The organism is Pseudomonas sp. MH9.2 (assembly GCF_034353875.1).
Classification (GTDB): domain Bacteria; phylum Pseudomonadota; class Gammaproteobacteria; order Pseudomonadales; family Pseudomonadaceae; genus Aquipseudomonas.
In genome coordinates, this window is record NZ_CP133784.1 from 286,009 (window position 1) to 343,679 (window position 57,671).

General features: G+C 57.4%; 48 protein-coding genes, 2 pseudogenes and 2 riboswitches (2 of these 52 only partly in view). Of the genes and pseudogenes, 19 read left to right on the plus strand and 31 right to left on the minus strand.

The features are described 5' to 3' along the window. Positions 1-51 carry the final stretch of a Fe-S biogenesis protein NfuA gene (gene nfuA, locus RHM55_RS01345; protein WP_322179159.1) on the plus strand. Its footprint begins 543 nt before the window's first position, so only the last 51 of its 594 coding nucleotides appear in the window; its start codon lies off the left edge, out of view; the stop codon is at positions 49-51. An 85-nt stretch (positions 52-136) separates the two neighbouring features. Here the strand turns inward: nfuA and RHM55_RS01350 are convergent, their stop codons facing one another. The 5 genes from RHM55_RS01350 to RHM55_RS01370 all read right to left on the minus strand — a co-directional run bounded on the left by RHM55_RS01350 (position 137) and on the right by RHM55_RS01370 (position 2,601). Further along, a complete protein-coding gene (locus RHM55_RS01350; protein WP_322179160.1) occupies positions 137-385 on the minus strand; it encodes a DUF1272 domain-containing protein in 249 nt (82 codons plus the stop codon). Between the two features lie 77 nt (positions 386-462). Next, on the minus strand, positions 463-1,209 hold the full coding sequence (gene cobM / locus RHM55_RS01355) for a precorrin-4 C(11)-methyltransferase (RefSeq protein ID WP_322179161.1): 747 nt from the start codon (positions 1,207-1,209) through the stop codon (positions 463-465). 53 nt (positions 1,210-1,262) lie between these two features. Then, complete coding sequence (locus RHM55_RS01360) at positions 1,263-1,688, minus strand: cobalamin biosynthesis protein (RefSeq protein ID WP_322179162.1); 426 nt, start codon at positions 1,686-1,688, stop codon at positions 1,263-1,265. Continuing rightward, positions 1,685-2,404 (minus strand): CbtA family protein, encoded by a 720-nt coding sequence (locus RHM55_RS01365; protein ID WP_322179163.1) that lies wholly within the window; start codon positions 2,402-2,404, stop codon positions 1,685-1,687. Before RHM55_RS01365 ends, RHM55_RS01360 begins: the two co-directional genes overlap by 4 nt. Before the next feature lie 11 nt (positions 2,405-2,415). Further along, complete coding sequence (locus tag RHM55_RS01370) at positions 2,416-2,601, minus strand: CbtB domain-containing protein (RefSeq protein WP_219059772.1); 186 nt, start codon at positions 2,599-2,601, stop codon at positions 2,416-2,418. A 94-nt stretch (positions 2,602-2,695) separates the two neighbouring features. Beyond that, positions 2,696-2,917, minus strand: a riboswitch (cobalamin riboswitch). Between the two features lie 75 nt (positions 2,918-2,992). Next, positions 2,993-3,207: riboswitch (cobalamin riboswitch) on the plus strand. 97 nt (positions 3,208-3,304) lie between these two features. On the opposite strand from RHM55_RS01370, the gene cobW reads away from it, so the two are divergent. From cobW to RHM55_RS01390, 4 genes are all read left to right on the plus strand, one after another. Then, a complete protein-coding gene (cobW, locus tag RHM55_RS01375; protein ID WP_322182677.1) occupies positions 3,305-4,369 on the plus strand; it encodes a cobalamin biosynthesis protein CobW in 1,065 nt (354 codons plus the stop codon). 3 nt (positions 4,370-4,372) lie between these two features. Beyond that, a complete protein-coding gene (cobN, locus tag RHM55_RS01380) occupies positions 4,373-8,137 on the plus strand; it encodes a cobaltochelatase subunit CobN (protein ID WP_322179164.1) in 3,765 nt (1,254 codons plus the stop codon). A gap of 19 nt (positions 8,138-8,156) precedes the next feature. Then, positions 8,157-9,200, plus strand: a complete 1,044-nt coding sequence (locus RHM55_RS01385) for an ATP-binding protein (RefSeq protein WP_322179165.1) — start codon at positions 8,157-8,159, stop codon at positions 9,198-9,200. Positions 9,201-9,301: 101 nt separating this feature from the next. Further along, positions 9,302-9,868, plus strand: a complete 567-nt coding sequence (locus RHM55_RS01390) for a vWA domain-containing protein (RefSeq protein ID WP_322182679.1) — start codon at positions 9,302-9,304, stop codon at positions 9,866-9,868. 251 nt (positions 9,869-10,119) lie between these two features. On the opposite strand, the pseudogene RHM55_RS01395 reads toward RHM55_RS01390, so the two are convergent. The 5 genes and pseudogenes from RHM55_RS01395 to RHM55_RS01415 form a co-directional block, all read right to left on the minus strand. After that, positions 10,120-10,672, minus strand: a pseudogene (locus tag RHM55_RS01395) (Tn3 family transposase); the annotation flags it as partial. A gap of 34 nt (positions 10,673-10,706) precedes the next feature. Then, positions 10,707-11,597, minus strand: a complete 891-nt coding sequence (locus RHM55_RS01400; RefSeq protein WP_322179166.1) for a phytanoyl-CoA dioxygenase family protein — start codon at positions 11,595-11,597, stop codon at positions 10,707-10,709. A 69-nt stretch (positions 11,598-11,666) separates the two neighbouring features. After that, positions 11,667-12,902: a glycosyltransferase gene (locus RHM55_RS01405; protein ID WP_322179167.1), complete on the minus strand. Its 1,236-nt coding sequence runs from the start codon at positions 12,900-12,902 to the stop codon at positions 11,667-11,669. A 59-nt stretch (positions 12,903-12,961) separates the two neighbouring features. After that, positions 12,962-13,210: a DUF6137 domain-containing protein gene (locus RHM55_RS01410; protein ID WP_322179168.1), complete on the minus strand. Its 249-nt coding sequence runs from the start codon at positions 13,208-13,210 to the stop codon at positions 12,962-12,964. Positions 13,211-13,260: 50 nt separating this feature from the next. After that, a complete protein-coding gene (locus RHM55_RS01415; RefSeq protein WP_322179169.1) occupies positions 13,261-15,213 on the minus strand; it encodes a GMC family oxidoreductase in 1,953 nt (650 codons plus the stop codon). A gap of 356 nt (positions 15,214-15,569) precedes the next feature. Here RHM55_RS01415 and RHM55_RS01420 point away from each other — a divergent pair, with 356 nt between their 5' ends. The 7 genes from RHM55_RS01420 to RHM55_RS01450 all read left to right on the plus strand — a co-directional run bounded on the left by RHM55_RS01420 (position 15,570) and on the right by RHM55_RS01450 (position 27,713). Beyond that, a complete protein-coding gene (locus RHM55_RS01420) occupies positions 15,570-16,652 on the plus strand; it encodes a 2-deoxy-scyllo-inosose synthase (RefSeq protein WP_322179170.1) in 1,083 nt (360 codons plus the stop codon). Positions 16,653-16,881: 229 nt separating this feature from the next. Then, on the plus strand, positions 16,882-18,591 hold the full coding sequence (locus RHM55_RS01425; RefSeq protein ID WP_322179171.1) for a hypothetical protein: 1,710 nt from the start codon (positions 16,882-16,884) through the stop codon (positions 18,589-18,591). Positions 18,592-18,597: 6 nt separating this feature from the next. After that, the gene (locus RHM55_RS01430; protein WP_322179172.1) at positions 18,598-19,845 is read left to right on the plus strand and encodes an aminotransferase class III-fold pyridoxal phosphate-dependent enzyme; all 1,248 of its coding nucleotides are present in this window, start codon (positions 18,598-18,600) and stop codon (positions 19,843-19,845) included. Further along, positions 19,842-20,573: a PIG-L deacetylase family protein gene (locus RHM55_RS01435; protein WP_322179173.1), complete on the plus strand. Its 732-nt coding sequence runs from the start codon at positions 19,842-19,844 to the stop codon at positions 20,571-20,573. The genes RHM55_RS01430 and RHM55_RS01435 overlap by 4 nt, the downstream gene beginning before the upstream one ends. A gap of 96 nt (positions 20,574-20,669) precedes the next feature. After that, entirely contained in the window at positions 20,670-21,944 is a 1,275-nt protein-coding gene (locus tag RHM55_RS01440; RefSeq protein ID WP_322179174.1) for a DegT/DnrJ/EryC1/StrS family aminotransferase, read from the plus strand. 109 nt (positions 21,945-22,053) lie between these two features. Then, positions 22,054-23,886 carry an ABC transporter ATP-binding protein gene (locus RHM55_RS01445; RefSeq protein ID WP_322179175.1) on the plus strand — a complete coding sequence of 611 codons (1,833 nt, stop codon included), beginning with the start codon at positions 22,054-22,056 and terminating at the stop codon, positions 23,884-23,886. A gap of 119 nt (positions 23,887-24,005) precedes the next feature. Beyond that, on the plus strand, positions 24,006-27,713 hold the full coding sequence (locus RHM55_RS01450) for a hypothetical protein (protein WP_322179176.1): 3,708 nt from the start codon (positions 24,006-24,008) through the stop codon (positions 27,711-27,713). 287 nt (positions 27,714-28,000) lie between these two features. On the opposite strand, the gene RHM55_RS01455 is transcribed toward RHM55_RS01450, so the two are convergent. After that, positions 28,001-28,267, minus strand: a complete 267-nt coding sequence (locus RHM55_RS01455) for a hypothetical protein (RefSeq protein ID WP_322179177.1) — start codon at positions 28,265-28,267, stop codon at positions 28,001-28,003. Between the two features lie 380 nt (positions 28,268-28,647). On the opposite strand from RHM55_RS01455, the gene RHM55_RS01460 reads away from it, so the two are divergent. Then, on the plus strand, positions 28,648-29,973 hold the full coding sequence (locus RHM55_RS01460) for a sigma-54 dependent transcriptional regulator (protein WP_322179178.1): 1,326 nt from the start codon (positions 28,648-28,650) through the stop codon (positions 29,971-29,973). A gap of 70 nt (positions 29,974-30,043) precedes the next feature. Here RHM55_RS01460 and RHM55_RS01465 read toward each other — a convergent pair whose 3' ends face one another. From RHM55_RS01465 to RHM55_RS25775, 10 genes and pseudogenes are all read right to left on the minus strand, one after another. Then, positions 30,044-31,342 carry a hypothetical protein gene (locus RHM55_RS01465; RefSeq protein WP_322179179.1) on the minus strand — a complete coding sequence of 433 codons (1,299 nt, stop codon included), beginning with the start codon at positions 31,340-31,342 and terminating at the stop codon, positions 30,044-30,046. A 45-nt stretch (positions 31,343-31,387) separates the two neighbouring features. After that, positions 31,388-32,134, minus strand: coding sequence for a hypothetical protein (locus RHM55_RS01470; RefSeq protein ID WP_322179180.1), 747 nt, complete (start codon positions 32,132-32,134; stop codon positions 31,388-31,390). Positions 32,135-32,161: 27 nt separating this feature from the next. Beyond that, positions 32,162-32,842 (minus strand): C39 family peptidase, encoded by a 681-nt coding sequence (locus RHM55_RS01475; protein WP_322179181.1) that lies wholly within the window; start codon positions 32,840-32,842, stop codon positions 32,162-32,164. Between the two features lie 103 nt (positions 32,843-32,945). Beyond that, entirely contained in the window at positions 32,946-33,914 is a 969-nt protein-coding gene (locus RHM55_RS01480) for a heme utilization protein (RefSeq protein WP_322179182.1), read from the minus strand. A gap of 72 nt (positions 33,915-33,986) precedes the next feature. Further along, positions 33,987-34,565, minus strand: a complete 579-nt coding sequence (locus tag RHM55_RS01485; RefSeq protein ID WP_322179183.1) for an adhesin — start codon at positions 34,563-34,565, stop codon at positions 33,987-33,989. A 1-nt stretch (position 34,566) separates the two neighbouring features. Continuing rightward, positions 34,567-35,010, minus strand: coding sequence for a hypothetical protein (locus RHM55_RS01490; RefSeq protein WP_322179184.1), 444 nt, complete (start codon positions 35,008-35,010; stop codon positions 34,567-34,569). 332 nt (positions 35,011-35,342) lie between these two features. Then, positions 35,343-35,870, minus strand: coding sequence for an AAA family ATPase (locus RHM55_RS01495; RefSeq protein WP_322179185.1), 528 nt, complete (start codon positions 35,868-35,870; stop codon positions 35,343-35,345). Beyond that, the gene (gene pnuC / locus RHM55_RS01500) at positions 35,867-36,433 is read right to left on the minus strand and encodes a nicotinamide riboside transporter PnuC (protein WP_322179186.1); all 567 of its coding nucleotides are present in this window, start codon (positions 36,431-36,433) and stop codon (positions 35,867-35,869) included. Before pnuC ends, RHM55_RS01495 begins: the two co-directional genes overlap by 4 nt. 153 nt (positions 36,434-36,586) lie before the next feature. Beyond that, positions 36,587-37,438, minus strand: a complete 852-nt coding sequence (locus RHM55_RS25770; RefSeq protein WP_407074640.1) for a methyl-accepting chemotaxis protein — start codon at positions 37,436-37,438, stop codon at positions 36,587-36,589. 57 nt (positions 37,439-37,495) lie between these two features. Further along, positions 37,496-38,221 (minus strand): annotated as a pseudogene (locus tag RHM55_RS25775) (cache domain-containing protein); the annotation flags it as partial. Positions 38,222-38,478: 257 nt separating this feature from the next. Between RHM55_RS25775 and RHM55_RS01510 the strand changes: the two are divergent. Both RHM55_RS01510 and RHM55_RS01515 read left to right on the plus strand, forming a co-directional pair. Then, on the plus strand, positions 38,479-39,309 hold the full coding sequence (locus RHM55_RS01510; protein ID WP_322179188.1) for an undecaprenyl-diphosphate phosphatase: 831 nt from the start codon (positions 38,479-38,481) through the stop codon (positions 39,307-39,309). 11 nt (positions 39,310-39,320) lie between these two features. Continuing rightward, entirely contained in the window at positions 39,321-39,782 is a 462-nt protein-coding gene (locus RHM55_RS01515) for a DUF1294 domain-containing protein (protein WP_322179189.1), read from the plus strand. Here the strand turns inward: RHM55_RS01515 and RHM55_RS01520 are convergent. Both RHM55_RS01520 and RHM55_RS01525 read right to left on the minus strand, forming a co-directional pair. Further along, positions 39,777-40,124, minus strand: a complete 348-nt coding sequence (locus RHM55_RS01520) for an MmcQ/YjbR family DNA-binding protein (protein WP_322179190.1) — start codon at positions 40,122-40,124, stop codon at positions 39,777-39,779. The genes RHM55_RS01515 and RHM55_RS01520 overlap by 6 nt on opposite strands. Before the next feature lie 27 nt (positions 40,125-40,151). Then, positions 40,152-41,060: a LysR substrate-binding domain-containing protein gene (locus RHM55_RS01525; protein ID WP_322179191.1), complete on the minus strand. Its 909-nt coding sequence runs from the start codon at positions 41,058-41,060 to the stop codon at positions 40,152-40,154. A gap of 128 nt (positions 41,061-41,188) precedes the next feature. On the opposite strand from RHM55_RS01525, the gene RHM55_RS01530 reads away from it, so the two are divergent. Together RHM55_RS01530 and RHM55_RS01535 are read left to right on the plus strand one after the other, a co-directional pair. Further along, positions 41,189-41,800 (plus strand): FMN-dependent NADH-azoreductase, encoded by a 612-nt coding sequence (locus RHM55_RS01530; protein WP_322179192.1) that lies wholly within the window; start codon positions 41,189-41,191, stop codon positions 41,798-41,800. A gap of 375 nt (positions 41,801-42,175) precedes the next feature. Next, complete coding sequence (locus RHM55_RS01535) at positions 42,176-43,210, plus strand: dienelactone hydrolase (protein ID WP_322179193.1); 1,035 nt, start codon at positions 42,176-42,178, stop codon at positions 43,208-43,210. Positions 43,211-43,246: 36 nt separating this feature from the next. Here RHM55_RS01535 and RHM55_RS01540 read toward each other — a convergent pair whose 3' ends face one another. The 8 genes from RHM55_RS01540 to RHM55_RS01575 all read right to left on the minus strand — a co-directional run bounded on the left by RHM55_RS01540 (position 43,247) and on the right by RHM55_RS01575 (position 56,143). Then, complete coding sequence (locus RHM55_RS01540) at positions 43,247-44,005, minus strand: PIG-L family deacetylase (RefSeq protein WP_322179194.1); 759 nt, start codon at positions 44,003-44,005, stop codon at positions 43,247-43,249. Between the two features lie 139 nt (positions 44,006-44,144). Next, complete coding sequence (glgX, locus tag RHM55_RS01545) at positions 44,145-46,370, minus strand: glycogen debranching protein GlgX (RefSeq protein ID WP_322179195.1); 2,226 nt, start codon at positions 46,368-46,370, stop codon at positions 44,145-44,147. A gap of 159 nt (positions 46,371-46,529) precedes the next feature. Then, complete coding sequence (locus RHM55_RS01550; RefSeq protein ID WP_322179196.1) at positions 46,530-46,844, minus strand: DUF2934 domain-containing protein; 315 nt, start codon at positions 46,842-46,844, stop codon at positions 46,530-46,532. A gap of 17 nt (positions 46,845-46,861) precedes the next feature. After that, positions 46,862-49,645 carry a malto-oligosyltrehalose synthase gene (locus tag RHM55_RS01555; protein WP_322179197.1) on the minus strand — a complete coding sequence of 928 codons (2,784 nt, stop codon included), beginning with the start codon at positions 49,643-49,645 and terminating at the stop codon, positions 46,862-46,864. Continuing rightward, positions 49,642-51,720 carry a 4-alpha-glucanotransferase gene (gene malQ / locus RHM55_RS01560; protein ID WP_322179198.1) on the minus strand — a complete coding sequence of 693 codons (2,079 nt, stop codon included), beginning with the start codon at positions 51,718-51,720 and terminating at the stop codon, positions 49,642-49,644. Before malQ ends, RHM55_RS01555 begins: the two co-directional genes overlap by 4 nt. Then, the gene (gene treZ / locus RHM55_RS01565) at positions 51,713-53,524 is read right to left on the minus strand and encodes a malto-oligosyltrehalose trehalohydrolase (RefSeq protein WP_322179199.1); all 1,812 of its coding nucleotides are present in this window, start codon (positions 53,522-53,524) and stop codon (positions 51,713-51,715) included. Before treZ ends, malQ begins: the two co-directional genes overlap by 8 nt. A 12-nt stretch (positions 53,525-53,536) precedes the next feature. Then, positions 53,537-55,123, minus strand: a complete 1,587-nt coding sequence (glgA, locus tag RHM55_RS01570; RefSeq protein ID WP_322179200.1) for a glycogen synthase GlgA — start codon at positions 55,121-55,123, stop codon at positions 53,537-53,539. An 834-nt stretch (positions 55,124-55,957) separates the two neighbouring features. Further along, positions 55,958-56,143 carry a DUF6026 family protein gene (locus tag RHM55_RS01575; protein ID WP_322179201.1) on the minus strand — a complete coding sequence of 62 codons (186 nt, stop codon included), beginning with the start codon at positions 56,141-56,143 and terminating at the stop codon, positions 55,958-55,960. Positions 56,144-56,451: 308 nt separating this feature from the next. Between RHM55_RS01575 and gnd the strand changes: the two genes are divergently transcribed. Then, positions 56,452-57,429, plus strand: a complete 978-nt coding sequence (gene gnd, locus RHM55_RS01580; RefSeq protein ID WP_322179202.1) for a phosphogluconate dehydrogenase (NAD(+)-dependent, decarboxylating) — start codon at positions 56,452-56,454, stop codon at positions 57,427-57,429. Beyond that, positions 57,429-57,671 carry the 5' end (the start) of a glucose-6-phosphate dehydrogenase gene (gene zwf, locus RHM55_RS01585; protein ID WP_322179203.1) on the plus strand. The gene runs 1,287 nt beyond the window's last position, so 243 of the gene's 1,530 nt are visible here — the first part of the coding sequence; it begins with the start codon at positions 57,429-57,431; its stop codon lies beyond the right edge, outside the window. The genes gnd and zwf overlap by 1 nt, the downstream gene beginning before the upstream one ends.

Below are 57,671 nucleotides of genomic sequence, written 5' to 3' on the forward strand. Positions count from 1 at the left end.
GGTGTGCGGGACGTCACTGACCATACGCAAAAAGAAAACGCCTACTACTAAGTCGGGCGCCTCTACGCGATAAAACAGCTGCAAAAAATGCCTCGACTGGTTCGAGGCATTTTTTTTGGTTCTGCCAGTGCCTGGTTTAGCCAGCCTTGGCGCAACCAGCAGGGTTGAACACGCGCTGGCTTGAAGCCGGATTTTTCAGCAGTGCAGCCCCGGTGCGTGCCGGACGTGGCAGAAGTTGCCCGGAGCAATTGGGACAGCGACCGCCCAGACGGTCGTGCGCGCAATCGCTGCAGAAGGTGCATTCAAACGAGCAAATCAACGCGTCCAGACTGTCGCCAGGCAGGTTGCGGTCGCAGCATTCACAGCTCGGGCGAAGTTCAAGCATAGAGGTGACCTCGTTCGCAGGTGTTCGGGGGAAGGAAAGCTTCGGCAACAATGCCAAACACTGCGGGCTCTTGGCAATCAGGGCCGGTATAGATGCGCATGTCCGGCCCGATAGAGCGACGATTCGGCGAACTGGTCATTGGCCAATACCCTGCCTACCAGAATCAATGCCGTGCGGCGAAACCCTTTGGCGCGAACTTTCTCCTGGATGTCGGCGAGCGTTCCGAGTACCCAATCCTGATCCGGCCAACTGGCGCGATGGACCACGGCAATCGGGCAATCAGCGCCGTATTGCGGGGTCAGTTCGGCGACAATTTTTGCCAGGTTCTTGACCCCTAGATGAATCGCCATGGTCGCCCGATGCTGCGCCAGGCTTGCCAGCTCCTCGCCCGCAGGCATGGAGGTTTTATCGGCATAGCGGGTCAGGATCACACTCTGAGAGATATCCGGCAGCGTCAGTTCGGTGCCCAACAGTGCGGCGCAGGCAGCGGTGGCGGTAACGCCGGGGATGATTTCGAAGGGGATATCCAGTTCGCGCAGGTAACGAATCTGCTCGCCAATCGCGCCATACAGACTGGGATCGCCGGAGTGCACCCGAGCGACATCGAAGCCTTGTTCATGAGCGGATTTCATCGCGGCGATGATCTGCTCCAGGTGTAACTCGGCGCTATTGATCACCTGTACCGCCTGATGCCCTTCAAGGACAGCGGTCGGTACCAGTGAGCCGGCGTAGATAATCACCGGGCAACTGCGGATCAGGCGCTGGCCTTTGACCGTGATCAGTTCCGGGTCGCCGGGGCCTGCGCCGATAAAAAAAACGGTCATGGGTGCTCCAGAATCCAGCCTTAGGCTTTTGAGTGGGAGTGAAAACGGACAGATTATCGACGATTGAGTACGTCACCGGCCAAGGCAAATGTCGCTTGCTGGTTTTTCTGCCGGGTGATCAGTAATTCGCCATGACGTCCACCAAGGCGCTGTAACAGCGCCAATGCACTGCTTTCGGCCACGCCGTAGCAACCGGTGTGGGCGAACGCGATGGCAGAACGATGACTGAGTCGCGCGTCGAAACAGCTCAACTCTGCTGCACTGAAAAACACCAGTGGCAGACCCAGACGCTCTGCCAACGCCAGCAAACCCGGCTCAGAACGTTTCAGGTCAATGGAGGCGAGGGCAGTGATGGCTTCAATTTTCAGCCCATGACCCTGCAAAGCCTGTTCAATCAGTTCCAGCAGTCGGCTTGCAGGGCAACCGCGCTGGCAGCCGAGGCCGACCGCCAGGGTCGGCACCGAGTGCTGCCGGGTCATGCGCCGTGATTGACGTGTTGGGCGTTCACTTCATGATTATTGCGGCGGAACAGCCAAGCACTGATCAGACCCAAGGCGATCCAGAACAGCGCATTGGTCAGCAGCGAGGCGATCTTGAACTGAGCTTCCAGAGCTTCAGGGGCCAGGCTCTCATGCACGTCTGGTTGCGGTGCACCCATCACGTGTGGCACCAGCAGGATCGCTACACCCAGCACCTTCAGCAACCAATGTTTGCTGAACACGATCAGTGCCAAGGCGACGGCAGTAGATGCCGCTGTGCTCACCCACCAGATTTGTCGCTGAACCAGATCAGCCGCCGCAGTCCCCGGCAGCTCAGGTGGCAGGCCCAGGGTCGGCGCGAGAACGAACACGGCAAACCCGGCCAGCCCCCACAGTATCCCCTGAGACGTACGGCCCGGCGCACGTAGGGTGTAAAGCCCCGCCAGCATCAATGCAAAACCGACTGCGACCACCAGGTTGCCTCCGGTGGTGGACAAGACACGTTGCCAGCCGTCTTGAGGTTCCCATGCCTCGGCGTCGTGAACATGCCCTGCGCCAACGCCCTCAGCGTGTTCATGGGCCTGCTCTGTCGGTGCCTTCTCATAGGACTCCGCTTGCAGAATCAGCGGCGCAACCCAGACGCTTTGCAGCAGCGTCAACAACAGTGCGGCGAACAGACCCGTGAACCCGGCCGTTTGAGCGATACGCTTGAACATGGCGGCAGGTCTCAATGGCAAGGGAAGGCAGAGCTGTGGCGGGTGTCGTGCGCCGCGTTGTGGACGGCATTGATATGCGAGAAGCCGGCGAAGTAGACCAGAAAGGCACCCAGCAGAAGGGCGCTGACGGCAGCCGTCAGGCGTCGGGTCTGAGTGGATGTGGTGGTAGCTGAGTGGCTGATAGTGCTGATCGACATGGCGCTTCCCTCAAGTGTCGGCAAGTAGGCAAGCGCATGAAAACACCACTGACAGGCGTCAGTAGAGGTTCAACAGCGCCCGCCCACCGCGGGTTTGTCAGATGATTTGTCGGGCCGGTCTCCGGGCTTGCGAGGGGTCTGTGCAGACTGACCATCAAGAATCACCTTCCCATGCCGGACTGCTGGCACAGTGGATCTGATTCTTCACTCGCTTACCGTTGCGGGGGCAGCGCCGGACTTGCTTATGCCTGTTGGCATGAAGCGCACCGGTTTCCCGTTTCACCCTGTGAAGGGCACCCGAAACAAGGCCGTAGGAAAACATGAGCACGCACAGGAGTCAATCCAGAGCATCTGCGGCTTAGCCGGTGATTGACCTGTCCGCAGCCACTGCGTAGCCTTGCTCGTTCGAGGTGCTCCGGTATTGCACGGAGCTAAAAGGGAACGCGGTTCAAGCCGCGGCTGCCCCCGCAACTGTAAACGGTCATGTTCATTGCACTGCCACTGCACGCGTGCGGGAAGGCGCAATGAACGCGTGCTGGACGCTTTTTATAGGCTGCCAACACGCCACCGTCAGCCAGGAGACCTGCCTCGGAACAAGATTCTCACTACAACCGGGCGGGGTGATCCGGTGGCGAATTGATCTGCGTGCATGTGCTACGTGGTTATCGTCCTGTTTGCCCGCCGCTTTGCCAAAGGGCATCCGATGAAATCACTGGCCAAACTTCCCGTCACTATCGTTACCGGTTTCCTCGGGTCGGGCAAAACCACGTTGCTGCGGCACATCCTCGACAACGCGGAAGGTCGGCGCATCGCGGTGATCGTCAACGAATTCGGCGAACTGGGCATTGATGGCGACATCCTCAAGCAATGCACCATTGGCTGCACCGAAGAAGAAGCCAGCGGTCGTGTGTATGAGTTGGCCAACGGTTGCCTGTGCTGCACGGTTCAGGAAGAGTTCTTCCCGGTCATGCGCGAATTGGTTGCCCGTCGCGGCGACCTGGATCACATCCTGATTGAAACCTCTGGCCTGGCATTGCCAAAACCTTTGGTTCAAGCGTTTCAGTGGCCAGAAATTCGTAACGCCTGCACGGTCGATGCGGTGATTACCGTGGTCGACAGCCCTGCGGTGTTGGCAGGCACTTTCGCTGCATTCCCGGATCAAGTCGACGCACAGCGCAAACTCGACCCGAACCTTGACCATGAGTCGCCACTGCACGAGTTGTTCGCCGATCAACTGGCGAGCGCGGACCTGGTCATCCTCAACAAATCCGACATGCTTGATGCGGCAGGCTTGGCGACCGTCCGCGCTGAAGTCTCCGAAGAACTGCCACCCGCGGTCAAAGTGATCGAAGCCAGCAGCGGTCGTTTGCCCATCAGCGTGTTGCTGGGGCTGGGCGCCGAGTCGGAGGTGCATATCGATAGCCGCCGCACCCACCATGATCATCACGAAGGCGATGACCATGACGACCATGATCATGATGCGTTCGATTCGATCTCGATCAAATTGCCGCAGGCCGACGAAAGCCTGTTGCTGGACGCCTTGACGCAACTGGTGGTGCAGCACGGTATTTTGCGGGTCAAGGGTTTCGCGGCGATTCCGGGCAAACCGATGCGCTTGCTGATTCAAGGCGTCGGGACGCGCTTCGACAAGCATTTCGACCGTGCCTGGCGTACCGAGGAAGAACGTGCGACCCATCTGGTGTTGATTGGTCAGGAACTCGACGCCGGCGTTCTCGAAGCCCAACTGCACGCAGCGGTTGCCGGCTGACTTATGCATTTACTGAGAACCCAACCTGGCGGCTTTGTACCTGACGACAGCATCGCTGATCTGGGGCAAACCCCGGCCGAGCTGGTGATTCTCTGCAGCGGCGATTCACATTTGGCGTTGCTCGCCGAGGCGGCGCAACAGTTGCCTGAGGATTACCCCAGTCTGCGTCTGGCCAACCCGATGCAAGTGCAAAATCACGCGTCAGTGGACATGTACGTCGATCAAGTTCTACGGCATGCCAAGGTCATCCTGATTTCCCTGCATGGCGGCATTGGGTATTGGCGTTATGGCGTCGAGCGTCTGGTGGAGCTTGCGGGACAGGGGGTGCAGCTTATTCTGGTGCCGGGCGATGATCGTCCGGACCCGGAGCTGAGCGGCTTGAGCACTGTTGCCGCGGAAGAAGGCGAGCGGCTCTGGCATTTCCTTCGCCAGGGCGGTATGCACAACGCGCTTGAGCTGTATCGTTGTTTGGCAAACTGTTGGCTGGGCCGCGATTATCCTTGGGCAGAACCTCAAGCTTTGCCACGTACCGCGATCTACCATCCGCACAAGGCCAATGCCAAGCTGAGTGACTGGCAGGCCGATTGGCATACTGCTCAGCCCGTCGTGGCGTTGTTGTTCTATCGGTCCCATCTGCAAGCGGCCAACACCGGCTTTGTCGACGTGTTCTGCGCCCGTTTGCAGGCACAGGGTTTGAATCCTTTACCCATCGCGGTCGCCAGCCTGAAAGAACCGGGCTGCCTGACGGTGGTGGAAGACCTGCTTGATGAGGTCGGTGCCGCGCTCATCCTGAATACCACCGGCTTCGCTCAATCCAGCCCTGAAGCCCCCCATGTGCGACCGTTTCGGCGCAATGTTCCGGTGATCCAGGCCATCTGCGCCCAGGACAATGAACCCGCGTGGTCCGCCAGCGAGCAAGGACTGGGTCCACGGGACCTGGCGATGCATATCGCGTTGCCCGAGCTGGATGGGCGGATCATCAGCCGGCCGATCAGTTTCAAGGATCTGGCCTGGCACAGCGAGCGCAGCCAATCCGATGTGGTGTGTTATCGCGCCCAGCCCGAGCGCATGGATTTTGTTGCCGAACTGGCGCGACGCTGGATTGATTTGGCGCGTCTGCCCAATCAACACAAGCGCGTCGCGTTGATTCTGGCCAATTACCCCACCCGCGACGGTCGGATCGGTAATGGCGTTGGTTTGGACACGCCAGCAGCCGCGCTGAATATTTTGCGCGCGTTGCAAACCGAGGGTTATCCGCTGGCGCCGTTGCCTGAAAGTGGCACGGCCTTGATCCATGCGTTGCTCGGTGGAGTGACCAATGATCTGGACAGCATTGATCTGCGCCCGTGTCAGCAAAGCATGGGGCTGGACGAGTATCAGGCTGCGTTCAATGACTTGCCTGTTGCCAATCGCGAGGCAGTGACCGCCCGCTGGGGCGCGCCGCAGGGCGACCCGATGTTTCGCGCAGGCCGAATGATGGTCGCGGGGCTGCGTTTTGGCCTGACGTTTGTGGGTATTCAGCCCGCGCGGGGTTACCAAGTAGACGCCAGCGCGGTCTATCACGACCCCGACCTGGTGCCGCCCCATGGTTATTTGGCGTTCTACTTCTGGTTGCGCAAAGTCTACGGCGCGCATGCCGTGGTGCACGTGGGCAAACACGGCAATCTCGAATGGCTGCCGGGCAAAGGTGTCGGCCTGTCGCAAAATTGCTGGCCGGACGCCGTGTTGGGTGCGATGCCGAACATCTATCCGTTCATCGTCAACGACCCTGGTGAGGGCGCTCAGGCCAAGCGCCGGACCCAGGCAGTGATCATTGATCACTTGATGCCGCCACTGACCCGGGCCGAAACCTACGGTCCGCTGCGTGATCTGGAAGTGCTCGCCGATGAATATTACGAAGCTCAACTGCTCGATCCACGCCGTGCAGGCGAACTGCAACGAGACATCCTCAAGCTGGTGCGTGAAACCCGGATCGATCGTGAACTGCAACTGGACGAGGCGCTCAACGCCGATGCGGATGCTGCCCTCTGGTTGCCACGTCTGGACACTTACCTGTGTGATCTGAAGGAATCGCAGATTCGCGATGGCCTGCATATCTTCGGCGAATCGCCCAGCGGGCGTCTGCGCATCGACACCTTGCTCGCGTTGCTCCGGATTCCTCGCGGTGATGGCCGTGGCGCGCAATCGAGCCTGTTGCGCGCCCTGAGCAAAGCTTTCGAACTGAACTTCGACCCTCTGGACTGCGTGCTGTCAGAGCCCTGGAGTGGGCCTCGCCCTGCGTCACTGTTGGATATCAGCGCCGAACCCTGGCGCACGGCGGGTGATACGCGTGAGCGGCTGGAGTTGTATGCAGCGTGGCTGATCGAGCAGGTGTTGATGCTAAATCCTATCAGTGAGTTGACTGAAAACAATGACTTGGCACTTATTCTTTATAATTTAAGCGAAGTTGTTGCGCCACGGCTGGATGCCTGCGGTCCTGCGGAAATGCAGGGTCTACTGGACGCGTTGAGCGGTCTATTCGTTCCGGCAGGGCCCAGCGGTTCCCCCAGCCGTGGGCGCCTGGATGTGCTGCCTACCGGGCGTAATTTCTTTTCCGTGGACGTGCGTAATCTGCCAACCACGACCGCGTGGCGTATCGGTTTTCAATCGGCGAACCTGCTGCTGGAGCGGCACTTGCAGGATCACGGCGATCACCTGCGTCAGCTGGGTCTGTCCGTCTGGGGTACAGCGACCATGCGCACCGGCGGTGACGATATTGCCCAGGCCATGGCCCTGATGGGGGCCCGTCCAGTCTGGGCCACGGGCAGCCAGCGGGTCGACGACTTTGAAATCCTGCCTCTGAGCCTGCTCGACCGGCCTCGGGTGGACGTGACATTGCGCGTCTCCGGCTTTTTTCGCGACGCATTCGCCAACCTGATCCACCTGTTCGATGCTGCGGTTCAAGCGGTCGCCGCCCTTGATGAGCCGGATGAACTCAATCCACTGGCGGCCAAGGTGCGCGAAGAACGCCAGGCGTTTGAGAGCAACGGTTTGAGTGCCGACGATGCCGCACGACAGGCTGGTTGGCGCATTTTCGGCGCCAAGCCGGGTGCTTATGGTGCCGGCGTGCAAGGCGCTATCGACGGGCGCTTATGGCAAAGTCGCGAAGATCTGGCCGAGGTCTACCTGAACTGGGGCGGTTACGCGTATGGGGGCGCTGATGAAGGCACGCCAGCGCGCGAGCGTTTTGCTCAGCGATTGTCCCACGTACAAGCCGTGCTGCAGAACCAGGACAATCGCGAGCATGACCTGCTCGACTCCAACGACTATTACCAGTTTCAAGGTGGCATGCTCGCCGCCGTGGAAAGCCTCAGCGGACATAAAGCCGCCAGCTACCATGGCGACCACAGTCAGCCGGACTTACCAAAAATCCGCACCCTGAAAGAGGAGTTGAACCGGGTCGTGCGTGCGCGCGCGGCCAATCCAAAGTGGATTGAAGGGGTCAAGCGCCACGGCTATAAAGGCGCGTTCGAGATGGCCGCGACGGTGGACTTTCTGTTTGCTTTCGACGCCACCACGCATTTGATTGATGATCACCAGTACGCATTGCTGGCCGATGCCTATTTGTTGGACCCTTCGACCCGTGCATTCATTGAGCAGCACAACCCTGATGCGTTACGCGATATCACCGAGCGCATGCTGGAAGCTCAGCAGCGTGGGTTATGGGAGGCGCCGGGTGAGTACCGCCAGGCGCTGGAAAACCTGCTGCTGGATATAGAAGAACACTGATGATTTTCGAGAGACGAGCATGAACGATATCCCGCATTTCCCATTGGCTGCGGTGGTCGGTGCCGAAGAGCTGAAACTGGCGCTGTGTTTGACAGCTATCGACCCCAGGATTGGTGGCATCCTGATCGAAGGCCCGCGCGGCATGGCCAAGTCAACGCTTGCGCGAGGTTTGGCCGATTTGCTGGCCAGCGGGCAATTTGTCACGTTGCCGCTGGGCGCGACAGAGGAGCGCCTGGTGGGCACGCTGGACCTGGATGCGGTCCTCGGAGAAGGCCGGGCGCAGTTCTCGCCAGGTGTGTTGGCTAAAGCGAATGGCGGGGTGCTGTATGTCGACGAGGTCAATCTGCTGGCCGACCATCTGGTCGATTTGCTGCTGGATGTCGCGGCCAGCGGGACCAACATTGTCGAGCGCGATGGCATCTCCCATCGTCATCCGGCGCGGTTTGTCCTGATTGGGACGATGAACCCGGAAGAGGGCGAGCTGCGCCCCCAATTGCTGGATCGCTTCGGTTTGAACGTGGTGTTGAGTGGCCCTACGGTCCCGGCCGAGCGTGGAAAAATCATTCGCCGACGACTGGATTTCGATGCCGATCCTGTTGCGTTCTGTGAGCAGTGGGCGGATCAACAGAACGCCTTGAAACAGCGTTGCGAACAGGCGCGCGCGCTACTGCCGACAGTCCCTCTGGACGATCAGGCGCTTGGGCAGATTACCGAGCGCTGTTTTGCCGCGGGTGTGGACGGGTTGCGTGCGGATTTGGTCTGGCTACGTGCGGCACGCGCTCATGCAGCCTGGCGCGGTGCCCGGCAGATCATGGTTGAGGATATCGATGCGGTCGCTGAGTTTGCCCTGCGTCATCGCCGTAGCACCGGCTCGCCATCTGCAAAAGCTCCACCGCCTGCCGAGGCTCCGCCGACCCCGCCGCAAGCAACGCCTGGCAATACCCCGCCTGACGAGCAGAGTGAGAGTCTGGAAGGCGGGCAGGGCAGTTGGGGCGAGATGCCCGCGCAGGCGATGCCTGTCGGTATGCGCCGAGAAGTGCCGAGCTGGCCAAAAAAGCCGTAGGCATCCGCCCTCATTCGACACCGGGGGCGGATGCCACGCCTCAGCCAGGAAGACTCAGTGGCGGCAGAACCGGTGCGGCCCGCGACGGGTCCGGTGGCGCCATCGATTGGTTGCCGACCCTGTTGCGCGGACGCCCTAAACGGCGCAAAGACCTGATTCGAAAGCCGCGTAGCAGTCGTCCTCAGGCGCTATGGCTGGTCATTGTCGATGCATCCGCCTCGACCCGGCGCTATCAGGCCTTGAGTCAGGCCAAAGGTCTGTTGAGTCAGCTGTTCGATGATGCTTACCGTCGCCGCGTCCGCTTGGCATTGCTCACCGCCAGCGGCAATGCCCCGCACTGGCAACATCAAGGCCTCAAAGCATCCGCCGCACTACTGCCCTGGCTTAACGCACTGGGCGCGGGGGGTGGCACGCCGCTGCTCGACGCACTGGAACAAGCTGCACACTGGCTCACTTTGCGTCAAAAACAGCACCCGACCGAACAGCAACGCCTGTTGCTGTTGACAGATGGCCGCATCAAGGCTCTGCCGGTTGTGCCTGAGCTGAGTTGCCCGAGCCTGCTGATAGACATAGAGCAGGGGCCGATTCGCCTGGGGCGAGCGGTGCAACTGGCCTCAGCGTTAGGGGCCGAGTATTGTCATATTGAATCGTTAACTAGGGTTCCCTGAGAGCTGGGGGTGCCGTCGCTGCCCCTGTAGATACCGTCTTGACCCTCAATGAGCAAGCGCCAGCTTTGGGTCAAACGGCTTCCTTGACTTAAGCACGTCATAAACGATATGCGGCAGCTTACGCATCGCCGCGCAGACAATCTGTTTCGGGGCTTTGCCTCTGGCTTTCAGGCGGTCTGCTAATGTTTTTACCGCCGGGATGTACCGCATCGCGACAATGCCAGGCATGTAAAACGCAGTGCGCAGCCTCGTCGACCCAGCTCACCCAATGCTATGGCCAGGCCGTTCTGGTGTGGATAGCTGCCCAGCTTTCGCAGTATCAGCGAGGCGGTGACTGTACCCTGCTTAATTGAGGTGGCCACGTAGAATTTCGTCCCAGTGGGCGCGGACGTGCTTGATGTTCAGGGTGCCGCCGATCATTGGGCGCAGTGTCGGGTAGTCCTGGACAGTTTTTGGCACATACAACTTGGTGTCGCCGAGGTCGCGGATACGCGGTGCAAAACGAAAGCCTAGCAGGTGTATCAGGGCGAAGACGTGATCGGTGAAGCCTGCGGTGTCGGTGTAGTGCTCCTCGATCCATAGATCTGACTCGTGATACAGCAAGCCATCGAGCATGTAGGTCGAATCCCGCACGCCGACATTCACCACATGGGTGCTGAACGGCGCGCACTGGTCGGAGATATGGATATAGAGGAGACGCCCAGGTTCGTTGCCGTACTTCGGGTTGACGTGCCCAGTGCTTTCGCCTCGACCGCCTGCGCGGCAGCGCTGGCCATTGGAGGAAGAAGTGGTGCCGTCCCCCCATCAGGGACGTTCATGCTCGCTTCCCAAACGCTCCTCAATCGAATTTTGCTTCCCGCAGGAAAGACCTGCGATCCTCGTTCTGCTCGGCCTTCAGCATCAACTCCGCGCCCACGAGTTTGCCGGGTTGACTCCGCCCTAACACAGTCATCGGATCCTCGAACCCGTGGACGTAGCCCAGGGCGAACGCTCCGCACTGATAGCCCATAAGACGCAGCAATTCGTCTGGTAGCGTACGGGCAATTTCCAGCGGACAGGACAGGAACTGGTTCTCCTCTTGCCGAAGCCAGCCGAGCGCATAAGTCAGGTTGATGGCCGACCGAACTCGGTCGGAGCGATTGGCTCCGCCGCCGTGATACACCTTTCCGTCGTAGACGAGCACTGATCCCTTTTCCATCTCCGCAGGAAAGCTGGCCGCAATATCAAACTCGACGCTGCGCCCCGCTCGGTGACTGCCGGGTACGATGCGCGTGGCGCCCATCTTCTCTGAGTAGTCGGTCATGGCCCATAACGTGTTGCATTGCACGTGATAGTCGTGGGGAAAGGGGAACATGTCCCAGGCCACCTCGTCTTGATGCAGCGTCTGTGCTCTTGCGCCAGGATGAATGGACACGACCTGCGTGCAATGGATCTGAAACGTCGTAGCGTGAGAGAGAAAGCGCCGTGTAGTCTCAAGAATAGTCGGATTGAGGATCAACTCACGCGCCCCCGTAGATCGCGCAATTAGGCCGCCGGTGCGTTTGGTTCGTCTGCCGAGAATGCCGTCTGGCCCGAAAGGCGTCACTGACGTGTAGGGTTCGAGTTCTTCGGCGATGCGATCCATAGCGGTGCTGGGCACGAGTTTGTCAACGATGGCATAGCCGTGCTCGCGCAAGCACCGCACCACTTCCGATGCTGAAGCGGTGTTGGGAAGGTGAATCAGCGACATCGAGAATCCTCCGTGGCGGGTCGTTTTCCGTTGGGCAAGCCGTTGCCGATGCTGCGCAGCGCCGGGCACTCACGGTATGACAGGTTTCGTAGAGTTGATTAGCGCCAACCGGTATAGATTCACGATTCGGGCGCCCATTGCGGACGGGGCATAACGTTTCTCAACATAGGCACGCAACCGAGCCGGATCGATACTTTGCGAATGGCGCCCGGCCAGCACCGCATTGACTCGTGCAATCAGTTCGGGCGTATTCTCCGGTTCGATCAGCAGGTCGGGAGTAATGCCGCCTAGAATTTCCGGAAGGCCGCCAACGGCAAAAGCCACTACCGGGACCCCTGTAGCCAGCGCTTTAATGCTGGCTCCCCCGAACTCTTCATACGCTGACGGCATCACGATCAGACGGCAGGCCGCCATCGCCAAAGGCACCTCATGATTGGGGATGAAGCCCGTAACGGTCACCCAGTCCTGCAGTCCGGCCTTGTCAATGGCATGCCGCAGCCGACCCCGTTGTGTCCCGTCGCCGACTATCAGAAGCTCGCACTCTTGCTCGCGAAGTGCTTGAGCGAGCGGGATGAGATGCTGCCATCCCTTTTCTTTCGCGATGCGGCCGACAAAGCCCACCGTTTGCCGTCGTAGATTATGACGTTTGCGGAACGCAGTTACGTCATCTTGCGGTGGCGGCGCAAATTGCGTGGTGTCGACCACGTCGGGAACGATCTCGACATGACGAGCATCGCGAGTGAATTGAGAGGCGGTTCGTTGGGTCAGGGCGACTACCGCGAAGGCCGTGTGCACGGCTTTGCGTTCCAGCCACCGGGCCAAGCGGTGCTGAAGCATGTCTAGCCAGGAATGCGGCGTGTAAACCGCAAGACGAGAGCAATGAACCGTCAGGATTAACGGGCGTCGTAGCAATCGAGGCGCTAAACAAGCGACCAGCAGCGCCGGAATTTGTCCGTCGAGGTGCGAATGAATGACATCGAAATCATGCGTACGCCGTTTTCGGAGCAGCGCAGACAGTGTTGCCACGGCCCACGACTGAGTCAGCCCTATCAAACCGCTGAATTCGGACCGTATCTGCGGCATGGGTAGTAGCATGCGCTCCACCCACAGAAGCGGATGCAACTGTCGCAGCTTGGGCAGTCCGGGGAAGCCAATGGTCATGACATGTTGATGGATACCTTCCTGAGCGAGCCAAACTGCTTGTCGCCAGGTCTGAACCTGCATACCTCCCACCGAGTCGTACGCCGCTGGCCACGAGTCAGCATCCGGATGATGAAAAAAGGGTGTCAGCTTCAAAACTTTCATATGAATCAGGCCTTTGGTAAATGAATTAGGGCCGAGGGCAGTTCGAGAGTGCAGATACGTCAGGTTATGATTTCGTCTGTTAGCCTGGCGTGCAGTACACGCATCAACGCGTCGATGGAGATCGATCGTTCGGCCGAAGTCAACATACCGATCTGGATGTCGAGCGTCGCTTCCAGCCGGCTGAAGACCTGCTCCCAGTCACGTGTATTCAATTCAATCCTGTCGAGGGCAGTAACATCTTTTGGGGTTTCGCCGGTCACGTTGCAGATCGTGTGAATGACGAGTTGGCGAATGAAGTGGGGTGTCATGAGTGTGGTCACCTTCTGATTGAACTTCAGTTAGGGAAGGGCTGTAGTGCTCACGAGGCGCTCGTATGACCCGTTGCGTCGCGGGCGATCTGACGAGCAATTCTCAAGGCGTTGGCCTGGATCGTCAGAGTGGGATTTACTCCACCGGGGTAGGGCATGTAGCTACCGTCCACAACGTAGACGTTATCCAGCGAATGGAGCTTGCCATCCCGATCTACCACGGACGTTCGCGGATCGTCACCCGCGCGGCAGGTGCCGTGTAGGTGAGTGCTGCCCATCGCGAAGTTCGAGGCCTCATGTTGAATATTCCGCGCGCCGGAGGCCTTGAGCCAGTCGGCTGAGCGCTCCACCATATAAGCTAGGCGAGCCAGATCCTGTGGATTCGTCGTGTAGTCAATCATCAAACGCGGCAGGCCCCATGAGTCCGTATTACTGGAGAGCCGGATCCGATTCCCGAGAGATGGATGGTCAGCAAGAACGGTTTCCACACGTAGTACCAAACCATCGCCCTGCAGAAGGCTCCAGTCGTCGTGCTTGGCTTCGTAGATTAGTCCGCCGACACCGGTCGGACAGCGCTCGTCCAGATAATGGTCAAGCGCGCAGACCGTCGAGAACGGACCGCGATAACCTATTGGATGATCGTCGATTCGTTGCCGTTCTGCATGCACCACACCCTGTGAATACTCGCTGAGTTTCATGCAAAGGCCCCGACCTACTATATCGTGCTCATTGCCAAGACCCCTCGGCGCATAGGGCGTGATCGAGCGCAGCAGTAGCGCGGCAGTTTGAATTGCATTGCAGGCCAGCACAAAACGGTGTCCACGGATGGAACGAATTTGACCAGTTGCGGTGTCCATGCACCGCACCGCGCTGGCGCGATTGCATTTTTCCTGCGTTAGTGCAACGGCCTTCACGCCGGTTAGCAGCAGCAGGTTGGGCATATCGGCCAATGGGCCGAGTAGGGAATTCACCACATCGCGCTTAGCGCCGCGAGTGCATTGTGCCGTGATACATAAGGAGCAGTGGTCGCAGCGGCTGCGGTCGATCGCTACGGGAGTAGGGCGAGGGGACAGGCCGAGGCGGAGCGCCCCTTCCCACAGATGTTCCGCGGGCAGGCTCAACGTATTTGGAGCTTGTCTTCGCCTACACTCGAACCCAGCATGGTCAATGGAAAGAATCGACTCTATCTCGCTGTAAAAAGGAGCGAGATCGGAAGCGTCGATGGGCCATTTCACCGGTAGTCCCTCGACACGGATGCGCTCGCTGGGGTCGAAATCGAAATCGGTATACCGAAACGAGGCACCGCCGTAGAAAACCGTACCGCCACCAAGATTGCGCGTGCTCCATGGCCATCCACGTGGATTCCATCCTTGCTCGGAATTGCCCGCCAATGCGTGCTCGGCCTGCGCGTCAACGTCCGCGTTCTTTGCACTGGTCTTAAGTCTCGCTCCTTCCTCCAGCAAGAGGGTGCGAAGCCCGGCTCGAACGAAGGTGTCGGCAGCAACCGCACCAGCGGCCCCACTACCAATGATGACCACGTCGAAAGGATCATCTAATAGGGTATTTGACTGCAGCCCATGTGCATGGGACGTACCGAGCGGACGGTCTTCGGCATACGGCTCTAATGAATAAATCATCGTTATGGATCGCCCTCTGAGGTGGTTACATGGAGGCGCGCAGATATGTCGCCTTCCTATCAAGTGAATGATCTGCTCTTTACAGTAAATGAATTGCAGGCGCGCAGTTGCCCGCCTATGGGTTGGCTCTGCCCCATCGCGCATTGCACTGGGCTTGTCATAAAAAAAACAACTAATGCCTTTGAAAGCAAGTGCGTCATATCGCTCAAGCAAAGTTACCCTAGCAGAGAAACTGCGCGCGGAAAATATCAAAGTGCAAATTTTATTTTTGCAAAAAGTAGATCGGTAATGTTTTTCCTGAAAGCTTGTAGGAAACTTCTTTTTCAAGATTTTTGGCTTTACAAATATTAAATAAGTGCCAGTCATTCAGCAACTTAAACTTACTGCGTTAACTTGTTGACGGCATCAAAAAAACAACTATATTGATATCCAAGTGTTCGTGCCTTGTTCGGCGCGGCGCACATGAGCGAAGGGCAAAGTTTGGTTCATTAAGCTTGATTTTCTTATGCGTGACGCGCTTGCCGCATGGCTATGATTGGTGCGTCGGGGTTCCGTGATGTCATATATTTTGCGGGCAGAAACCTATGGTCGTGTTGGCTAGAGCGATGGCGATGAGCGCCAGGTTGCTATCAACGCTCTTGTATAACTGAGAGAGTCTTATGCGTAACGTGCGACTTCAATTCGAAGATGAGTGCTATCCGGTATGGATTGGCGTTCGATGTATGGATAAAATTATATCGAACTTGCGTGAACTCAGCGCCTCAAGCTATCACTTAATTACCGATAGAACAGTCAGTCAATTGCATGCGGGCATATTGTTCGAACAGCTTTCGACTCAAACTCCTGCGAGCCTTTGGGTCATCGACAACGGCGAATCATTCAAATCCTTGGAAACTGTCGAGTATCTTGCTCGAGAGATGGTGAAAGGTGGTATCGACCGGGGAAGTGTCATCGTCGCGGTGGGTGGCGGGGTCATCGGAAATCTCTCAGGATTAACAGCCGCGTTGCTGTTTCGCGGCATTCGCTTCGTACATGTGCCGACGACATTAATTGCGGCAGCGGATTCAGTAGCCTCGCTCAAACAGGCAGTGAATCTCTCTGTAGGCAAAAATTTGCTGGGCTGCTTTCACAAGCCTACAGCTGTTTTGATTGACCTTAATTTTTTGCGGACGTTGCCGTCGACGCAAATCCGGTCTGGCATGTACGAGATCATCAAGAACGCATTGACCGTGGCAACCGAGAACATCCCGCTGCTCGAAAGTGGATTGAAGCAGGACGCAAATTATTCCGATACGGAACTCATGGTCATTGTCGAGGCAGGTTTGCTTGCAAAGCAAAAGGTGATGAAGGCCGACAAATGCGAACGCAAAGAGGCCCTTGTGTTTGAGTATGGCCACACGGTCGGCCACGCAATCGAACTGGCTGCTGAGGGTCGAGTACCGCATGGTGAAGCCGTCGGTCTCGGAATGATCGTGGCGGCGGAAGTTGCCAGTCGCTTAGGGCGGCTGAGCGAAGCAGACCGGAGTCTTCATCATCGGCTACTCAGACGTAACGGGCTGACAGTTCGGTTACCGGTCGGAGTTACTGTTGCCGCAGTGATGGCGCTGGTGCGCATGGACAACAAGCGAGGCTATGTCTGCACTCGTCCTGACCAGGTTGCCATGATCCTGCTTGACGGTCTGGGGGTTCCGGCCGGACCGATTGGTAGGCCTTTGATACTGGTCGACGCCTCACTAATTCAGTCTTGCATTGAGGATTGCTTAGCGGGGGTCAAGGATATCGCCGTAGAGGAAAGTCGTCAGTGACAAGTGGGCCTCACATGTGCTGGCCCATGGCGGGCCAATCTCTAACTCCGTCGGTGGTTCGCGATCTACGCGCACACGGATCTCGGTAGGTGCGATAACTATGAACAACCAGCCTGTCCAAGCGGGCCCTTTGGGACTGATGCGCATCGATACTGGGCGAGTTCTGAGTGACCTGCGTACGGCAGCCGCCCCAGGAACCGTTGACCGATACCTGGTGGCCTGCGCCAGCGTGCAATTCTGGGCCGACCTGCTTGCTGTGGGAAAACTGAACGGCGTGCTCGGCGATACGACGATAGAAGAGCTCGAAGAGCAGCTTCGTCGCGCCGAATGTGAAGCCGATTGCGCCGCGCAGATGATGCAGGGGCGGATAGCGGCTGCGTCCGAAGACATCGATCACATCGCATCTGCGATTGTCGCGCTCCATGTAAACTCATCGGCCGATTTCCTGAGCAAAGTGCTCCACCTGCCGGTGCCGGAGTGCTGCGGCTATGACCTTGCCGATCTCGCGTTGATTGCCGGCGACGTCGACCGATTGACCGCGCAGGTGCGTCTTGATCGGGCCTTCCTGATTGTCGGGATACGCACCGGTGGAACATATCTAGCTCCGCTCTGGAAGGCAGTGCTGACCGGATTGGGCGTCGCCGATGTGCATTGGTGTACGGTGCGGCCACGGGAAGGATGCGCAACGGCTGATGGTTTGGAAGCCGCTCTTGCCTGGTTGAAACATCGATTCGCCCCAGTAGTCGTGGTGGTGGACGATCGGCCGGATACCGGGGCTACTATGGAACGTGTAGCAGCGCGGTTGCGCGAGCCCGGCGTCGATCTATGGTTTTCGAGCGTCGGAAAGCTTTGGCGTGGCCCGGCGGCGCATCCGATGCCGTCACACCCACCTGCCTATGTGATCCGCGACTCGCGTGCACCACGGCTTTGGGAATGCTTGCTGCCTGATGAACAATCCGAATTCATCGCACGACTGCGAGACGTAGCGGGCATACCTGCGTTCCCTGCCCAGGCGCGACTGCACTTCCGGTGCCCACAAGGTGAGGCGCTTTACGGGCGCGGTCGCGCTTGGCTCCCGTGGAACGATCCACGGGTCCTGAATGGGCATCGGCCTTTGGTAAACCCACGCAAGACTCCGATCGAAATTCTCGGACCTGATGGTGATGCGCTGTTACATCTGCGTTTCATCGGTGAGGGTGTGTTCGGACGTGCGGAGTTCGAACGCGTGCGGAGGATGGGCGCCACGGGTACAGCCTGGCTAGTTGACGGTTATGCCATTACCGTCGACATCGGGCCCACACTATCATTCCAAGAGCAGTTTCATGCCGCGAGCCCGTCGAGACGAGCCGACCTACTGCTTCAAGCGGCGAACTGGCTGGCTGCCCCAACATGCGAAACCATTGCCCATGCACACCACAGCCCCGTGGCAATGGCACTTGGTCCGCGCTGGTCAGCTATGGCAGGCGCCATGCGGAACCGGTGCGGTTACGATCCACTGCAGGAGATATCTGAGCCACTAAGCGCGTTTCTAGCGGCGCCGGTACCGTGGCCGGGACGGGCAGGAAGGGCATTCCGTTCGTCGCTGCGTTATAGCAGTGGCGGTTGGCATTGGCAGGTTGACCAACACGGAAATCTTCATCGTTTTCAACTGGAAGCGAGCTGGGGCGACATCAGCTTTCTCGAGCTGGAATTGGCAGCTTTCATTCTCGAAAATCGCTTGTCTATCGAAGACGCTGGGCAGCTCGCATTACTGTGCGGTCTTGCCTGGTCAAGCGTTCGGGAGAGCTTGTCACTAGCTGCTCTGATAATCGTCGAGTCTCGGGTACGCAGCGTGAGAGTGCCTAGCGACAAGGGGCGCATCACACTTTGTGACGATTTCCATCAATTGATAAGGACAACTTCCGAGTTGGCCGAGATCGACACACCTTCATGGAAGTGACATGACATGGACAGACCTCAACACATCGTTACCGACATCTATACCGCACAGCCCAGGCTACGAGCCATCAGTTCCAGTGGCGCCACAGTGACCCTCTCGGACGGCAAGCAATATATCGACCTAATGAATGGCAAAGGCAGCGTTACTCTCGGGCATCACCACCCAGTAGTGAACTCAGCGATTACGCGCCATTTACAAAGCAGGCAGGCATCGGCGACCTGCTGGAGCAATCTGCATGAGGCGCTCACCAATCGGATCATCGACGATCTTGGAATGGACGATGCGCGGCTTGCCCTATTCAGTACGGGGACGGAAGCCTGCCGGGCCGCCGTTCAGGCTGCGCGGCAATTCTCGGGTCGGCACTTCATTGCGAGTGCGGGTTACCACGGCTGGGGCGACTACTGGGCCAGCAGCGACCACTCGCTGGAAGCCAATGCTAGTGGAGTCGTTGACTTCTACTTTGTGCCGGAACTGCTGGAACAGGTGCTCGAACGGCATCGCGGACAAATAGCCTTGGTTATTTTGTCGCCCGACTACGTCCACTTGCAGCCGGAGACACTTCGTCGTCTGGCGCAGATCGCTCGGCATGAGGGGGTGTTGCTGTGTTGTGACGACGTCAAGCAAGGCTACCGCTCGGTGCGCGCTTCCCGATTTCCTGGGACGGTCGGCTTCCATGCAGATCTGTATACCTTCGCCAAAGGATTGGCGAATGGCCACCGACTGTCATGCCTGGTGGGTCGATCCGATGTGATGGCCGCGGCGAAGGAGTTTACCTATACCGCGTACTTTGACACGATCCCGATCGTGGCCGCATTGGCCACACTGGACTATATGGCCAGTCACGACGGTTACCAGCGATTGGTCCAGTGCGGAGCCACCCTGGCTGCGGGGATGCGTAATATCGTGCAGCGCAGGGAGCTGCCGATCATGATCTACGGCGATGGTCCAATGCTGCAAATAGTGGGGGCCACCGATGCCTTGGACCAAGCCCTATACACGAATTGCGCCGTGGCGGGATTACTTCTATACGAAGGGGACAATCAGGCTGTCTCGCTCGCGACCGGCGACGTGCTTGACGAATTGCTCGAGCGTTTCGAAAAAGCGCTCACTGCCACTTCGCAACAGTTCGGAAGAGGCGACCCCGCGTCGATCAGCCGGCAGCGGCGCTTCCAGGCAGCATTTCGGATGATAGACGGAGCCAACGATATCGTTTCTATCGAAGAAGCGCTGCGTTGGATCAAGGAGGAGCAATGATCCCGTCATCCCTGGAGTCGATGATGGGCAGGCGAATCCTGCTGCTATCACCGCACGCGGATGATGTTGCCTATTCCATAGGCGGCATCGTTGCGCGGCTTTCCATGCGAGCGGATCTCTGTCTCATGACAATCTTCGGCCACAGCGGTTGGGCACTGCCGCAAGCTTCGTGCGAGAAATCCGCAGATGCGATATCGGCGGAACGTGAGCGAGAGGATCGTGCGTATTGCGCGCGACGGCGGATCGATTACTACCTTCTGCCCTGCCCGGACAGCTTTGTGATGGGATATGACAACGCTACGGAACTTAGCATCGCCGCCACCGATGATCCCAGGACCGAGAGCGTCGTGAGCTTGATCCGTAACGCTGTGGCGCGTCGGATGCCTCAGGTCGTGCTTGCTCCGTGCGGGCTTGGCGGGCATGTCGATCATCAGATCGTACGAATTGCCGCAGATGGGCTGCATCACGTCGAAGTTCTCTACTACGAAGACATTCCCTACAGCTCAAGCTTGCCGCTTCCCGAACTTGAAAGACAACTTGCCGTTCAGGGCCTAACACCGGCCATAACGGCCGACATCGAAGTTGTTTTGGAAAGCAAATACGAGGATATGTGGGGCTACTGCTCGCAGACCAGTGCATCCACCATCGCTGAGATGCTGCTACATGCCGGCCGTGTCGGCATCGGCACCGCACGATATGCGGAACGCCTTTGGCGCCGCGTGAAATGAATTCGCTCTAGCAAAAAAATGATCCGGAACAACTGCTGGCCAAGTCCCGTGGCTGTCTTGGACAAACCGAATTAACCCTGATTGACGGAGGCATCAATGTTGGAAAAACTAGCCATTTACGGCGGGACTAAGGTCTACGATGGGAATTGGCCCAATTGGCCGCAGAGCACTGAGAGCACGCAGCGTAATGTTAATGCCGTGCTGGGCAGCCATCGATGGTCCGTCAGTGGTCAATACCGTGGGCAGCCGTCTTGGGAAGAGCGTTTCGGACAGGAGTTTGCCGTTTACACCGGCGCCGGGTACTGCGTACCGTCCTCGACGGGCACCGCCAGCTTGAGCATGGCGTTGGAGGCCTGCGAGGTCGGGGCATACGACGAGGTGATCGTGCCAGGTGTGAGCTGGGTCACATCAGCGTCTGCGGTACTCGGGATCAATGCTATCCCCGTCTTAACCGACGTGGAGTCCAAGACCGGTTGCCTGGATCCAGTGGCAGTTGAGCACGCAATCACATCGCGTACGCGAGCGATAACTGTGGTACATCTTGGATCGGCTGTCGCCGACTTGGATCGCCTAGTGGCGATCGCCCAGGCGCACTCCATTCCATTGATCGAAGATTGCGCACAGGCACATGGCGCCCGATACGCCGGTCGGCATGTGGGTTGCTTCGGCGCGGCAGGTACTTTTTCGATGCAGCACAGCAAGCTGCTGACGAGCGGTGAGGGTGGGGCGGTGATTACTGACAACCCGGGTCTCGCACGTCGCCTGGAGCATCTACGCGCCGACGGCCGAACGCTCTCCGTGCAGCCGCCTGGAATGGACGAGATGGCGCTGGTCGAGAGCGCGGAGATCATGGGCAACAACCACTGCCTTTCGGAGTTTCATGCCGCCATCCTGGTGGCGCAACTGGAGGTATTGGACGAGCAGTTGGCACATAGGCGTCGGAATGCCGCCGTTTTGGACAGCTTTCTGGTTTCTCTTGGTTTCCTGCCACAGGCTACTGCCCCTCGGACCACGGAGCGGGCGTATTACACCTACGTAGTGCGATTGCCTCAGTCGATTGTCGAGACGCAGGGCGCTGAGCGATTCGCTGCGGCGCTGTCTGCGGAAATCGGGTTGCCCTGCAAGACGATGTACAGCGCCCTTAACCATAATCGTCTTTACAAGCCCTTCTCGCGAAACCGGTTCGAGCTGGGCAAGGTATTCACCGACGCGGTCGATCCATCCCTTTATCAATTGCCTATAGCGCAAGAGTTTTCCAGGTCTTGCATCGCTCTGCCTCACCGCATGCTGTTGGCCGATACGAGCGCGATGGAACATGTGGCTGCCGCTTTCGAAAAGGTAGCCAGGTTGATCGACAACCGGCGCACTTGAGCGGACGCGCAAGCGGCGCATTTATCGCATTGTCTTGGTATGTCAAAGCATCGCCCGCCATCCGGTAGGGCGTGTCGCATCAGTCGCGGACTGTCAGTGAGGCTATATTTTGCTCGGCTTCTTTGAAAAAATGCTCTACCCGTTCCCCGCCACCGAGCCATCGCCGCCGCCCCGGGGATTTTTCGCCTTTCTTTGGGCTTGCACTCAGGGCGTACGCGGCAAGATCGCCGCTATGGCGGTACTTACGATGATAATGTCCGCGTTAGATGTGCTGCTGATTGGCATGCTCGGACGCATCGTCGACTGGCTCAGCGTTCAGGTGCCGTCGCGCCTGTGGGCCGAGCGCGGCGAGACATTACTTTGGCTGGTCGCCGTAATGGTGGCCAGCATCGCAGTAGTGGCGCTGCAGACTGTTGTCAAGCATCAGACCCTCACGGTGAACCTGCCCATGCGACTGCGGTGGAACTTCCACAGGCTGATGCTGGGGCAGAGCATGGCCTTCTATCAGGATGAGTTCGCGGGTCGTATCACGGCCAAGGTGATGCAAACCTCACTTGCCGTGCGCGAAACCATTTTCGTGCTGGCCGACGTCATGGTCGCTATGAGTGTATACGTGACGACCATGATCATTCTGGTTGCCGTGCTCGATGCTCAATTGATATGGCCTTTCTTGATCTGGCTCGTCCTTTACGTCGCCGCGTTGTTCTATTTCGTGCCTCGCCTTGGCAAGTTAGGCAAGGAGCAGGCTGATGCGCGCGCGCTGTTGACGGGACGCGTGACCGACGCCTACACCAACATCGCCACTGTCAAACTGTTCTCGCACACGCAGCGCGAGGCAGGGTTCGCGCACGAGGCGATGCGCGAATTCATGCGCACTGGCTACGGCGAGATGCGGCTAGTGAGCGCCTTTGAGATTGTCAACCATCTCCTGAGCATTGGGCTCACGATTGGCACGACGGGTACCGCGTTGTGGCTGTGGTCGCAAGGTGCAGTGGGAGTGGGCGCCGTTGCCGCCGGCACCGCTATGGCGTTGCGGCTGCAGGGTATGTCGCAATGGCTCATGTGGGAGATGACCAGCCTGTTCGAGAACGTCGGCACAGTGCAGGACGGCATGGAGACGCTATCGATCCCACCTGCGGTTCTCGATGTACCTGACGCCGTCGCGCTAGTAGCAACGCGTGGGGAGGTATGCTTCGAACGAGTGAGCTTCCGCTACGCCGAAAACGGTCGACGCGTGATCGACTATCTGGACCTCACGGTCAGGCCTGGTGAAAAGATTGGTTTGGTTGGCCGATCGGGGGCAGGCAAGTCGACCCTATTAAACTTGCTGCTGCGATTCCACGATCTAGAAAGCGGTCGCATCCTGATCGACGGGCAGAACATCGCACACGCTACGCAGGATTCGTTGCGCAGCCAAATCGGCATAGTCACGCAGGACATCTCGCTGCTGCATCGGTCGGTAGCCGACAACATTTCCTACGGCAGACCCGATGCGACGCCGGCGCAGATCGAAGCGGCTGCCCGGCGCGCAGAGGCACACACGTTTATCCAAAATCTCGGCGATGCGGGCAAGCGCTGCGGTTACGAGGCGCATGTGGGCGAACGCGGCGTCAAGCTTTCGGGCGGGCAGCGTCAGCGTATCGGCATTGCGCGGGTGATGTTGAAGGACGCACCGATCCTGCTGCTCGACGAGGCGACTAGCGCACTTGATTCCGAAGTCGAAGCCGTAATCCAACAAAGCCTTTACCGGTTAATGGAAGGCAAGACCGTGATCGCGATCGCGCACCGGCTGTCCACCATCGCGGCGATGGACCGTTTGATCGTGCTTGATGAGGGGCATGTTATCGAACAGGGCGACCACACGACGCTGCTTGCGCAAGGAGGTCTTTACGCAAGGTTGTGGGCTCACCAGAGCGGTGGATTTTTGGAGGACCCCAAATGAAAGTGCGCGGCCCATTAACGACGCACCTGCACCGAAAGTGTAGCGAGGTTGATATATCCCAGTTGCTGGCCCGCCTCCGTGCTGCACCATCCCATTCATCGAATCTTGCGTGCTGAACCATGACTACTGACGAAGAACAGCTCTACGGACCAAAAGTGGATCGGCTCCTGCACATTAGGAAGATCGAATCCTTGGGTAATCTTGTCCTGCCCGTCTTTCCGATCACCCCATTGCCGACCACAGTGGCGGGCGGCGTGGTACAGGCGGATGACGCGGTATCGATCTACGTAGCCGCTTTGGAGGGGGCCTTTCCGCGGCTGACGCGAAGCGTGGAGGATGTCTGTGGGCCAGCGCCCTGGATCGTGCGTAGTGCAGGCAACGAGGATCTGGCGGATAACATCAATGCCGGCAGCTACGAGAGCCTGATCTGTCCCGACCCACAAGCGCTGATGCAGTGCATTGCCGCGGTCGCCATGAGTGGTTCGACCGAGCATGCACGACGGCAGCTTGCACTTTCGGGGCATTACGATCATGTCGAGGCCATTCCATGCTTCGTACAGCCACTGCTGAAGATCGATGTCTCCGATGATGTCGATTACGATCATTCGCCATATCTGGAAACGGAAGTTCTTGATCGCATGGAGGCTGTATGTAACGAGCTGATGCAGACGTTTGACTTCATAGCGATCGATTGCGAATGGGGCCTCGAGACGACACTTGGCTTCGTGTCCGTGACCACCGTCATGCCGAGAAACCCTCGGTTGATGAACGTCGCGCATACTATCGGCTTCGGTTTCGCCAGCGCTCAGAATACTGGCTCGCTAGCGACGACTTTGGTGTTGCGTCCGGCTTGCTCAGATCTTAGGCTTTGGCGCGGGCGCCATCTGCGCGCGACGACGGTGCGACGCTTGCATCTGCTGCAGGTGCGGCCAGCGTATCCTGATGATGCCTTTCGCGACCGTGATGTGTTGACCGATGTATGCCGTGAAACGTTGCTCGGGCGCTACGATGCAGTGGACGCCGGCTTGTTGATGCTGGGTGCACAATCCTCGGGCCGCGCATTGGTGGCACCGGATATCATGAGCGCTTGGCGCCGGTATCTTGCGCTCAGCGCACGGGAGCAGGCCGACGTCGCGGTGGTAATAGTGGACGAAGGCAGTGCGGAGGAGCACGCGGGTATCATGTTCCGTCAGCAGAAAATTACCTGCGTCAGGATGGACACTCGACGCATGCCAGCCGGAGCAGACTGTGTTGTATTTGACCGCGGCACCTGCATTCTCGGCGACTCGACGATGCTGCGATCCGTTCAGAGTGAGCGTTGCCGAGAGTTGGTGTTGCCCGACAACTGTGCTCTTGTCTTCACCGATGAGGTGCTGGCACCGGGCGGCGAGCTGACGCAAGACTGTATCGAGGTCCTTTCCCAGTTGCGTCATCTGCCGATTGCGAAAGAAGTCATGGAGCGGCTGTTCGCCTGCACAGAACAGCCGATGCCGACAAGGTGGATGCAGCGCGCCGACGGCGTAGTGGAGTCACACTCTCTGCTCGCGGCAATCTGGCGGTCACAGAATCCAGGGTATGCTGACGAATGCTGCACGCTCACTGAATTTTCGAGGCATTACAAACGTGCCGTTCAAGTGTCACAGGGTGAGTCGCAGCACGAACTACGCACACTATTTGCGCTGACTTCCGTGATACACACGTTGGTCGCGAGTGGTGACCTTCGAATCGTCATGGCATTGCTCGACTGTGAAGCGGCGACGTCTTGGGTACCGCCGCAAACGTTGCGCCGCTTGCTCGATTCGGCCGCCGTGCAACTGACGGCGCTTCGGCGCGACAACGCCGTGTTGGTTCTTGAAAGCGTGACCTTCGTCAGGATGGAATGTGCGCGACTGCCGGTTTATGCGCTGGACGACGCCGTCTCCTACCTTGACGCATTGGCGCACGATCTTGAAGACGGCTTGTTTGTCGAGGCGATGGTATCCGTACGCTCATTGGAGTTGCCGATCGCAAGCGGGATCCTGATTATGCGGCAGGCTCTCAATAATCCCTCGGTCCTTGAGCCGGTGGATGCATTCCGGCAGTCAGTAGCGTCGTTTAGAGGCATTGTGTCGGGTGGCGACGCGACGACGCGGCTTCCTCAACAACTTAACGATGCCTATCTAACGCTCCGGGGAGCGCTGTACGAGGCAGGTCTGGCTAACGTCGCTGAGCAGATCAGAGGATCGCTAGTCGAAACGTACGACGCCTCATTGAAAGGGCTGCTAGGGCGCGCGGTGGAGGAGGGCGACGCTAGCAGCTACCGTCGCTACCTCATGGTGATGCAATCGTGGATCGGATTTCTGAGCATGGGATCGCTGTCTGAGCGCGATGCTGCAGTGCTTCAGCGCTTTCAAATTTGGCTGCGTCAGTGGACTGGTGAAGCGATCCCGGAGTCATTCGAGATACAGGGCCGCAACTGGCGGTTCGAGTTTGACGCCATTGTGGTTTCCTGCGGGACGCAGCAGCGGTATGAAAATCCGCACGTTCTACACAATCTCCTCCACCAATACTCCCTAGCGGGACTACGGCTTGATACGCTGGGGCTACCACGACGCGTACAAGCGCTCGAACACTTCTGCTCGACGTTTAGTAGTCGCTCGACGAAGGTTCTGCGTTTCGAGCGAGAGTTGCTCGAGATCCAGATTCCGATGGGAACGCACAAGGCGAGCTACGTGTTCACGCCGCGGCAGATCTCGGTAGAGTGGACGGAGCCGCCTGATTGCCCCGGGGGCGAAATCGCGCGGATCCTGGCGTTTGAGGTATTCCTGGATCGATTTCGCACTTGGATGTTCCCCGCACTGACGGTCCGGCGCGAGCAAGTGCTGGGTACCTGGACACTGTTCATCCGCCTCAACGCGCAAGGATCAGATCCCTGGGATTACGAGGATCTCAGGCACTTTGTGGTCGCCACGCGTTTGCTATTCGACGCCTCTTACGATTTCTCGTATGTCGCCAACGAAGCTGTCGACGGCTTCGCCGAACGTTTCGATGGGCTGGAGTGGAAGGCGATACTCACCACGCTGGTACGGCATCGGGCGGTGATCGAGGACGCGTCGCAGTACGTTGCCTTGCACGCCCTGCCGATGTCGTCTACGGTCGCCGCGATAGCGCGCAGCCGACTCGTTCGTGGTCTGCTCTTGCGTTGTCTGCGCAGGGGGTTCGATTATTGCCGGGGCTTAATTGACGGGTATGCGCACTGGCTGAATGAGGAGTCCAAGGACGATGGGCTGTGGTCCGATCGCTATGAGTCGCTCCGGCAGGCGAGCCTCTTCGTGGCAGCTAAGTGGCCAAGAGAGGCGCTTTCTGAACTTGCCGGGCGGGGCGTCTTCAATGTCGGCGATGACCTGATCGCAGCCTGCCTGTTCAAACGCTCAGACCTGGCGGATGACCTCCGGCAAGTCGTGGCGGCAGGATCGTCAACGCTATCAGGAATGCAGGGGATGATCGTGCGGCATGCTCCCGAAATTGCTATGTCGGGCCGTGGCGCATTGCCCTTGGCTGCGCAACTGATCGGCACCGGAATTCGATTTCGCCGCGCGAAACATTTTTTAGTCGCTCGATTCGGCGATTGCCTTGATCAGGACATATTGGCGGGTCTACTACGAGACTTGGACGCGGTTCCGTGGGGACATACCGCCGACGCTGAGCAGGCCATCCAGACGCAGATATTGATACGCGGGCCTGTCTGTCGATTTGAGCTAGAAAAAGGCATCGATTGGACGACGTTGGATTCCTGGTCGACGCTTGTGCAGAGGCGTCCCGCCTCCTTGGGGCCGACCGAGTGTTGATTTACCGTGCGGACCCGAGACCCTGTGCCGAAATTCGTCTTGGTCTGAAATGGAGATTTCCGGCTTAGCGAATCGAGTTCTCGTTTGCAAGTTGGCCGTACCGTCGCGAATGACGGCAATGTCTTGCTTGTCTCATGTTTGCACTGCGGGTGGACCGTGGGAACGACTGCACCTTGCAGCCATTGATTCGACAATGTTCACACGCAACCTCACATAAGCCGGGATCGAAGACATTGCAGAACCTCCTACAGGGTTCTGCAGTGTTTTCGGAGACACGTTATTTCATGTTACTCAGGCATGGTCCAAGGCATCAGGCGGTAGCCTTCCTGACTGATTTCTGCCCGGGCTTGCTCCAGCAGACTTTCCAGTTGAACAGGGTCACTATAGGTGCTGCTTGGGATCTGTTTGCGCCCGATTCGGGTATTGGTGCGGTCGATGACGGTCAGGCTCAGCTCGCCGTTACCGTCTTGCGGTGCCCAAGCGACGCATTGAAAGGGTTCGAAGGCATGACCCGCGATCAAAAGAGCTTCGTTAAAGCGCAGTGGGGTGTTCATGAGCGTTTCTCTCCGTGCCCAAATAAATTCAATCGCCGCCGAGGGGTGGGCTTACCGTTCGGCTGGTTACTTGTACTGATGATGCAAGAGGTCAGATAAGTCACAATAGTCTGTCGATAATTTAATAATTCCCTACCAACGGTACCCCTTGCCGCTTGCGGCCTGCCGCGCATCGCCGACGACTGTGTGGAGCAAAGTCAGTGCGCATAATTAGTAGACTGAATAATTGAATGAACCACCTGATTTTTTTAGTTCTTTTTGGAATGACGCTTATAGTTAAACGGTACAAGCGTGTGTCAAATTTTTGCTAATGTAACAGCCAGCTTTGCCAACTTACTGTTTATAAAACGATTTCTAAATATTGGCGCCAAGGAACCTCTATGCATGAATCGGCTCCACTACGTCGCCTATTGGTCGTCGACCCTTGCGATGATTGCCATCGTTTGATTCCCGCACTCCGTGAGGCTGGCTGGGACGTGCACAGCAGTACCCTTGAGTTAGCCGCAGAGCAAACCTGCGACGTTGGTTTGATCCGTCTGATGCCTTACCACGTTGAACACCCTGAAGCAGTCAAGGAGTTGATCAGCCGCAGTAATACTGAATGGATTGCGGTGCTCAGTCCCGATGAGTTACGTCTGCAAAAGGTGGGTGATTTTGTTTGTGAGTGGTTTTTCGACTTCCATACCCTGCCGTTCGATGTTTCAAGGGTGCAAGTAACCCTCGGCCGCGCGTATGGCATGGCGAGACTTCGCGGGCAGGGAGCGGCCCATGTCCATGAGCCTGAACATGAGCTGTTGGGCGAAAGCCGCCCGATTCGTGAATTACGCAAGTTATTGAGCAAGCTGGCGCCGACCGAGTCTCCAGTTCTGATTCGGGGGGAGAGTGGCACCGGCAAAGAACTGGTAGCCCGGACCTTGCACCAGCAGTCCCAACGCAAAGGCAAGCCGTTCGTTGCGATCAACTGCGGCGCCATTCCTGAACATTTGATTCAGTCCGAGCTGTTCGGTCATGAGAAAGGCGCTTTTACGGGCGCCCATCAGCGCAAGATCGGACGAATCGAAGCCGCCAATGGCGGGACTCTGTTCCTTGATGAGATCGGCGACCTGCCACTGGAATTACAGGCCAATCTGCTGCGGTTTCTCCAGGAAAAACATATCGAGAGAGTCGGCGGGCGTGATCCGATCGCCGTTGACGTTCGTGTGTTGGCCGCCACCCACGTCGACCTTGAAGCGGCTATTCGCCAAGGGCGGTTTCGTGAAGATCTGTATTACCGCCTGAATGTCTTGCAAGTGGTCACCGCACCTTTGCGTGAGCGGTACGGAGATCTGGCGATGTTGGCCAATCATTTCGCCCACGTCTACAGTCAGGAAACCGGCCGTCGCCCACGTAGTTTCAGTCAGGATGCGCTGGTCGCGATGGGCAAGCATGACTGGCCCGGTAACGTTCGCGAGTTGGCTAATCGGGTACGGCGTGGCTTGGTATTGGCCGAGGGGCGACAAATCGAGGCCGCCGACCTGGGGCTGGTCGGCAACCAGGAGGTCACTGCCGCCATGGGCACCCTTGATGATTATAAGTCCCGTGCGGAGCGTCAGGCATTGTGTGATGTGTTGACTCGTCACAGCGATAACCTGAGTGTTGCCGCCAAAGTATTGGGTGTGTCGCGGCCGACTTTTTACAGATTGCTGCACAAACATCAGATTCGCTGATGTGTTCAACTCCCTCCTAAAAAACCCGCGATCATCGCGGGTTTTTTAGTTGAGGCGGCGGACAAAGGGATCAGAAGTAGTACGGGAATTTCAGGCTGAAGGTAAAGTTCGGCGCATCGTTGGTCAGGCCAATGGAAAGATTGGGCACGATGGTCAGTTTGTCTGATACAGCCATGGTCATGCCAATGTTGAAGTACCCCGCATTGGCATCACTGTTGCTGACTGTTTGCCATCCCTGGCCTTGCTGCTGGATCTTGCTTTTCATCGCGATGAGATCAGACACCGAAAACGACATGCTCATTTTCTCGTTCAGGGCGAAGGCAATACCGGCCCCCACTTGGAACGTATCGCCCAGTTTGACGTTGCCTGGGACCTTAGTGCCTTGAGTGGGGCTGATATCGCCGAATGACTCTTCCATGTTGTAGGTATAAGCGATGCTGCCGAACAGGACCGCAGGGTCGATGGTTTTGATCAGAGAGAGGCCCGGTGTCAATGACCATACGCCATTGCCGGTTGGTAGACTTTCAGGTGTCGAGAGGTTGTCGTTCTGACTGGACGTATGCAACTTGATGCCATAGGGCTCTTTGCCGGTAGGCGCCTTTAGACGCAGGGTAAAGATCGCATCCGGCGTGTCGGCGGTTTCATCAAGAAACTTATAGGCGATCCCGGCGTTGATATCACCCAAGGTCGGATCACGTTTTTCGCTGACTTCGGATATCTGACTTGTCGAGTTGCCAGCACCGGATGAAGAGTAGGTGGTATCCCGGTAAATAACGGGTACGTTGAGATCGACTTGCCAACGCTGGTCGAAGTTGTAGCGTCCGGTCAAGTCCAGGGTCCAGTTGTCGGCCTTGATCTTGTCGATACCGATATTGCCCAGAAAAATCGAATCCAGTGCCAGAAAACCATTAAGGATCAGTTGATTAGTGTCGTAGTGGGCATAGGTTATGCCGGTTTCCAGGCTGAACTTACCCCCACCAAAAAAACCGCTGGCTTCGTCGTACAGGTTGCTCACGCTTTGTGCCGGTTGCGAGTCATCTTTAAGTGCCTGACCGTAAGAGCTGCCTGTCCCCGTCGCACGGCCATCGCTGCTGGCAACGGCAACACCGCTGCCCTTATTTGCAGGATTTGCAGGGGTCGCCGGCGAGCGCACCAGTCGTTTGGGCTGAGGCGTCGCTGGCTGATCTTCAACTTGGCGGACCCGCTGTTCAAGCACCATCAGTGCCTTTTGTTGCACATCGTAGCGTTGTTTCAACTCAAGAAGTTCTTGCTTCAATGTCTCGACATCAGTGTCTGCTGCCTGGGTAAATGTCGCGGGCAACAGCGCACTCAAACAAACAACCGCGCGAAACGAGAACGAACGATACATAAGAGTAGCCATCCCTGTGAGCTGTTTTATGAATCAGAGCGTAGATCAATAACCCGCAGACCGGAGGTTCTTTAATTGATCCAGATTACAATTCAGCGTACCAGTGGAGGGTAAGTCGTTGCGTAGCACAATATTCAATTGCGTCAAGTTTTGAACTTGATTACTCGTCCCTATTAGATTGGTCGCCTGCAGAACACCGCCTGCGGCAATACGTTGCATCGAGTCGCCCTGGTTATTGCCGGCCTGAATGGCCAATTGCACGCCACCATTGCTGGACGAAATCGTCAGGTTGCCAGCGCGGTTGGCCTCCGTGATCGTTGCGCCGCTGGTCAATACCTGACCCTGGTTTGCGGTTAGAGCTGGCGCCAGGCCGTTCTGCTGGACGTTGATAGCAACGTTGTTACTGGCACTGTTACCGTCGCCAGCAGTGCGTGTACTTTGCGTCACGCCCTGATTAGCGGTGAGTCCTCCACCCCCAGTGATTGAGCCGGTACCGTCAGTAGACGTTGACCCATTCCCCTTTTGGTTGATGAGTGACACATAAAATTGCGGCTTTATCGTGTTTTGTTGCATGTGCAGTGTGGTTTGTGCGCCGAGTACATCGCCCGCGGCATTTTGCCAAGTACTGGTCATGGTCATGCCGAAATAAACAATGCGGTCCGGCATCACATAACGACCGCGTAACTGGGCCAATTCTTGATCCTTGAGTTCTATGGGCTTTAAGACCGACGTGGCATACGTCGGCAGGCTAGCAACCATGCAGGCAGCAGCCAGCCAGTGGTGGATTTTCATGTGCGGCTCCCTTTTGCCCTTTTATTATTAGAAGAAATCACTTTGCAAAAAGCCAAACTCCATTAACTCCGCATCCTTGACCGGGTTAAAGGTATCCACGCGACCTCTGGCAGTTAATGGCAACGGCGGATCCAGCAGGGCATTATGTTTGTCATACCCAGGCCCGATGATCGCGAAAATGATGCCGTTCCAGCCTTTGGTGAAGTCTTCACGGGAATAGCGTTTGTGGCCGAGCACGGGATCACCGATGTACACCCAATTCTTCTCAGTCTTTTGCAGCACGACGAAATGCTTATAGCCGCGAATGTCCATCAGCACCACGACCGGAATGGTCAGGCGGTCCAGGCTTTCCGAAGGAATTCGGTAGCCACGGGCACGCATGCCGATGCTTTCGACGTAGCGTTTCATATCGAGCATGGAGAAACCCTGTGTACGCACAAGGTCCTGGTCCGCAGTGAGCAGCATGCCTTCGATAAGCTGGTTCTCGGTCACGTCCAGCCAGTAGGCCTGACGCAACACTGTCGCCAGCGCGGCAGCGCCACAGCTGAAGTCAGTTTTTTGTTCCACCAGATCGCTAAAACGCCGTTCGCGCATGCTCTGAACGTGCTTGTAGACTAGATTGGCACCCGGCAAACCGGGAACCGCCATTTGACCTGCTTGTGACAGGCCGGCAATCAATAACAGGCAGAAGAGGGCGATACTGCGCATGATCATTACGCCTTGGACGTTTGAGTCTCTTTAGCAAAGTAAGACTTCCAACAACGCTTGGGAAAAGGGGTTCTCTTGCGAGAACCCCTGATTACCGTCGCGCTTACATGCAGGCTTTGCAGCCTGCGGCGATGGACAGCGAGTTGCTTTGTTGGTTGCCGATGCCCGAGGAAACGTTGGCGCCGACGTTACCCGACACATTGTTCAGCGAGTTGCTCAGGGTCGCGCTGTTGGTCACAGGGTTTGCCCAACCGGTAGGGGTCAACACCTGATAAGTCGCTACGCCGCTCAACTCCACAGTGCCACTTTCAGTGAAGGCCAATTTGTTTTTGTCATTGTTACTGCGGCTGTCATTGTGGCCCCAACCACCACCATGGCTGTCGTTGTCGTACACGTAGCCTTCCCCTGTACCTTTATAGCTGCCTTTCACATCGACAGTGGATTTGAGGGTGGTTTTTTCATAACTACGATCAGCATAGTTATTAACCGAGGTGCCGCTAGAAGTTTGGTTGGCCGACGCCGAAGCTGTTGCCACCCGACCACCGGACACTGCAATCGCCAGATTGTTTTTCTGTTGGTTGTAGTCGCCAGACGTCACGTTGATACCAATGTTGCCGGAGCTGCCATTGGCCGAGTTCGAGAGGGTGGTGGTGGTCTGGGTGGAGTAGTTGGCAGCAGTGTTACCACTGTTGGTCTGGGTGGCACTGGATGCAGAGATCGCGCTACCGAAAATGAAAGTTTGATCGGCCGTGGCGATGGCGGCAGCGTTATCCTGTTGGTTAGCGTCGCCGCCCGCAACGTTAATCCCCAAATTGCCATTGGCGTTGGAACCCGAGCTATCGACCGTGGCACTGTTACGAGTGCCTTGGTTGAGGGTCGTGTTGTCATGGCTGCTTTGTGAATCCATCACCGTTGCGGCAGAGCCTGCATTGATCAGAAGCCCGAGCAGGGGGCTAGGATCATTGTTGTCATGGCCGTTGTTGTTGCCACCGCGCCCGTCGGCTTGTGCTGCTACAGCCATGATTGCTGCCAGTGCGAAGACCAGAGGCTTGATTGCCATTGTAGGTTTCATGGTGTTTCTCCATTCTTATGGGATTGCTAAGTGTTGGAACGTTGTATTGCTGTATTGCTGTATTGCTTTGGGTCAGTTGGAGACCCTTACGCTCAGGGTGTTGACCGATTGGTTCCCCACCCCAGCGCTCTGGTTCAACTGAACAACCCCTCGACTACCGGTGAAGGCCTGATCGCTGGTAGCGACCTGGCGGTTGCCAGGGGAGTGCTCGGTTGTGCCGGAGCCTTGCAACAGCGCCACGTTTTGCTGTGACAGGACGCTGTCGTCGATGCTTTGCGCCTGGGCACTGATGCTCAGGCGCACTGCGTTAATTTGTTGGTTATTGGCGCCGGAAGACTGGTTGACCCCCAGGATCCCGCTGCCATTGCTGAAGGCGTTGCCTTCGATGGCTGATCGCGGGTTTCGTAGCGGATCGATCCGGGTATTGAGTTGTTGATGATATTGGCCAGTGGCCTGTGCTTCAGTGCCAATGGCGATGGCCCGACCGTTGATTTGTTGCTGTTGATCGCCAGCGGCCTGGTTTACGGAAAAGTTGCCTTGATAATTCTGCCCAACACTGCCGATGACCGCCTGATCAACCACCGGGGCGTTCGAGTCGGCCAAAACCGCACAAGAGCAGAACATGGCTACTATGAGGAATGAGCGGGTCATCTCAGTGGTCTCCCGTCATCATGCGCAATGGAGCAAGACCTTGCTGGACGGCACCGGTGACCTGACCGCCTATACCGCTGGTGGCACCGCCTGAATGACCGGCACCCAAGCCTGCGGTTACCCCTCGATCGACAGTATTCAAGCCGCGGAGGGTGCCGTTGGGCATAAGCATGTGATTGATAGTTGCGCCGCTGGTGACAGTGGCGAAGTCACCGTCTGACAACTCACCATTGTTCAGTGCCCCCGTGACCCGGCTGGAAACGTTAGTGTTAACCGTGGTGGGATTCGGGTCTGGACGCATCAGTGAGCGGGTGGCGACGTGGGGCTGAACTGTGCGCTCCAGAACAATAACGCCATCGCCTGCATGTGCTGAAGGAATAAGGGACGCGCCGCTGACGCACCCGATGAATACGAGGCCAAACATGCCCTTTTCTAAACGCCCCATGACTGTTCTTCCTTAGTTGATGCGCTGGCCCTAATCAGCGATGCAAGAAAGAGAGCAGGAGCTGTGCCGCTTTTAATAGTGTTAGATAAATCAAAGGGTTGAGCGTGATAGCTCAAAGACTTTCAATGTCAGTGTAATGATTGTGAAACAGATTCAATTGGATAGAAGAAGCTGTGCATGAGGGCTTGAAGGCGATTACTCTCGTTGCCTGTTGTATCAGCGGCTTAACAGATTTATCGTTAAATCGCTGAACCGCTCTGGCTCGGGCTTTTAACGTGAGCGGGGTGTTTCATAAATGGACAATCAATACGGCGTATTGATCCTGGCGTAGCTTATTGCACCCTCAATAAGGCACTAACGGCGGCAAATACCTGTTCGCGCCGACTGTTCTGCTCGCCATTGATTACGCAGTACGGTTGTTGATTGAGATTCAGCCAATGCTGGCTGGCTGCAAAAAACGCCTGGCGTTCACTCAAGGTCGGCTGGCAGCGCTGACCGTCGCTGATCCAGTCGACTCCTTCTGGCGCCAATAGCACGTGTAAATCGTAATGGCGGGCTAATAGCTGTTGTTCGACCCAGCCAGGGCAATCGCCGAATAAAGTTTTGCTCCAGAGCATATTGCTCAGCAGATGGGTGTCGAGAATAAGCAACTCAGGCTGCCTCGCTCGAGCAGCGTCTTCCCAAGCCAACTGACCTTCTGCAATGCGCTGGATATCGGCGTAGCAAGTATCCCGGGCCTGTTGCTCGATGAAGTAGCGAACATATTCACCCACCCATTCACCGCCGAAGCTGGCTTGTATCTGGGCCGCGAACCAGCTTTTGCCACTGGACTCAGGTCCCGTCAGCACCAGCACTTTCATCGGGCTGCCACAGCCTGATGATTGCGCCATTCGCGCCAGCCCAGTAAGGCGATCAGCATAAATAGCGCATACAGTGCCGCAGTGAGGTACAGGCTCTTATAAAGGAACAGGCCAACGAAAATCACATCCAGCACCATCCACAGAGGCCAGCACTGGATGCGTTTTTGCGCCATCCATACCTGGGCCACCAAACTGAAACCGGTCAGCGCGGCGTCCAGCCAGGGTTGTGCTGCGTCGGTAAAGTGGGCCATTGCAGCGCCTAACGCCAGGCTGAGCAACGCGCCCAGTGCCAGACTGAACAACAGCGGACCGGTTCCCAGATACGTGATGACGCGACCCTGTTGCACTTCGCTTCGCCGGGTCCATTGCCACCAACCGTAAAGCTGCAACACGGCATAGATCATTTGCAAAAGCATGTCCGAGTACAGCTTCACCTCGAAGAAAACCCAAGAATAAAGCAGCACCATGACCAGGCCGATGGGCCAGCCCCAGGCATTCTGTTTCACTGTCAGCCAGACGGCGATCACGCCTAGTGCAGCCGCGAACAGTTCAAGCCCGGACATGACTACTCCTTAGGGGGCAACGAGTGGGAATCGGAGGGCGATTGTAAGCGGATAAGCGCAAGGCAAGGGGGATGGTTGTACAACAACGGGTGTGAGGGGGTGTGAGGCAGGGCACTTATAACAAGTGCCCTCATACATCCTGTGAGATAAGGTCTATACCCGGAACTGCCCCAGCAATCGATTCAACTGATTGCTCAGGTCCCGCAGGTGCACACTGGCTTCGCTGGAACGTTCCGCAGCGTAGGTGGTGTTCTGTGACAGACCAGCCGCCTGAGTGACGTTTTGATTGATGTCCTCGACCACGTGCGCCTGTTGTAGGGTCGCGCTGGCGATCGAGGCGTTCAGGCCATTGAGGTTGCGCAATGCCTGAGCGATCGAGTTCAGGCTTTCACCAGCCTGGCTGGCTTGCTCGATGGTTAACTGCGAAGCGTGACTGCTGTCGCCGATGACTTTGACTGCCGCATCGGAATGGTGTTGGAGGCGCTCAATCATCGACTGAATTTCAGCCGTCGATTTTTGCGTGCGTTGTGCCAACAGGCGCACCTCATCGGCTACCACAGCAAAGCCGCGCCCTTGTTCGCCGGCGCGGGCGGCTTCAATGGCAGCATTCAACGCCAGCAGGTTGGTCTGGTCGGCGATAGAACGAATCACCTCCAGGACACTGCCGATCTGTGTGCTTTCTGCCGCGAGGGTTTGAATAACGGTCACCGCCTGGGTGATGGTGCTAGACAATTGATCGATCTGGCGCAGGCTGCTGTCGATATTGATCTGCCCTTGTTTGGCCTGGGCTTCGGCGTCGCGCATTTCGCTGGCGGCCTGTTCGGCGTTTTTCGCGACATCCTGTACGCCATAGGTCACTTCATTGATGGCCGTGGCCACCAATTCCATTTGTTGCGACTGTTGCTGACTGTGAGATTGAGCCTGGCTTGCATTGCTGCCCAGTTCAGTAGCTGCCTGGCCCAATGCCGCAGCAGCTTCCAGCAATTGGCGAACGACCGTATGCATTTTTGTGGTGAAGGCGTTGAAGTGGGTCGCGAGCTGCGTGACTTCGTCATGACCGTGAGTATCCAGACTCCGCGTCAGATCACTTTCACCACTGGCGATGTTGGCCATGGCGTCGACGGCATCCTGTAATGGCCGGACAATGCTTCGGGAAATCATGACCACCAGCAGCGCCATGACCAGTGCAATGCTCAGGCCAGCTATGGATGCTTTCCATACTTGGCCGTAGAACTCGGCCTGCATATCGTCGATGTATACGCCGGAACCGAGTATCCAGCCCCAAGGCTCGAACAATTTCACGTAAGAGGTTTTCTCCACGGGTTCGCTGGAGCCAGGTTTCGGCCAGCGATAGCCGATGTGACCTGCACCTTTGGTTTTGGCGACAGTCACCATCTCGTTAAATAGAGCAATGCCATCCGGATCTTTGATGCCAGACAGGTCCTGGCCCTCAAGCTTCTGATTGACCGGGTGCATGATCATCACCGGTCGCAGATCGTTGATCCAAAAATATTCGTTCTGGTTGTAACGCAACCCGCGTACCGCAGCCTGGGCTTGTTGCTGAGCTTGTTCACGAGTGAGCTTGCCGGAGGTTTCCTGGTCGTGGAAGTACGAGAGGATGCCACCGGCGGCCTCTACAATCTGCTGGGTTTTTTCCGCTTTGGCGGCATACAGGTCAGTGTGGATCTGCTTGAGCATCAAAGCCCCAAGCGTCAACAGCATCAGCACAGAGACCACTAGGATCAGCCACAACCGACGGCTGATCGACAAACTGCGCAAGCTATTCATGAAACTCCACTCCTTCAAATATTGTTCTTTTTTTGCCGTGCAGCCGGATCAAAGTATGCACCACACGGGTCACGCTAGAGCGTTAATTCATCATGTCTGATAGGCTTTCGGCATTGTTCGACTAAACATGAGTGGCTCACGTGTTTTTCACGTTATGGCAATCATCATGTTGGTCCTGCGCACATAGCATGTCTTGTCTGCAATCGTATTGAAAATACTAAAGGGGCATGCCCAGAGCATTGCTTCATGGGGGAATGATGGATATTTGGACTGCCGCACAGGCGTTAATTCTTGGGGTTGTAGAAGGGTTGACCGAGTTTTTGCCGGTCTCCAGCACTGGCCACCAGATTATTGTTGCGGACTTGATCAATTTTGGTGGTGAGAGGGCGATGGCCTTCAACATCATTATCCAGTTGGGGGCGATTCTGGCGGTGGTCTGGGAGTTCCGACGCAAGATTATCGATGTGGTTATCGGGCTGCCTAAACAGTCGGAAGCGCAACGTTTCACGGTCAACCTGATTATTGGTGTCCTCCCGGCCATTGTACTTGGGGTGTTGTTTGCCGATTTGATTCACAAATACCTGTTCAATCCGATCACCGTCGCGACAGCTTTGGTGGTGGGCGGGGTGATTATGTTGTGGGCCGAGCGCCGCCAACATGTCGTGCGCGCTGAAACCGTCGATGAAATGACCAGGGTCGATGCCCTGAAAGTGGGTTGTGCTCAGTGTCTGGCGATGATTCCCGGCACCTCGCGTTCTGGCGCAACCATCATCGGTGGGCTGCTGTTCGGCCTGTCACGCAAGGCGGCTACCGAGTTCTCGTTCTTCCTCGCCATGCCAACCATGGTCGGTGCGGCGGTCTATTCGGCCTATAAATATCGCACGTTGTTTCAGCACGATGATTTGCCGGTGATTGCCATTGGTTTTGTGACCTCGTTTATTTTCGCCATGATCGCGGTTCGCGCGCTGCTCAAGTTCATCTCCACCCATACCTATGCGGTATTTGCCTGGTATCGGATCGCTTTCGGTCTGGTGATTCTGGCGACCTGGCAGTTTGGCTGGATCGACTGGTCCTCCGCGGCCGCTTAAGGATCAGACCTATGGAGCAACGCACGCAGTCTCAAGGAACGTCTGGACAGGGCAAGCCGGGCGCCGATGCACGCCGGCCTAAACAGTCGGTACAGCATGTTCGGCTCAAGCTCTTCATCCTCTTGGGATTGTGCGCGTTGCCAGGCTTCGGCGCACTGTCGATGGCAATCAGGGGCGTTTCGGCGATCCCGGCCAGCGGTTACGCAGTGATGAGCTTGCTGGCGTTCTTTCTCTATTGGCACGATAAAAACAGGGCCCGCAATGACGGCTGGCGCACGCCGGAGAAAGTCCTGCATGGCGTCGAGTTGCTGGGCGGCTGGCCGGGAGCCCTGCTGGCACAGCAACGCTTTCGGCACAAAACCCGCAAACTCTCTTATCAAGCCGTGTTCTGGCTGATCGTCATGCTGCATCAGGTATTCTGGATCGACCTCTTGTTTCTGCAAGGCAACTTCCTGGCCCGCCATTTCTCATGACACCTTCAAACCAACCTGTCGGATTTTGGCCAATTTGCTCACCACTGACTGATGCGAGCGTGTCAGCAGATCGCGCAACTCGTTGTCGCTCAGGGGGTAGGGTGGTGCCACGCTGATCCAGTATGCACGCGCCAGATAGGGCGCGGGGCGGATACCCGGCCGATCGACATAACCTAGAAAGAGCTCGGCACCTATCTTGAACGACAGCCCGGCGCCTGCCAGATCAAGCACGGCGAACATCTTGTTTGTGGCCACTGAAAACACTCGGGTGCCCCCCCATTTGTAATCCTCGCGAGCACCGGGCAGTTGCAGGCAAAACTGTGCAACTTGTTCAGGATTCATCCTCGCCTTCCTCTCTATCGGTGGCAGTCAATCATGACCGTGCAAGTCATCAGTGAACGCGCTGCTGATGTGATCAATCCACGCCCTCACCGCCGGAAGCATGCCGCGCCGCTGAGTATAAGCCGCTTGCAGGTGTCCTCCCGGCAGTGACCAATCGGGCAGCAACTGAATCAGACGACCGTCAGCCAATTCTTCACGGCAGTTCATCATCGGCAACATGGTTAGACCCAGGCCACTCAAGGCGGCGCTTTTGCGGATAGGGAAATCATCGATGGCCAGGCGCGCCTCAATCGCGACTTCACATCGCTCGCCGCTGCTGTGGACCAGATCGTAGTGAACCATCCGATCAGCCTCGATAGCGCCCAGTACCGGCAGGCTTGCCAGGTCCCGAGGTGTACTGATGACACGGCCGGCCAGCAACGTGGGTGACGCTACCAGAGCGGCGAGAGCCGGTGCCAGCTGGCGTACGATCAGGCTGGGGTCTTCATCGCCGATGTCGCGCACCCGTAGCGCGACATCAATGCCCTCATTCACCAGATCGACACGTCGATTGACCAGCAACATTTCCAGCTGGACCTGTGGGTGACTTGCCAGAAACGAGCTGATCACGTTGGCGAGATTCCAATGGGTCAAACCGACCGGGCAGGACACCCGCAGCCGCCCGCGAGGTTCGGCCGACAGTGATGCGACCGCTTCATCGGCCATTTCCGCTTCCAGCAACATAGCTTGGCAATGCTGCAGATAACGCTCGCCAACCGCCGTCAGCGACAGCTTGCGTGTTGTGCGTTGCAGCAGGCTCGCGTTGAGGCGGGTTTCCAGCTCGGCGATACGTCGAGACAGGCGGGACTTGGGAATGCCAAGCAAACGCCCCGCAGCCGCGAAACCTCCAGCCTCAACGACTTTTGCGAAGTAATAAAGATCGTTAAGGTCTTGCATACAGATGCCTCGACTGTTCTATACATAGGACAATCTATCGCATTTACGCTGACTAATCAGGAATTGGTTTGCCCTGTAGGATTATCCGCACTTGATCGCCCGGCGGCGATCCCTACTTGGAGAGCCCTATGAAACTTCTGCACCTCGATTCCAGCATCCTTGGTGACCACTCTGCTTCTCGCCAACTCAGCCAAAGCGTCGTTCAGGCCTGGCAGGCAGTCGAAACTGACGGCCAAGTGACTTACCACGATCTGGCCAGTGATGCGTTGGGCCATTTTTCCGCTGCCAGTCTTGCCGCTGCCGGCACGCCAAGTGAAGCTCGCAATGCTGCGCAGCAGGCTGACGTCGACCTGAACGAAGCCACTCTGCAGGAGTTCCTGGCCGCTGACGTGGTAGTGATCGGCGCGCCGATGTACAACTTCACCATTCCAAGCCAACTCAAGGCCTGGATCGACCGGGTGACTGTCGCTGGCCGTACCTTCCGCTACAGTGAAACCGGGCCTGAAGGCCTGTGCGGCGGCAAAAAAGTTATCATCGTCTCCACTGCCGGTGGCTTGCACGTTGGCCAGCCGACCAGCGTTGGTCACGAGGACCTGCTCAAGGTACTGTTTGGCTTCATCGGTGTGACTGATCTGCAATTCGTGTTCGCCCATGGCCTGGCGTACGGTGACGAACCACGCGCCAACGCAATGGCTTCAGCCCGTATGCACATCAGCGAAGCGTTGTTCGCCACCGCTTGATCGTTGCCCTGAACGGGGCAACACCGCACACCAGAAACTCTGCAGCCCTGCGTCATGACGTAAGGGCTGCAGGTTTTTTTGCGTTTGGCGCCAATCACGAGCGTCATTGCGACAAACCTTCATCTTTGACGATTTCCTTACGGGTAAGCGGACTGCAATCAAAGTAAGATTGCACTTATTAGTTATTGAACAGGCAAAAGGTCATTTTAGATCTCGTTTCATGTTTTTTAGTATGTGGCTCGGCTTATGCACTAGTTTGTCGAGCAGCTACTCTTATAGCTATCGGCGCCGGGAGCGCGGATCGGTGTAGAGCGCTGCAACCCGCAGCGGACTTCACCGTTCGCTTACTCGGATCTACAAAGGTGGGGCCTTGCGATGGTGCGTCTTTGTGCGGTTATGTTGGTATGTCTGCTTGGGAGCCTGATTTCGGTGCAAGTCGAAGCAGGTACTCACTGGAGCGCGGGATTTCATCGCCTGACGTTTCTTGATCCGCTGGATTTGCAGCCGATGAGCGCGATTGCGTTCTATCCATCGACTGACTCAAAAAAAATCAGCAAAGTCGATGGCTATCAGATTGCTGCCGGTGAAGATGCGACGATCGCCATGGGGCGTTTTCCCCTGCTAATGCTATCCCACGGCAACACCGGTACCCCGTTGGCGCTGCATGACCTGGCAACTTCTCTGGCGCGTAAAGGCTTTGTTGTGGTTGCAGTGATTCACCCTGGTGACAACTATAAGGACCACAGCCGTCTCGGTAGTCTTAGCAATTTATATGGACGGCCATTGCAAATATCCGAAGCCATCAGTGCTGCGCTCATGGACCCCATGCTTTCTGCTTATGTAGATGGGCGGCACGTTGGCGTGATTGGTTACTCCGCCGGTGGTGAAACCGCGTTGATCCTGGCGGGTGCTCAACCTGATCTGCAACGCCTGCGTAAATATTGTGCTGAACGTCCAATGGACCGCGATGCTTGTACGAGGCAGGGCGAGCTGATTGCTGATCGGGACGATTTACGTGCGGAAGCGGACCCACGTGTAGGGGCGTTGATGCTAATGGCGCCATTGAGCTTGATGTTTGGCCGCCATACCTTGGCTGACGTCCATGTACCCGTGCTGCTCTACAGCGGTGACGGGGATCAATTGCTGGCCCTGGACAAAAATGCCGAAGCCCTGGCGCGCAAACTGCCTCAGGCACCGAGTTTCAAGCTGTTGCCCGGGGCAGGGCATTTCGTGTTCCTGGCACCGTGTACGGATGAGCAACAAGTGACTACTCCAGGCCTGTGTACCGATGCCGAAGGTGTCGATCGAGTCGATATTCACCGCAGCCTGAGCGCCGACGCCGTGCGCTTTTTCAGTGACACACTGAGTCAGCCGAGTCCTGCAGGGCTGCAAACGGCGCATCAGGAGTGACGCGTAAGCGGCGAGGGTGATAGCGCTCGTCGCAACTCATAGAAACACTACTTCGAAAGGTCGCAGCAGGCGCTCCAGCACCGGGGTAGCTAACTCTGGTACCAGGCCCGTCTCGGGATCATCTTGCAGTTGGCTGGCGAATGCGTGCGCGGCATGCCGTTTACGGGCCACCGTCGCAGGGTCCAGCAAAATCTTGCGCGCACGTTGCCAAGGGATAAGGTCGTCCTCCGGTTGCGCCCAGTGCCAGGCCCAGATCGGTACTTCGTGGCATCGTGCTCCTGCGGACTCAACCGCTTTAGCAGTCGCGCGGCCCACCGCATCATGGTCGCAATGGCCGTCGTGATCCCATGGGGTGAACACCACGTCAGTTGTGCGCAGATAGCGTCGAATGAAATCGGTGAGTGCGTCCTCCTGTTTAGCGACAGCGTTATCGGTAAAACCGCCACGAATCCATTGCAAACTGTGCAGTGGCAGGTCCAGGCGATGCAGGGCTTCGGCGCTTTCTTGCGGGCGGATCACACGTAAACGCGCCACTGGCCAACTGCTTGACCCAGGGTGACTGGCGCTGCCGTCGGTCACCGAAATCAACTGAAGTGGCCTTCCCAACTGCGCCAGTTGTTGCATCAGGCCGCCAAAGCCCAGCACTTCGTCTATGGGATGAGGCGCAATGATCACGGCGCGAGAACCGGGCGGCACCAGCATGTGGGTGCTGATGACGGGCAGTTCGGCCAAGTGTTTAGAATGTTTCCAGGCATGGCGAGAGGCACCACTGCCCACGATCAGATTTTCGCTCACAGGTTTCACATCCTTGTCGGCGGATGGCCAACGCCTTGACTGCATGCTGGTTGCCCGAGCGCGGCCAGTAGAGGCCGCCCGGGTACAGCGTTCGTCTATGATTGTCAGCGCGTCTGTACGTCCTTGCCCAACGCCTGGCTCATGGTTGCTCTTCGCGTTGCAGTTCGAACAGCAGCAGGGAGCGCCCCGTGATTGTGTATTCCGTGCCGAATGGCAACTCCCCATGGCTATGGTTGTCGGGCTGATTGGTGTCTATCAGGCATGTCCAGGAGATGCCCTCGGGCACTTTGGGTAGTGTGAAATTGACTCCGTCGTGGTGCGCATTGACCACTAACAGCAGCGTGGCGTCCTGGCCGGGGCGACGAATGCCTGAGACTTGTGCGCGGCCGTCCATCAACATGCCAAGGCAGCGACCGTTACCGTCTTCCCATTGTTCAACGGACATCTCAGAGCCGTTTGGAGACAGCCAAGTGACATCCTTCACGCCGATTTCTTCATTGTAATTGCCGACCAGAAAACGACCACGGCGCAGGATCGGATAAGCTTGGCGCAGCTTGATCAGGCGCCGTACGAATTTCAGCAGCGACTTGCCGTCGTCATCCAGTTCCCAGTTGACCCAGCCAATTTCGCTGTCCTGGCAATAGGCGTTGTTATTGCCGTGCTGGGTGCGGGCGAATTCGTCCCCGGCAACCACCATTGGAGTGCCCTGAGCGAACAGGAGTGTAGAGAAGAAATTACGCATCTGCCGCAAGCGTAGCTCGTTGATTTCCGCATTATCGGTGGGGCCTTCGACGCCATGGTTCCAGGACAGGTTGTTGTTGCTGCCGTCCTGATTGTCCTCGTCGTTGTCTTCATTGTGCTTTTCGTTGTAAGACACCAGATCGTGCAGGGTAAAACCGTCGTGGGCGGTGATGAAGTTGACGGACACATAAGGTCGACGCCCGCGTTGGTTGAACATCTCGCCCGAGGCAGTCATGCGGCCAGCGAAGTCGGCCAACTGGCCGTCGTCGCCTTTCCAGAACGCACGTACGGTGTCACGGAACTTGTCGTTCCATTCCACCCAACCAGGTGGAAAACCACCGACCTGATAACCACCGGGACCACAGTCCCACGGCTCGGCGATCATCTTCACCTGACGCAGCACGGGGTCTTGGCGGCAGGCCACCAGGAAGCTGTGGCGTTCATCAAATCCGTTGTGATAACGGCCAAGAATCGTCGCCAGGTCAAAACGGAAGCCATCGACGTGCATCTCTGTCGCCCAATAACGCAACGAGTCGGTCACCATCTGCAACACGCAGGGGTGGCTGAGGTCGAGGGTGTTACCGGTGCCGGAATCATTGATATAGAGGCGTTTGTCGTCGGGCATCAAACGGTAGTAGGAGGCGTTGTCGATACCGCGCATCGACAGAGTCGGGCCTAGCTCGTTGCCTTCCGCAGTGTGGTTGTAAACCACGTCGAGGATCACTTCAAGGCCGGCATGGTGCATGTGAGCGACCATTTCCTTAAACTCGGCGATCTTATCGTGGGCCAGGTAGCGTGGGTCAGGGGCAAAGAAGGCGATGCTGTTATAGCCCCAATAGTTGGTCATGCCTTTCTGTAGCAGATGCTGGTCATTGACGAACGCGTGAATCGGCAGCAATTCCACCGATGAGACGCCAAGCTTGCGAATGTGCTCGATGACTTCATTGACCATGAGCCCGGAGAAGGTGCCGCGCAACTCCTCAGGCACCGCAGGATGGCGCATGGTGAAGCCACGCACGTGGGTTTCGTAAATGATGGTTCGGTCCCACGGCACACTGACCCTCTGGTCGCGACCCCAAGTATAGGCAGGGTCGATTACCTTACTTTTCGGCACGAAAGGCGCACTGTCACGCTCGTCAAAGCTCAGGTCGCCATCCGGGTGGCCGATGGTGTAACCAAACAGCGACTCAGACCATTTCAGTTTGCCAACCAGTTGTTTGGCATAGGGGTCGATCAGCAGTTTGTTGTGGTTGAAACGATGACCGTTCTGCGGGTCATACGGGCCATACACGCGGTAGCCGTAGATCAGCCCTGGGTGGGCGTCGGGCAGATAACCGTGAAAAATTTCGTCGGTATACTCGGGAAGCTCGATGCGTTCCAGTTCGACTTCGCCAGCGGCATCGAACAGGCACAGCTCAACCTTGGTGGCGTTGGCCGAGAACAGCGCAAAGTTTACGCCCAGACCATCCCAGTTGGCGCCGAGCGGGAAGGGCAGCCCTTCACGGATTCGCGACACAACAGTTTCTGGCTTTACGTCTTCTGGCTTTACGTCACTTTCATGGGCTTTTTGATTAGGGGCGTGTTGAACGTTCTCTTTCGGGGTCTTGGCGTGCGGTGTACTCATATTCATTCCTGACGTCGGATGATTTCTTGAAAGCGGTCAAAGCCGCCACCGCAGCTTAGAGCGCTCCGATGTATGTAGGTCACCTGTTAGAGCTACCGCAGTCAATGGCCGGGTTTAAAGCGACTGCTGCGGTAGTACACGTTGCGGCACCCAGGAATATCAGGCCCCAGCGGGCTTGCCCGGCGATTTTGGTTTCTTCGCGGGCGTGGTTTTCGGTGTCGGGGGTGAGGTAGGCTTGGCCGCTGATTTAGAGGCGGCTTTGGGCGCAGCAGGCTTGGCATCGCCCGGACCGTCAACTTTTGGCAGCTTGGGCTTAACCGTCTTGCTCACGTCTTTTTTGTTCGGCGACAACGCCTCGGCCTCGGCCAGTTTGCGGGCCATTTCCCAATGCCGTGCTTCCTGACCGTGAGGTTTACCCTCGGACTCCCAGATTTGATAGGCAAAATCGCGGATTCGTTTTTCGTCGGCACTCATCTCGACACTCCTAGGTATTACGCAGTTTGAATAAACAGGTTTACAGAAAAACTCTTGAGCGCTGCGCTGAGCATCAGCGCGTTGTTAGTTGTAACTACTGTCCCTGAAAAAAGTCCCTTCCAGCAATGATCTGAGCCCTTGAACGGCAACATGACCTGCGTGTCGCCCCAACTGCTCGCATTGATCAATGGAGTTTGGGCAGTGCCTAATAGTTCACTGCTCACTCTGGGGACTACAACGATGGCACGGTGTCCGTCGATAACTCGAGCAAACGCCAAGACCTGATCGGCACACAGACCGACCACGCGCAAAGGAATATAGCTCCCCCGGCTGAAAAGCGCTGAGTGTTCAGCGCGCACATTCAGTACCTTGGTGATCAGGGCTTGTTTGATTCGCCCATCCTGCCAGTTTGCCAACAGTGCATCGGCGTTCAGGGTGTGTTCGAGAGCGTTTACCCGAGCGGCGTAATCCACGGGGCGACGGTTGTCAGGGTCGACCAGGCTGAAGTCCCAGAACTCAGTGCCCTGGTACAGATCAGGTACGCCGGGGACCGTCATGCGCAACAGCGTTTGCGTCAGGCTGTTAAGCGCGCCAGCGGTTGCGATACGGTTCGCAGTGGCGCCGACCGACTGGCGTAAGGCCAGACCCTCCGGTGCCAACAGCACGCGATTGAGAAAGCTCCGGCATGCGTTTTCATAAGGCTCGTTCGGCGCGCTCCAACTGCTCTGCAATTTGGCTTCACGCAGGGCTTTTTCCTGCCATGTCACCAACCGTTCGGCGTAGTCTTCGAATGCGTGCTCGGCTTCCATATTCAGCGGCCAACTGCCGAGCAGCGTCTGATAAAGCATCAACTCATCACCGGCGCTGATGCTGATATCTTCATCCTTGAGGGGGATCGCCAATTGTCGCCAACGCTCAACCTGTTCGGCATACCAGCCCGCGCATTCGCTCAACACTGCCAAGCGGGCGCGGCTGTCTTCGCCGCGCTTGTGGTCATGGGTGGCGGTCGCCAGAAGATTGTCCGGGAACGTCTCGGCGCGGCGGGTACAGGCTTCATGAAAACGGGTGGCCGGGGCACTGAAGTGCTGCGGGTGGAAACCTACGTCATTACGTGAGAGCAGTACCGCCGAGCGGTAGAAGGCGGTGTCTTCCACTGACTTGGCTGCCACGGGCGACGTCAGTTGCTGGAAGCGCACGCAGGCATGGCGATGAATCTTGCGTAAGCGGCCCAGTGGCAGTGCACGCCATGATTGACCCCCGAGCCAGCATTGCAGGTAATCAAGTACAGGCCAGTCGGCTTCGCTGAGGTTGAGTCGGGCACCTTCAAGGGCTTGCTGGAAGAATCGATCGTCTTCGGCCGAGCGTCCGCATGCGCTGATATAGGTGCGGTAAATCGGGAAGTTGACCACCAATGCCAATAACGCTCGACGAATAGCACCGTAGGTCAAATCACGGCTCATCAGGTCGCTACGGGCCACTTGCAGCATGGCTTGAGCAACGCTTTCGAAGTCCCCTGCCAGACTGCCCTGTAACACCAGGTTGCGCGCTTCCAGCACTTCCAGGTTGAAGTCGGCGCTACGTCCACTGAGACGACTCCACAACTCGCCTAGAGGGGCTTCACCTTTGGCGTCGTGCTGCAATAACGACACCTGATTCATGAACTCGTAACCGGTGGTGCCGTCAACGGTCCAATCCTCGGGCAGTTGTTCATCGGGACCGAGAATCTTCTCGACGAAGATGGGCAGGTGACTCAACGGCGCAGCAGGCGGACGCTGAGCCAGCAAGCCTTCTACCCGGCGCCGCAACTTGCGGCAGTAACCGCGCGGGTCGGCCAGCCCATCAATGTGATCAATCCGCAGCCCATCCACCAGACCCTCGCTGATCAGTTCGAAAATTTTGCCGTGGGTGGCTTCGAACACGGTAGGGCGCTCGACGCGCAGTCCGCCAAGTTCGTTGATATCGAAAAAACGCCGCCAATTGATGTCGTCTCCCGCAGTACGCCAACTGGCCAGCCGGTAGTGCTGGCGTTCCAGCAGCTCATGCAGGCGTTCAAAGCCCTCTGGCGTGCGCGAATCGAACTGTTTCAGCCCGTGGTCGATGGCCCGCTGGATACCCGTCTGTTGCGCCAGCGTCGCCAATTCTGCGCGCGCCTGTCGGGCTCGTTCGTACGCTTGCGGGTAGTGATCGAGTACCGCAAAGCGCTGCGCCAGTTCGCTCAGTTCAGGGTCATTGGCCGCGTTGAGCAACGGCGCATAGGTCGCCGGGTTGATGGGAAAGTAATGCTGATAATGCTCGACGTAAAACGCACCCTGCCCGGCATCGAAACGCAGGGGTATTTCGCCCGCCTTAAGTACGGTGCCGTAATCGCTGCTGAGAAAGGGCAGCAATAATTGACCTTCCAGCAATGGGTCCGGGGAGTGCCACTGGATGTCGAAAAAGTCGGCATACGGGCTGCGACGTCCCCATTCCAGAAGGTCGAGCCACCAGGGGTTGTCCGCACCGCCGACCGCCATGTGATTGGACACGATATCGAGGATCAGACCCATGCCCTGCGCACGCAGGGCACTGACCAGGCGCCGCAACGCCGGTTCGCCGCCCAGCTCCGGGTTGATGACGCGCGGATCGACCACGTCGTAGCCGTGCATCGAACCGGCGCGCGCTTTGAGCAGCGGCGAAGCATAGAGGTGACTAATGCCCAGTCTGGCGAAGTAGGGCACCAGCGGCACGGCGTCATCAAGGGTGAAGCCCTTGTGAAATTGCAGGCGCTGTGTGGCTCTCAGTGGTTTGAGTGGAGCGTTCATCGGTCCCGCTCCGCCGCTTCCTGGCGTGCTTGTGCCAGCAATGCCAGGCGTCGGATGGCACTGTCGCCCTCAAGCAGCGTGGCGCAGCCACCGGGTAGACGCCGACGCCAGTTGGGATGGCTATCGATGGTGCCTGGCAGATTGAACTGCTCCTCGACGCCCAGCAGATCCTCCATGGGCAGCAATACAAGCGGGGCACGGGTGTGACCAAGGTAGCGAACGCTGGCATCAATGATTTGATCGCTTTCGCTGAAGTCATCGCGGAAATTGGCTGCATCCTGACTCAAGGCCTGCCGCAGGCCTCGGCGTTCGCGTTGCCGGCTTTCGCGCCAGTTGCGTTCGGTCTGTTCGTCAATATGACCAAGCTTGCTGTTCCAGTCGATATCACGCTCGCGCCACCAGCCCGCAAGGGTGGGCAAATCGTGGGTGCTGGTAATCGCAAGCGCCTGATCGGACCATTGCAGAATGGGTTTGAAGTGGGCGTTGTCTTGTTCAAACAGCAGCACGCGCATGCCAAGAATTGCCCGCGCCGACAATCTGTCGTGCAAGCCGTCCGGAACGGTGCCGAGGTCTTCGCCCAGCACAATGACCTTGTGCCGCCAGGATTCCAGGGTCAACAAGCGCAGCAGGTCGTCGAACGGGTAGTTGAGGTACGCCCCTTCGCTGGGTGGCGAACCTACAGGTACCACCCAGAGCCGTTGCAGGCCCAGGACATGGTCGATGCGCAAGCCTCCGGCGTGGGCCAGGTTGGCTTGGAGCATCTCGATAAATGCGCGAAAGCCGTTGCGTTTCAAGCCATCCGGCGAGAACGCTGAAATGCCCCAACTTTGCCCGGAGCGATTGAGAATGTCGGGCGGAGCGCCAACGCTAAGCGCCGAAAGCAGCTCATCCTGCCGGCTCCAGGCTTGACTGCCGCCACCGTCTGCGCCTACCGCCAGATCGGCGATCAGGCCGACGCGCATTCCACTGCTGCGGGCCGCCACCTGCGCACGCTCCAGACTGCGCGCGATGAGCCATTGGGCAAATGCATGGAAGCTGATTTGCGCCCCATGACATGCGGCGAACTCCGTAATGGCGCCGCTCTGGGGATTTTTGAATTCGTCCGGCCATTCGCGCCAATCCTGACTCATGCCAAGCTTGGGGCATTCGGCCTGCAAGGCTTCGAAGCGGCAATGGTTCTCCAGTGCTTCGCCACCGCAATGGCGGAAGTGGGTGAAGTCGTCATACAGCGGGTGCGCTCCGCTGCAAAAGCTTTTATACAATGCATGCAGTAACGTCCACTTGGCTTGAGCTGCCCTTGGCCAGTCAATTAGTGGCAATGCCTCGAGACGCTCAAGCTCTGCGCCCAGTCCGGTCTCGTTGATGGCCATGCGCAGTGCTTGTTCGCCAAGAATGGTCTCGGGTGATGCATATAACGCATTGAGAAACAACCGGCTGGAAGGTGAGTAAGGGCTGTAGCGCAGGGTGTCGCAGGCAAACATGGCGTGAACCGGGCTGATAGCCAATGCATCGGCACCGCGTTCACCGGCCGCGCGGGCCAGGGCTTCCAGTGCCTGGATGTCGCCAAAACCACCATCGCCCCGACGACGTAGCCCATACAGCTGTACGGTCAGTCCCCAGGCGCGAGGGACGTCAGTGTTGGTCGCCATGGCCATGCTGTAGCAGGTTGCAGGCGCGACGGCCAAGGTCACATGTTGACCGGCAATGCGCAGTTGCTGATACCCCACAGGTGCCACGGCGGGCAGATGGGCTGTATCCGTCAGCGTTGCAGTGACGGTGGTGCCGTCTTCGAGGTTTAACACGAAAGGTGTTTTTGGCGCGAACCATGTCGACAAATCCAGCAGGCTGCCATGATCCAGCGTCAGCAGCGGCGGGACCGCGCTTGGCGTACTGGACTTGTGCAGGCGTTGCAGGCTGATGCAAATATCCTCGGCACTTTCGGCGGGGTAGCCCAGGCCGTCGAGTACCTTGCGTAGCGCCTCAGGGCTGACAGTTTGCAGCCGCCCGTTGGCATCGATCCAATCCACAGACAGCCCGGCCCGGGCAGCCAAAATATGCAGTTGCTCATTACTCATCCTGTTCCTCCAAAACATCAGTCGTTATCAGGCTGACAATGGCCGTGTAGGGGTTGAGGGTTCCCCGCCGGGAAAGTTCGGCCGCCCCAGGCAGGGTTTCATACAAAAGAGTGTCCCGATGAGCTGCGGCCAGCTTGACCGGGCGCTCGCCGAGGTTTAGGTCGATGCGCAAGACACTGCCGTCACCCATACGCCAGCGAGCCGTAAGGGCTCCTTCGTCCAGCACGTGAGTGTCCAGCGCCTGCGCACCTGACAGGCGTGGAATGATTTCGCGATGGCGAATGCTCAACAATTGTTGGTATAGCGCTAGCCAGCGTTGATGATCAATGCCTTTGTCCGTGTTCAGGTGCATTGTCTCGTAGGCGGGGCGCGATGCCTCGAACGTGCTGTGGGCATTTGGGTCGGGGATGCACTCACGCTGCTCTTCATCGGCAAATGCCGGGAAGTCGGCAAACTCGGCGCGACGGCCCTCACGCACGGCATCGGCCAACTCGTCATGGTGGCTGGTGAAAAAAAGGAAGGGTTCACTTGCGGCCCATTCATCGCCCATGAACATCAACGGAATCATGGGCGAGAGCAGGAGCAATACCGTGGCGGCCCGCAATGCGGGACCGGCGCTCAGTTGCGGCAGACGCTCGCCGAAGGCACGGTTGCCAACCTGATCGTGATTCTGCAGGAACAGCACGAAGGCGCTAGGGGGTAAATGCCCACTGGAGTGCCCTCTGCTATTGCCGTGGCGATTACTCTCGCCCTGGTAAACGAAGCCCTGGCTCAAGCAGCGGGCCAGCTTTTGGGTAGGTTCATGGGCGAAGTCGGCGTAGTAGGCATCGCTTTCTCCTGTCAGCAGAACGTGTAAGGCGTTATGACCGTCATCGTTCCACTGCGCATCGAAGGCTTGTTCCAGCAAGCTGGCTTCGTTGAATTCATTTTCCAGTGTCAACCAGACCTGTCGGGACGGGGCAATCTGCTCGCGAACTCGTCGGGCGAAGTCCTGGAGGAAGGTGGGATCATTGATTGCGTGTGCCGCGTCCAGACGCAGACCATCGAAGCGATAGTCGAGTAACCACATCAAGGCGTTATCAATGAAAAAGTCGCGCACTTCCTCGCGTAGGAAGTCGATGGCTGGGCCCCAAGGGGTTTTCACATCATCGCGGAAAAAGCCTTTGGCATACTGGCCCAGGTAATTGCCATCCGGCCCGAAGTGGTTGTAGACCACGTCAAGTATCACCATCAGGCCATAACCGTGCGCGGCGTCGATCAAGTGTTTGAGCTGGTCGGGTTTGCCGTAGGTCGATTGCGGTGCATAAGGCAACACACCGTCGTAGCCCCAGTTACGCCCGCCAGGAAACTGTGCCAGGGGCATCAACTCAATCGCGGTAACACCCAGTGCCGCCAAACGGGGTAAATGTTTTTCGACTTCGGCGTAGCCACCCAGTACCCCCACGTGCAGTTCATAAATAACAGCTTCCCGCCACGGCCGTCCTAGCCAATCAGTGTGCAACCAGCAATAGGCCAAAGGATCGACGACAACGCTGGCGGAATGCACATCGGACACCTGGGCACGGGAAGCTGGATCAGGGACTTTCATTTCTCCATCGATGTTGTAGTAATAGCGACTGCCCGCAGAGCAGCGAGTCTCCAACACAAACCAGCCATTGTCCTGCGGCAACATGGTCAGCGACTGCCCGCTTTCGAACTCGACACTGACGTAATAGGCATCCGGTGCCCAGAGGGCAAACCGGGTGTGTTCAGGGTCCAGTAATACGGCGCCGTGGCGCCAGTTTTTATCCGTGCGCAGAGGCATCCGTTAACCCCTTTAATAGTGAACAGAAGCACCTACATTTTTTTTCAGCAGGTCTTGGTACAGATCGGCGTAAGGCTCCACGGCCTTATGCCAATTGAACGGAGCGGCCATGGCGCGGCAACGCATGGCATTGAGCAGCTCAGGATTGGCGAAGACCTTGATCGCCCGCGTCAGCGCTTCGGCGTAGCTTTCCACAGTCGATTCTTCGAACAGAAAACCAGTCACGCCATCTTCAATGGTGTCGGCCAACCCCCCTGTTTTACGGGCCACCGGCAAGGAGCCAAAACGCTGGGCATACATCTGGCTCAAGCCACAAGGCTCATAACGCGAAGGCATCAGCAAGAAATCGCTGCCGGCAAACATGCGTCGGGCATCCGTTTCGTTGAACCCGATGCGCACCCCGATCTGGCCCGGGAAACGCAGGGCCAGTGCGCGCATGGCATCCTCTTCCTCCGGTTCGCCGCGACCGATGATCGCAATTTGCCCGCCTTGATTGACGATATGCTCGGCAACACCGATGGTCAGGTCCAGGCCTTTCTGGAAGACCAGGCGCGATACCACAGCGAACAAAGGACCCGTGGAAGGCTCAAGCTCGAACAACTCGCGTACATGGTCGGCGTTGATTTCCTTGCGCTGCCATTCGTTTGGGGCAAACCGGCAAATCAAGTGTTCATCGGTTTCCGAATCCCAACTGGCGTCGATGCCATTTGGAATCCCGCTGAGCAGTCCTTGCCTGGCCTTGCTTTGCAGAAAGCCTTCCAGACCACAGCCAAAGGCCGGCGTGGTGATTTCCTTGGCGTAAGTCGCACTCACGGTGGTGATGTGGCTGGCATAAGCCATGCCTGCCTTGATGAATGAGAGCTTGCCGTAGAACTCCATGCCGTCGGCGCCCAACGCCTGGTCAGGAATACCCAGTTCGCGGCTGGAGCCGGTGCTGACCGTGCCTTGATACGCCAGGTTGTGGATGGTGAAGATGCTCGGTGTGGCCTGACCCCGCCAGCGCATATACGCCGGCGCCAATCCGGCAGGCCAATCGTGGGCATGCACCAGTTCCGGGCACCACTGGGTTTTTACCGCGCCGGCGGCGAAGTCGGCTGCGGCCAGGCCGAGGCGGGCAAAGCGGATATGGTTGTCAGGCCAGTCACGGCCGTTGTTATCACCGTATGGCGTGCCTTCACGTTCGTACAGTTCGGGGCAGATCAGCACGTAAATGACCAGACCGTCTTTCATGTCCATGCGCCCGATCTTGCACGGTGGCAGGGCTGCATGACCGCCCAGCTCGCTGATGACATGGATCGGGTTACCACTGTTGAGCACTTGCGGGTAGCCGGGAATCAGCACGCGTACATCGTGCAGGTGGCGCATGGCTCGCGGCAGTGCGGCAGACACATCGCCCAAACCTCCGGTTTTCACCAGATCAGCCAACTCTGAGGTCACGAACAGAACTTTTCTTCTGTGGGTCAGGGTAATACTTGGCTGTGAAGTCGGCAGTTGCAGCAGTGGAACGCTAGTCGAAGCGAAGACCGGCAGATGGGTCAGCTCGCTGGCCGGCTGGTTAAAACTCTCTCCCTTCTGGGTTTTGGCAGCGGCGCTAATCATCTTTTTCTCCCATTCAATTCAGTGTTGGTGCAGCACTTGAGTTGTTATGGGCCATGTCCTATGGCCGGGCACACAAGCACTACGCAAGATCGGTACCTATTTACCGGTTGCGTGGTAGTAGGACGGGTGGTAATGCCCAAACTCGGGTTACGCCAATAGCTTAGGCTCTCTTTAATGATGACCCCATGGCAGAGGGCAAAGTTTCGACTTTTTTTTTACGCAGGTGTCTGGATTGCGGATCAGCGGCATTTGATTAACCACTCAAAGTGGCAGATAACAACGCATTTAACCGTCGAATCGCGCTTTTATGGGGCACGCAAACGTACAAAATCGACGCCATACCGTCCGTCTGATTGTTCGACAATCTATCCACGCGGTTCGGTTTCCAGACAAAATCACTCGATTTCAAGGACATTTAACCCAGGAAAATAGAAGTGCCTGCGCCATTTCTCGGTGCGCCGTGGGTGCTTATTGGGGCGGATATGGTTTGTTTTTTGAGCGCGGAAGATTATTTCGCTCGTGACTCAGGTCGAGCCGGCAAGGAAATGAGCGTGTATGGGGAATATAGAATTGCCTGCCGGATTGGCAGGCCTTTGGACAGTATTACTGCTGGACCACTTTAGGTACGATCGACGCAGGGGGATTGCCCCGCATCAGGCTGAAATCGTTCAAGCCTTTTAGGGGGCGCCGATGAGCCGAGGGCGCTCTTTGAAATCGAAACTGACCAGGCTTTTAGTGCAGTACAACTCATCGAAGCTCTGACCTGCCAGGTGAGTATCAAACCAGCGCTTCAATCGGGTGGTGCGTGGCTTACGGCGAGCCTGCAAAGTGATGTCATTTGCAGGCTTGCAGACCGTGAGTGGGTCCAGCCAGCAGAGGCTGAGACTCTTGCAGCAGCAAGATCAAATGGGCGACTTTATTCTGCAGTTGATCGCGTTCATCTTTCAGCTGCTTGAGCTCATCACGACGGATGCTGACATACAGGGTCTGGGGTGGACGTGCTGCTAGTAATGTACCCATTGCTCACCTCGCAAATGGTGTGTTTCAACAACGTTAGCGGGAGGGGGGCGGTAATCATCCAAGCCTTAGCCACCTTTGCCAACCACTCTCGCTGCCGATTCTGATTTATTTTTCGCAAGAATGGAACTTTTTTATTTTTTATTGTCATGAGTGTTTCCTGATCGCGGAAGCGCGCGTTATCAGGCAGGCTCATCCCGACACCCCAGCCTGTTGCGAACTATGTCCGAGCCCTCTGGACTAACCTTTTATGTACTGCCGGGTTATCAGGTGAGGCATTCCCTTTTCTTTGCATTAAGGAGCACCACCACATGCAACTTGGAATTATTGGACTGGGCCGCATGGGCGGCAATATTGCTAGACGGTTGATGCTCAAGGGCCATTCAACCGTGGTTTACGACTGGGATGAAGCCTCCCGCACCACCCTTGCCAAAGAAGGCGCTACCGCTGTTGCAGATATTGCCGCGCTGGTGGCCGCTCTGGAGAAACCGCGCGCAGTGTGGGTCATGCTGCCAGCCGGCGAGCCGACGGAAGAGACCATCGACGTCCTCAGCCAACTGCTCGAAGCGGGTGATGTGATTATTGATGGCGGTAACACGTTCTATAAAGACGATATTCGCCGGGCCCAGGCCCTCACGCAAAAGCATTTGCACTATATCGACGTGGGTACGTCCGGCGGCGTCTGGGGCCTCGATCGTGGTTACTGCATGATGATCGGCGGCGACAGTGCGGTGGTCCAACGTCTCGATCCATTATTCGACAGCCTCGCCCCTGGCTATGGCTCGGTGGCGCGGACCAAAGGCCGCGACGCTCCCGATGATCGGGCTGAACGTGGCTACATTCACGCCGGCCCCGCAGGCTCCGGGCATTTTGTGAAGATGATTCACAATGGCATCGAGTACGGGATGATGCAGGCGTTTGCCGAAGGTTTTGACATTCTCAAAACGAAAGGCTCCGACAACCTTGCGCCTGAACAGCGCTTTGATCTGAATGTGGCTGATATCGCCGAAGTCTGGCGCCGCGGCAGCGTTGTATCCTCCTGGTTGCTGGACCTGACCGCCGATGCGCTGGTTAGCGATCCGCAACTCGAGGCCTATTCCGGTTCAGTGGCTGATAGCGGCGAAGGACGCTGGACCATTGATGCGGCCATGGAGCAGTCGGTGCCTGTGCCCGTATTGTCCGGCGCGCTGTTTGCACGTTTCCGCTCACGCCAGCAGAGTACCTATGGTGACAAACTGCTTTCTGCCATGCGCTTTGGTTTTGGCGGACATAAAGAAGGACCAAAATAATGGGGCTGCTGCACTCCAAGTCAAAACAAAAGCCTGAGGTTGCACCACCTACGACCTTGTTTCTGTTGGGCGCTCACGGTGATCTTGTCAAACGTTTATTGATGCCCGCGCTCTACAATTTGAGCCGGGACGGGTTGCTGGGCAGTGGCATTCACATCGTCGGCGTGGACCACAACGCAATCAGTGACATCGACTTCGCCAAAAAACTCGAAGACTTTATCCGCCAGGAAGCATCGGGCAAG

Excerpts from the sequence above, each read along its gene's own strand:
- RHM55_RS01350 (WP_322179160.1), bottom strand. The coding sequence starts at position 385 with ATGCTTGAACTTCGCCCGAGCTGTGAATGCTGCGACCGCAACCTGCCT.
- cobM (WP_322179161.1), bottom strand. The coding sequence starts at position 1,209 with ATGACCGTTTTTTTTATCGGCGCAGGCCCCGGCGACCCGGAACTGATC.
- RHM55_RS01360 (WP_322179162.1), bottom strand. The coding sequence starts at position 1,688 with ATGACCCGGCAGCACTCGGTGCCGACCCTGGCGGTCGGCCTCGGCTGC.
- RHM55_RS01365 (WP_322179163.1), bottom strand. The coding sequence starts at position 2,404 with ATGTTCAAGCGTATCGCTCAAACGGCCGGGTTCACGGGTCTGTTCGCC.
- RHM55_RS01370 (WP_219059772.1), bottom strand. The coding sequence starts at position 2,601 with ATGTCGATCAGCACTATCAGCCACTCAGCTACCACCACATCCACTCAG.
- cobW (WP_322182677.1), top strand. The coding sequence starts at position 3,305 with ATGAAATCACTGGCCAAACTTCCCGTCACTATCGTTACCGGTTTCCTC.
- cobN (WP_322179164.1), top strand. The coding sequence starts at position 4,373 with ATGCATTTACTGAGAACCCAACCTGGCGGCTTTGTACCTGACGACAGC.
- RHM55_RS01385 (WP_322179165.1), top strand. The coding sequence starts at position 8,157 with ATGAACGATATCCCGCATTTCCCATTGGCTGCGGTGGTCGGTGCCGAA.
- RHM55_RS01400 (WP_322179166.1), bottom strand. The coding sequence starts at position 11,597 with ATGTCGCTGATTCACCTTCCCAACACCGCTTCAGCATCGGAAGTGGTG.
- RHM55_RS01405 (WP_322179167.1), bottom strand. The coding sequence starts at position 12,902 with ATGAAAGTTTTGAAGCTGACACCCTTTTTTCATCATCCGGATGCTGAC.
- RHM55_RS01410 (WP_322179168.1), bottom strand. The coding sequence starts at position 13,210 with ATGACACCCCACTTCATTCGCCAACTCGTCATTCACACGATCTGCAAC.
- RHM55_RS01415 (WP_322179169.1), bottom strand. The coding sequence starts at position 15,213 with ATGACTGGCACTTATTTAATATTTGTAAAGCCAAAAATCTTGAAAAAG.
- RHM55_RS01420 (WP_322179170.1), top strand. The coding sequence starts at position 15,570 with ATGGATAAAATTATATCGAACTTGCGTGAACTCAGCGCCTCAAGCTAT.
- RHM55_RS01430 (WP_322179172.1), top strand. The coding sequence starts at position 18,598 with ATGGACAGACCTCAACACATCGTTACCGACATCTATACCGCACAGCCC.
- RHM55_RS01435 (WP_322179173.1), top strand. The coding sequence starts at position 19,842 with ATGATCCCGTCATCCCTGGAGTCGATGATGGGCAGGCGAATCCTGCTG.
- RHM55_RS01440 (WP_322179174.1), top strand. The coding sequence starts at position 20,670 with ATGTTGGAAAAACTAGCCATTTACGGCGGGACTAAGGTCTACGATGGG.
- RHM55_RS01450 (WP_322179176.1), top strand. The coding sequence starts at position 24,006 with ATGACTACTGACGAAGAACAGCTCTACGGACCAAAAGTGGATCGGCTC.
- RHM55_RS01455 (WP_322179177.1), bottom strand. The coding sequence starts at position 28,267 with ATGAACACCCCACTGCGCTTTAACGAAGCTCTTTTGATCGCGGGTCAT.
- RHM55_RS01460 (WP_322179178.1), top strand. The coding sequence starts at position 28,648 with ATGCATGAATCGGCTCCACTACGTCGCCTATTGGTCGTCGACCCTTGC.
- RHM55_RS01465 (WP_322179179.1), bottom strand. The coding sequence starts at position 31,342 with ATGTATCGTTCGTTCTCGTTTCGCGCGGTTGTTTGTTTGAGTGCGCTG.
- RHM55_RS01470 (WP_322179180.1), bottom strand. The coding sequence starts at position 32,134 with ATGAAAATCCACCACTGGCTGGCTGCTGCCTGCATGGTTGCTAGCCTG.
- RHM55_RS01475 (WP_322179181.1), bottom strand. The coding sequence starts at position 32,842 with ATGCGCAGTATCGCCCTCTTCTGCCTGTTATTGATTGCCGGCCTGTCA.
- RHM55_RS01480 (WP_322179182.1), bottom strand. The coding sequence starts at position 33,914 with ATGAAACCTACAATGGCAATCAAGCCTCTGGTCTTCGCACTGGCAGCA.
- RHM55_RS01485 (WP_322179183.1), bottom strand. The coding sequence starts at position 34,565 with ATGACCCGCTCATTCCTCATAGTAGCCATGTTCTGCTCTTGTGCGGTT.
- RHM55_RS01490 (WP_322179184.1), bottom strand. The coding sequence starts at position 35,010 with ATGGGGCGTTTAGAAAAGGGCATGTTTGGCCTCGTATTCATCGGGTGC.
- RHM55_RS01495 (WP_322179185.1), bottom strand. The coding sequence starts at position 35,870 with ATGAAAGTGCTGGTGCTGACGGGACCTGAGTCCAGTGGCAAAAGCTGG.
- pnuC (WP_322179186.1), bottom strand. The coding sequence starts at position 36,433 with ATGTCCGGGCTTGAACTGTTCGCGGCTGCACTAGGCGTGATCGCCGTC.
- RHM55_RS25770 (WP_407074640.1), bottom strand. The coding sequence starts at position 37,438 with ATGCATACGGTCGTTCGCCAATTGCTGGAAGCTGCTGCGGCATTGGGC.
- RHM55_RS01510 (WP_322179188.1), top strand. The coding sequence starts at position 38,479 with ATGGATATTTGGACTGCCGCACAGGCGTTAATTCTTGGGGTTGTAGAA.
- RHM55_RS01515 (WP_322179189.1), top strand. The coding sequence starts at position 39,321 with ATGGAGCAACGCACGCAGTCTCAAGGAACGTCTGGACAGGGCAAGCCG.
- RHM55_RS01520 (WP_322179190.1), bottom strand. The coding sequence starts at position 40,124 with ATGAATCCTGAACAAGTTGCACAGTTTTGCCTGCAACTGCCCGGTGCT.
- RHM55_RS01525 (WP_322179191.1), bottom strand. The coding sequence starts at position 41,060 with ATGCAAGACCTTAACGATCTTTATTACTTCGCAAAAGTCGTTGAGGCT.
- RHM55_RS01530 (WP_322179192.1), top strand. The coding sequence starts at position 41,189 with ATGAAACTTCTGCACCTCGATTCCAGCATCCTTGGTGACCACTCTGCT.
- RHM55_RS01535 (WP_322179193.1), top strand. The coding sequence starts at position 42,176 with ATGGTGCGTCTTTGTGCGGTTATGTTGGTATGTCTGCTTGGGAGCCTG.
- glgX (WP_322179195.1), bottom strand. The coding sequence starts at position 46,370 with ATGAGTACACCGCACGCCAAGACCCCGAAAGAGAACGTTCAACACGCC.
- RHM55_RS01550 (WP_322179196.1), bottom strand. The coding sequence starts at position 46,844 with ATGAGTGCCGACGAAAAACGAATCCGCGATTTTGCCTATCAAATCTGG.
- RHM55_RS01555 (WP_322179197.1), bottom strand. The coding sequence starts at position 49,645 with ATGAACGCTCCACTCAAACCACTGAGAGCCACACAGCGCCTGCAATTT.
- malQ (WP_322179198.1), bottom strand. The coding sequence starts at position 51,720 with ATGAGTAATGAGCAACTGCATATTTTGGCTGCCCGGGCCGGGCTGTCT.
- treZ (WP_322179199.1), bottom strand. The coding sequence starts at position 53,524 with ATGCCTCTGCGCACGGATAAAAACTGGCGCCACGGCGCCGTATTACTG.
- glgA (WP_322179200.1), bottom strand. The coding sequence starts at position 55,123 with ATGATTAGCGCCGCTGCCAAAACCCAGAAGGGAGAGAGTTTTAACCAG.
- RHM55_RS01575 (WP_322179201.1), bottom strand. The coding sequence starts at position 56,143 with ATGGGTACATTACTAGCAGCACGTCCACCCCAGACCCTGTATGTCAGC.
- gnd (WP_322179202.1), top strand. The coding sequence starts at position 56,452 with ATGCAACTTGGAATTATTGGACTGGGCCGCATGGGCGGCAATATTGCT.